General features: G+C 68.5%; 57 protein-coding genes (1 of these 57 only partly in view). 45 read left to right on the top strand and 12 right to left on the bottom strand.

The features are described from left to right. From rpsQ to rplQ, 21 genes are all read left to right on the top strand, one after another. Positions 1–52: the 3' end of a 30S ribosomal protein S17 gene (rpsQ, locus tag D7X30_RS34100; RefSeq protein ID WP_169821648.1), read on the top strand. The gene continues 275 nt to the left of window position 1, outside the view; only the last 52 of its 327 coding nucleotides appear in the window; its start codon lies off the left edge, out of view; it ends in the stop codon at positions 50–52. 65 nt (positions 53–117) lie between these two features. Further along, positions 118–486, top strand: a complete 369-nt coding sequence (rplN, locus tag D7X30_RS34095) for a 50S ribosomal protein L14 (protein WP_014395870.1) — start codon at positions 118–120, stop codon at positions 484–486. Positions 487–528: 42 nt separating this feature from the next. Continuing rightward, positions 529–858 carry a 50S ribosomal protein L24 gene (gene rplX / locus D7X30_RS34090; protein ID WP_120523543.1) on the top strand — a complete coding sequence of 110 codons (330 nt, stop codon included), beginning with the start codon at positions 529–531 and terminating at the stop codon, positions 856–858. Between the two features lie 176 nt (positions 859–1,034). After that, positions 1,035–1,688 carry a 50S ribosomal protein L5 gene (gene rplE, locus D7X30_RS34085; RefSeq protein WP_014395872.1) on the top strand — a complete coding sequence of 218 codons (654 nt, stop codon included), beginning with the start codon at positions 1,035–1,037 and terminating at the stop codon, positions 1,686–1,688. Between the two features lie 24 nt (positions 1,689–1,712). Beyond that, positions 1,713–1,898, top strand: coding sequence for a type Z 30S ribosomal protein S14 (locus tag D7X30_RS34080; protein ID WP_014395873.1), 186 nt, complete (start codon positions 1,713–1,715; stop codon positions 1,896–1,898). Positions 1,899–2,066: 168 nt separating this feature from the next. Further along, positions 2,067–2,465, top strand: a complete 399-nt coding sequence (gene rpsH, locus D7X30_RS34075) for a 30S ribosomal protein S8 (protein ID WP_120567153.1) — start codon at positions 2,067–2,069, stop codon at positions 2,463–2,465. Positions 2,466–2,529: 64 nt separating this feature from the next. Continuing rightward, positions 2,530–3,096, top strand: a complete 567-nt coding sequence (gene rplF, locus D7X30_RS34070; protein ID WP_120567152.1) for a 50S ribosomal protein L6 — start codon at positions 2,530–2,532, stop codon at positions 3,094–3,096. Positions 3,097–3,204: 108 nt separating this feature from the next. Then, positions 3,205–3,561 carry a 50S ribosomal protein L18 gene (rplR, locus tag D7X30_RS34065; RefSeq protein WP_120567151.1) on the top strand — a complete coding sequence of 119 codons (357 nt, stop codon included), beginning with the start codon at positions 3,205–3,207 and terminating at the stop codon, positions 3,559–3,561. 22 nt (positions 3,562–3,583) lie between these two features. Next, positions 3,584–4,105 carry a 30S ribosomal protein S5 gene (gene rpsE, locus D7X30_RS34060; protein WP_014395877.1) on the top strand — a complete coding sequence of 174 codons (522 nt, stop codon included), beginning with the start codon at positions 3,584–3,586 and terminating at the stop codon, positions 4,103–4,105. A gap of 2 nt (positions 4,106–4,107) precedes the next feature. Next, positions 4,108–4,377: a 50S ribosomal protein L30 gene (gene rpmD / locus D7X30_RS34055; protein WP_120532358.1), complete on the top strand. Its 270-nt coding sequence runs from the start codon at positions 4,108–4,110 to the stop codon at positions 4,375–4,377. Between the two features lie 16 nt (positions 4,378–4,393). Further along, positions 4,394–4,921 carry a 50S ribosomal protein L15 gene (gene rplO / locus D7X30_RS34050; protein ID WP_120567150.1) on the top strand — a complete coding sequence of 176 codons (528 nt, stop codon included), beginning with the start codon at positions 4,394–4,396 and terminating at the stop codon, positions 4,919–4,921. A gap of 134 nt (positions 4,922–5,055) precedes the next feature. Next, positions 5,056–6,402, top strand: a complete 1,347-nt coding sequence (gene secY / locus D7X30_RS34045; protein ID WP_120567149.1) for a preprotein translocase subunit SecY — start codon at positions 5,056–5,058, stop codon at positions 6,400–6,402. Positions 6,403–6,492: 90 nt separating this feature from the next. Next, positions 6,493–7,143 carry an adenylate kinase gene (locus D7X30_RS34040; RefSeq protein ID WP_120567148.1) on the top strand — a complete coding sequence of 217 codons (651 nt, stop codon included), beginning with the start codon at positions 6,493–6,495 and terminating at the stop codon, positions 7,141–7,143. 101 nt (positions 7,144–7,244) lie between these two features. Further along, positions 7,245–8,003, top strand: coding sequence for a type I methionyl aminopeptidase (gene map, locus D7X30_RS34035; protein ID WP_120567147.1), 759 nt, complete (start codon positions 7,245–7,247; stop codon positions 8,001–8,003). A 150-nt stretch (positions 8,004–8,153) separates the two neighbouring features. Beyond that, positions 8,154–8,372: a translation initiation factor IF-1 gene (gene infA / locus D7X30_RS34030; RefSeq protein WP_002614803.1), complete on the top strand. Its 219-nt coding sequence runs from the start codon at positions 8,154–8,156 to the stop codon at positions 8,370–8,372. 67 nt (positions 8,373–8,439) lie between these two features. After that, complete coding sequence (gene rpmJ, locus D7X30_RS34025) at positions 8,440–8,556, top strand: 50S ribosomal protein L36 (RefSeq protein ID WP_043321360.1); 117 nt, start codon at positions 8,440–8,442, stop codon at positions 8,554–8,556. 54 nt (positions 8,557–8,610) lie between these two features. Then, on the top strand, positions 8,611–8,994 hold the full coding sequence (rpsM, locus tag D7X30_RS34020) for a 30S ribosomal protein S13 (RefSeq protein WP_014395883.1): 384 nt from the start codon (positions 8,611–8,613) through the stop codon (positions 8,992–8,994). A 75-nt stretch (positions 8,995–9,069) separates the two neighbouring features. Beyond that, entirely contained in the window at positions 9,070–9,510 is a 441-nt protein-coding gene (gene rpsK, locus D7X30_RS34015) for a 30S ribosomal protein S11 (protein WP_014395884.1), read from the top strand. 69 nt (positions 9,511–9,579) lie between these two features. Beyond that, entirely contained in the window at positions 9,580–10,206 is a 627-nt protein-coding gene (gene rpsD, locus D7X30_RS34010; RefSeq protein WP_120567146.1) for a 30S ribosomal protein S4, read from the top strand. A 220-nt stretch (positions 10,207–10,426) separates the two neighbouring features. After that, on the top strand, positions 10,427–11,449 hold the full coding sequence (locus D7X30_RS34005) for a DNA-directed RNA polymerase subunit alpha (protein ID WP_120567145.1): 1,023 nt from the start codon (positions 10,427–10,429) through the stop codon (positions 11,447–11,449). 191 nt (positions 11,450–11,640) lie between these two features. Beyond that, the gene (rplQ, locus tag D7X30_RS34000) at positions 11,641–12,060 is read left to right on the top strand and encodes a 50S ribosomal protein L17 (protein ID WP_120567144.1); all 420 of its coding nucleotides are present in this window, start codon (positions 11,641–11,643) and stop codon (positions 12,058–12,060) included. 127 nt (positions 12,061–12,187) lie between these two features. Here rplQ and D7X30_RS33995 read toward each other — a convergent pair whose 3' ends face one another. After that, positions 12,188–12,739 carry a hypothetical protein gene (locus tag D7X30_RS33995; protein ID WP_233591956.1) on the bottom strand — a complete coding sequence of 184 codons (552 nt, stop codon included), beginning with the start codon at positions 12,737–12,739 and terminating at the stop codon, positions 12,188–12,190. On the opposite strand from D7X30_RS33995, the gene D7X30_RS43485 reads away from it, so the two are divergent. Next, the gene (locus tag D7X30_RS43485; RefSeq protein WP_255424222.1) at positions 12,738–12,860 is read left to right on the top strand and encodes a hypothetical protein; all 123 of its coding nucleotides are present in this window, start codon (positions 12,738–12,740) and stop codon (positions 12,858–12,860) included. The genes D7X30_RS33995 and D7X30_RS43485 overlap by 2 nt on opposite strands. Before the next feature lie 20 nt (positions 12,861–12,880). Here the strand turns inward: D7X30_RS43485 and D7X30_RS33990 are convergent, their stop codons facing one another. Both D7X30_RS33990 and D7X30_RS33985 read right to left on the bottom strand, forming a co-directional pair. Next, entirely contained in the window at positions 12,881–14,263 is a 1,383-nt protein-coding gene (locus D7X30_RS33990; RefSeq protein WP_120567142.1) for a lipopolysaccharide assembly protein LapB, read from the bottom strand. Between the two features lie 7 nt (positions 14,264–14,270). Continuing rightward, a complete protein-coding gene (locus D7X30_RS33985; RefSeq protein ID WP_199724628.1) occupies positions 14,271–15,071 on the bottom strand; it encodes a 1-acyl-sn-glycerol-3-phosphate acyltransferase in 801 nt (266 codons plus the stop codon). A gap of 211 nt (positions 15,072–15,282) precedes the next feature. On the opposite strand from D7X30_RS33985, the gene D7X30_RS33980 reads away from it, so the two are divergent. The 3 genes from D7X30_RS33980 to D7X30_RS33970 all read left to right on the top strand — a co-directional run bounded on the left by D7X30_RS33980 (position 15,283) and on the right by D7X30_RS33970 (position 18,877). Continuing rightward, positions 15,283–15,897 (top strand): deoxynucleoside kinase, encoded by a 615-nt coding sequence (locus D7X30_RS33980; protein WP_120567141.1) that lies wholly within the window; start codon positions 15,283–15,285, stop codon positions 15,895–15,897. Continuing rightward, entirely contained in the window at positions 15,894–17,069 is a 1,176-nt protein-coding gene (locus tag D7X30_RS33975) for a DUF2314 domain-containing protein (RefSeq protein ID WP_120567140.1), read from the top strand. The genes D7X30_RS33980 and D7X30_RS33975 overlap by 4 nt, the downstream gene beginning before the upstream one ends. A gap of 71 nt (positions 17,070–17,140) precedes the next feature. Then, positions 17,141–18,877, top strand: a complete 1,737-nt coding sequence (locus D7X30_RS33970; protein WP_120567139.1) for an FHA domain-containing protein — start codon at positions 17,141–17,143, stop codon at positions 18,875–18,877. A gap of 6 nt (positions 18,878–18,883) precedes the next feature. On the opposite strand, the gene D7X30_RS33965 is transcribed toward D7X30_RS33970, so the two are convergent. After that, the gene (locus tag D7X30_RS33965; protein ID WP_120567138.1) at positions 18,884–19,810 is read right to left on the bottom strand and encodes a DMT family transporter; all 927 of its coding nucleotides are present in this window, start codon (positions 19,808–19,810) and stop codon (positions 18,884–18,886) included. 191 nt (positions 19,811–20,001) lie between these two features. On the opposite strand from D7X30_RS33965, the gene D7X30_RS33960 reads away from it, so the two are divergent. Next, on the top strand, positions 20,002–20,919 hold the full coding sequence (locus D7X30_RS33960) for a pseudouridine-5'-phosphate glycosidase (protein WP_120567137.1): 918 nt from the start codon (positions 20,002–20,004) through the stop codon (positions 20,917–20,919). Positions 20,920–20,932: 13 nt separating this feature from the next. On the opposite strand, the gene D7X30_RS33955 is transcribed toward D7X30_RS33960, so the two are convergent. Continuing rightward, complete coding sequence (locus D7X30_RS33955) at positions 20,933–21,427, bottom strand: GAF domain-containing protein (RefSeq protein WP_120567136.1); 495 nt, start codon at positions 21,425–21,427, stop codon at positions 20,933–20,935. Positions 21,428–21,533: 106 nt separating this feature from the next. Between D7X30_RS33955 and D7X30_RS33950 the strand changes: the two genes are divergently transcribed. Further along, positions 21,534–22,232, top strand: a complete 699-nt coding sequence (locus D7X30_RS33950) for an NAD-dependent deacylase (RefSeq protein ID WP_233591954.1) — start codon at positions 21,534–21,536, stop codon at positions 22,230–22,232. 10 nt (positions 22,233–22,242) lie between these two features. Here the strand turns inward: D7X30_RS33950 and D7X30_RS33945 are convergent, their stop codons facing one another. From D7X30_RS33945 to D7X30_RS33935, 3 genes are all read right to left on the bottom strand, one after another. Beyond that, the gene (locus D7X30_RS33945) at positions 22,243–23,724 is read right to left on the bottom strand and encodes a two-component regulator propeller domain-containing protein (protein WP_120567134.1); all 1,482 of its coding nucleotides are present in this window, start codon (positions 23,722–23,724) and stop codon (positions 22,243–22,245) included. Between the two features lie 77 nt (positions 23,725–23,801). After that, complete coding sequence (locus D7X30_RS33940) at positions 23,802–25,109, bottom strand: hypothetical protein (protein ID WP_120567133.1); 1,308 nt, start codon at positions 25,107–25,109, stop codon at positions 23,802–23,804. Positions 25,110–25,130: 21 nt separating this feature from the next. Further along, positions 25,131–25,481, bottom strand: a complete 351-nt coding sequence (locus D7X30_RS33935; protein ID WP_120567132.1) for a hypothetical protein — start codon at positions 25,479–25,481, stop codon at positions 25,131–25,133. A gap of 387 nt (positions 25,482–25,868) precedes the next feature. Between D7X30_RS33935 and D7X30_RS33930 the strand changes: the two genes are divergently transcribed. From D7X30_RS33930 to D7X30_RS33910, 5 genes are all read left to right on the top strand, one after another. Then, on the top strand, positions 25,869–28,460 hold the full coding sequence (locus tag D7X30_RS33930; protein ID WP_233591952.1) for a DEAD/DEAH box helicase: 2,592 nt from the start codon (positions 25,869–25,871) through the stop codon (positions 28,458–28,460). A 3-nt stretch (positions 28,461–28,463) separates the two neighbouring features. Then, entirely contained in the window at positions 28,464–30,398 is a 1,935-nt protein-coding gene (locus tag D7X30_RS43215) for a hypothetical protein (protein ID WP_233591950.1), read from the top strand. After that, entirely contained in the window at positions 30,395–31,129 is a 735-nt protein-coding gene (locus D7X30_RS33920; protein WP_120567131.1) for a hypothetical protein, read from the top strand. The genes D7X30_RS43215 and D7X30_RS33920 overlap by 4 nt, the downstream gene beginning before the upstream one ends. Before the next feature lie 11 nt (positions 31,130–31,140). Beyond that, positions 31,141–32,535 (top strand): EH signature domain-containing protein, encoded by a 1,395-nt coding sequence (locus D7X30_RS33915; RefSeq protein ID WP_120567130.1) that lies wholly within the window; start codon positions 31,141–31,143, stop codon positions 32,533–32,535. A gap of 113 nt (positions 32,536–32,648) precedes the next feature. Further along, a complete protein-coding gene (locus D7X30_RS33910; RefSeq protein WP_120567129.1) occupies positions 32,649–35,714 on the top strand; it encodes a poly(A) polymerase in 3,066 nt (1,021 codons plus the stop codon). Between the two features lie 23 nt (positions 35,715–35,737). Here the strand turns inward: D7X30_RS33910 and D7X30_RS33905 are convergent, their stop codons facing one another. Further along, complete coding sequence (locus D7X30_RS33905; protein ID WP_120567128.1) at positions 35,738–36,919, bottom strand: DUF6068 family protein; 1,182 nt, start codon at positions 36,917–36,919, stop codon at positions 35,738–35,740. A 375-nt stretch (positions 36,920–37,294) separates the two neighbouring features. Between D7X30_RS33905 and D7X30_RS33900 the strand changes: the two genes are divergently transcribed. Genes D7X30_RS33900 through D7X30_RS33890 form a run of 3 tightly spaced genes read left to right on the top strand, consistent with a single transcriptional unit; the run spans position 37,295 to position 39,672 of the window. Further along, positions 37,295–38,068 carry a zinc-dependent metalloprotease gene (locus tag D7X30_RS33900; RefSeq protein ID WP_120567127.1) on the top strand — a complete coding sequence of 258 codons (774 nt, stop codon included), beginning with the start codon at positions 37,295–37,297 and terminating at the stop codon, positions 38,066–38,068. Positions 38,069–38,071: 3 nt separating this feature from the next. Next, complete coding sequence (locus tag D7X30_RS33895) at positions 38,072–38,872, top strand: serine protease (protein ID WP_120567126.1); 801 nt, start codon at positions 38,072–38,074, stop codon at positions 38,870–38,872. A gap of 23 nt (positions 38,873–38,895) precedes the next feature. Then, the gene (locus D7X30_RS33890; RefSeq protein WP_120567125.1) at positions 38,896–39,672 is read left to right on the top strand and encodes a zinc-dependent metalloprotease; all 777 of its coding nucleotides are present in this window, start codon (positions 38,896–38,898) and stop codon (positions 39,670–39,672) included. Positions 39,673–39,702: 30 nt separating this feature from the next. On the opposite strand, the gene D7X30_RS33885 is transcribed toward D7X30_RS33890, so the two are convergent. Continuing rightward, positions 39,703–40,335, bottom strand: a complete 633-nt coding sequence (locus D7X30_RS33885; protein WP_120567124.1) for a TetR/AcrR family transcriptional regulator — start codon at positions 40,333–40,335, stop codon at positions 39,703–39,705. A gap of 96 nt (positions 40,336–40,431) precedes the next feature. On the opposite strand from D7X30_RS33885, the gene D7X30_RS33880 reads away from it, so the two are divergent. Genes D7X30_RS33880 through D7X30_RS33840 form a run of 9 tightly spaced genes read left to right on the top strand, consistent with a single transcriptional unit; the run spans position 40,432 to position 52,800 of the window. Further along, a complete protein-coding gene (locus tag D7X30_RS33880) occupies positions 40,432–42,126 on the top strand; it encodes an acyclic terpene utilization AtuA family protein (RefSeq protein WP_120567123.1) in 1,695 nt (564 codons plus the stop codon). Positions 42,127–42,162: 36 nt separating this feature from the next. After that, entirely contained in the window at positions 42,163–43,329 is a 1,167-nt protein-coding gene (locus D7X30_RS33875; RefSeq protein WP_120567122.1) for an acyl-CoA dehydrogenase family protein, read from the top strand. Positions 43,330–43,340: 11 nt separating this feature from the next. Next, positions 43,341–44,219, top strand: a complete 879-nt coding sequence (locus D7X30_RS33870; RefSeq protein WP_120567121.1) for an SDR family oxidoreductase — start codon at positions 43,341–43,343, stop codon at positions 44,217–44,219. A 1-nt stretch (position 44,220) separates the two neighbouring features. After that, positions 44,221–45,837, top strand: coding sequence for an acyl-CoA carboxylase subunit beta (locus D7X30_RS33865; protein ID WP_120567120.1), 1,617 nt, complete (start codon positions 44,221–44,223; stop codon positions 45,835–45,837). Between the two features lie 11 nt (positions 45,838–45,848). Then, on the top strand, positions 45,849–47,861 hold the full coding sequence (locus tag D7X30_RS33860; RefSeq protein ID WP_120567119.1) for an acetyl-CoA carboxylase biotin carboxylase subunit: 2,013 nt from the start codon (positions 45,849–45,851) through the stop codon (positions 47,859–47,861). After that, complete coding sequence (locus D7X30_RS33855; RefSeq protein ID WP_120567118.1) at positions 47,858–48,631, top strand: enoyl-CoA hydratase family protein; 774 nt, start codon at positions 47,858–47,860, stop codon at positions 48,629–48,631. The genes D7X30_RS33860 and D7X30_RS33855 overlap by 4 nt, the downstream gene beginning before the upstream one ends. A 55-nt stretch (positions 48,632–48,686) precedes the next feature. Beyond that, positions 48,687–50,297 (top strand): AMP-binding protein, encoded by a 1,611-nt coding sequence (locus tag D7X30_RS33850; protein WP_120567158.1) that lies wholly within the window; start codon positions 48,687–48,689, stop codon positions 50,295–50,297. Beyond that, on the top strand, positions 50,266–50,961 hold the full coding sequence (locus D7X30_RS33845) for a pilin (RefSeq protein ID WP_120567117.1): 696 nt from the start codon (positions 50,266–50,268) through the stop codon (positions 50,959–50,961). Before D7X30_RS33850 ends, D7X30_RS33845 begins: the two co-directional genes overlap by 32 nt. A gap of 45 nt (positions 50,962–51,006) precedes the next feature. After that, on the top strand, positions 51,007–52,800 hold the full coding sequence (locus tag D7X30_RS33840) for a Vps62-related protein (RefSeq protein ID WP_199724627.1): 1,794 nt from the start codon (positions 51,007–51,009) through the stop codon (positions 52,798–52,800). Between the two features lie 2 nt (positions 52,801–52,802). Here D7X30_RS33840 and D7X30_RS33835 read toward each other — a convergent pair whose 3' ends face one another. After that, positions 52,803–54,230 (bottom strand): hypothetical protein, encoded by a 1,428-nt coding sequence (locus tag D7X30_RS33835; protein WP_120567116.1) that lies wholly within the window; start codon positions 54,228–54,230, stop codon positions 52,803–52,805. A gap of 170 nt (positions 54,231–54,400) precedes the next feature. On the opposite strand from D7X30_RS33835, the gene D7X30_RS33830 reads away from it, so the two are divergent. Next, on the top strand, positions 54,401–54,937 hold the full coding sequence (locus tag D7X30_RS33830) for a hypothetical protein (protein ID WP_120567115.1): 537 nt from the start codon (positions 54,401–54,403) through the stop codon (positions 54,935–54,937). A gap of 49 nt (positions 54,938–54,986) precedes the next feature. Here the strand turns inward: D7X30_RS33830 and D7X30_RS33825 are convergent, their stop codons facing one another. Continuing rightward, complete coding sequence (locus D7X30_RS33825) at positions 54,987–55,187, bottom strand: hypothetical protein (protein ID WP_014395921.1); 201 nt, start codon at positions 55,185–55,187, stop codon at positions 54,987–54,989. Between the last annotated feature and the right edge of the window lie 394 nt (positions 55,188–55,581).

Raw genomic sequence — 55,581 nt, 5'->3', positions numbered from 1 at the left:
GGACAAGCGTTGGCGCGTGGTCGAGGTGTTGGAGAAGAGCAAGAACGTCTAGGTAGGCCACACCGCGTCCGTGCGCCATGAAGCGCGTGGACGGGTTCGAGCAAGAGGAGACTTCACATGATTCAGATGCAGAGTGTGCTCGATGTGGCCGACAACTCGGGCGCCAAGAAGGTGTTTTGCATCAAGGTTCTCGGCGGCTCCAAGCGCAAGTACGCCTCCATCGGCGACGTCATCGTCGTGTCGATCCGCGAGGCCCTGCCCAACTCCAAGGTGAAGAAGGGTGACGTGGCCAAGGCCGTCATCGTCCGCACCCGTCGCGAGGTGGGTCGTGCGGATGGCAGCTACATCAAGTTCGACGGCAACTCGGCGGTCCTCATCAACAAGGACCTGGAGCCCATCGGGACGCGCATCTTTGGGCCGGTGGCCCGTGAGCTGCGTGCCCGCAAGTTCATGAAGATCATCTCGCTGGCGCCCGAGGTCCTCTAAGAGGACGCAGGCCTGACGGCGAACAGCCAGAGTGAGGAAGCCATGCAGAAGCTGAAAGTCGGTGACACCATCCAGGTCATCTCCGGGTCTGAGCGCTCGGAGAAGACGCCGGCGACCAAGCGCGGCAAGGTGCTGAAGGTTGACCGGGAGGCGGGCCGCGTGACGGTCGAGGGCCTGCGCCTGGTCAAGCGCCACATGCGCAAGACGCCGCAGAGCCCCGAGGGCGGCATCATCGAGAAGCCGGGCACCATCGCGCTCTCGAACGTCCAGGTGGTCTGCGCCAAGTGTGACAAGCCGACCCGCGTCGGCATCCGCAAGGAGGGGGAGTCCTCCAAGCGGTTCTGCAAGCAGTGTGACGCCCTGATTGACTAGGGGTCGGTGTTCGGGCATGTATGCGCGCCCCTTGCCCCACCTAGTGGTGGGGCAGGTGGGCGTGCACGTCCAGAGAGCTGAAATGGTTGAGCCCTCTGGGTGTTTCCACGTTCTAGACGCAGGACTGATCGGACGCGCTGGGTCCATGACGGCGCCCCGAAGCAGGGGAATGAAAGATGGCTGACGAGAAGAAGGCCGACTCGAAGGAAAAGAAGAGCAAGAAGCGCGGCAAAGAAGAAGCCAAGAAGGTCGGCTTCGCCGCGAACATCGAGGAGGGCCTGAAGGCCCGCTCGGCGCGCCTCAAGGACCGCTTCCGCGCGGAGGGTGTTCCTGCTCTGATGAAGGAACTGGGGCTCGGAAACCCCATGGAAGTGCCGCGGTTGGAGAAGATCGTCGTCAACATGGGTCTGGGCGAGGCGCTCGCCAACAACAAGATCCTGGAGTCGGCGGTGGACCAGCTGGCTGCCATCACCGGTCAGAAGCCGGTCGTGACGCGCGCGCGCAAGTCCATCGCGAACTTCAAGCTGCGCCAGGGCCAGGCCATCGGTGCCGCCGTCACGCTGCGCGGCGACCGCATGTTCGAATTCATGGACCGCCTCATCACCGTCGCGCTGCCTCGCGTGCGTGACTTCAAGGGCGTGTCCCCCAAGGCCTTTGACGGGAAGGGCAATTACACGCTCGGCGTGCGCGAGCAGATCATCTTCCCGGAAATCAACTACGATCAGATCGAAAAGGTGAAGGGGCTCAACATCAGCTTCGTCACCACCGCCCGGAACGACGAGCAGGGCCTCGCGCTGATGCGTCACTTCGGCATGCCGTTCCGTCAGTAACCGAGCCCAGGACTCCCATCGATCATGGCCAAGCTCTCCAAGATTGCCCAGGCAAAGCGCAAGCTGAAGTTCCCCGTGCGTCAGTACAACCGCTGCGGTCTCTGCGGTCGTCCTCGCGCCTTCCTGCGCAAGTTCAAGATGTGCCGTATCTGCCTGCGTCACCGCGCCCTGCGTGGTGAAATCACCGGCGTCACCAAGTCGTCCTGGTAGGCGCTGGACCCGGAGCACCGTCCCTGTCCTGAAGAGGGCAGGGCGGTACCCGGTTGAAGTGGAAGAGAAGTAGCGGTCGTCGCGAACCCCCGGGATGGGCCCGGCAGGCGCGGTGGCCGCGAGCGCGGTGTGTCCCAAGGGGACCGCTGCTTTGCTTGAAGGTGATTCATGCCGGTCAATGATCCCGTCGGCGACATGCTGACCCGCCTGCGCAACGCCTCGCGTGCGCGGCACGACAAGGTCCTCATCCCCCACTCGAAGCTCAAGGTGGAGATCGTCAAGGTCCTCAAGGACGAGGGCTACATCGGGGATTTCACCATCCACGAGGTCGCGCCGCAGAACGAGATCACCGTCCAGCTGAAGTACGGCCCGGACCGCAGCCCGGCCATCACCGGCATTCGCCGCGTGTCGAAGCCCGGTCTGCGTCGCTACGTCGCGGTGCGCGACATCCAGCCGGTGCTCGGCGGCATGGGCATCTCCATCCTCTCCACCTCGCGCGGCATCTTGGTGGACACCGAGGCCCGGAAGCAGAAGGTCGGCGGCGAGCTGCTCTGCACGGTCTACTAGCCAGGAGCCTGGGTGAAGCGCCCCGCGAGGAGCGCGCCCCGGGCGACGACAGCACGAGGCAATCATGAGTCGGATTGGAAAACTGGCGATCAAGCTTGGCGACAAGACGAAGGTCAATGTCGCCAACCAGCAGGTCAACTTCGAAGGCCCCAAGGGCAAGCTGTCCGTCAAGCTCCCCGCCAAGGTGAAGGTGGAGGTCAAGGACGGCCAGGTGACGGTGCAGCGCGAGGACGACTCGCGTGAGTCCCGCAGCCTGCACGGCCTGACGCGGACCATCCTCGCCAACGCGGCGAAGGGCGTGTCCACGGGCTTCGAGAAGCGTCTGGACATCCGCGGCGTCGGTTTCCGCGCGGAAGTGAAGGGCAAGGCCATTCACTTCTCGCTCGGTTACTCCCACCCGGTGGTGTTCAACCTGCCGGAGGGCGTGACGGCGGAAGTCGACAAGACCTCCCGTACCGAGGACAGCCTTCCCACGGTGGGGCTGACGCTCCGCTCGGCGGACAAGGAAGCCCTGGGCGCCACGGCGGTGAACATCCGCTCGCTGCGTCCGCCGGAGCCCTACAAGGGCAAGGGCATCAAGTACGCCGAGGAGCGCATCCGCCGCAAGGAGGGCAAGACCGGTACGACCTAGTCGTCGCCGCGTCTTCGCCAAGCATTCAACCCCGCCGGGCCTTGAGGCTTGGCGGAATCATCCGGCGGCGGAAGGCCGCATCGCCGCCGGACGGAAAAGGAAGCAGCCATGTCCAAGACTGTCGAGCAGCGCCTCAAGAGGAAGAACCGCATCCGCAAGAAGCTCTCCGGAACCACGGAGCGTCCGCGGCTGTCGGTCTACAAGAGCCTCAAGCACATCTACGCGCAGGTGGTGGACGACTCCACTGGCCGCACGCTGGCGTTCGCGTCGTCCCTGTCCAAGGAGCTGAAGGGCAAGGACGAGGGCGACAAGAAGGCCGACGCGAAGCGCGTGGGCTCCCTCATCGCGGAGAAGTGCAAGGCCGCCAACGTCGATGCGGTGGTGTTCGACCGCAACGGCTTCCCTTACCATGGGCGCATCGCCGCCGTGGCTGACGCCGCGCGCGAGGCCGGCCTGAAGTTCTAGGTACCAGAAAGGAATTCCTCAAGTGGCAACTCCGATCAATCCGAACGATCTGGACCTGACCGACCGCGTGGTGAACATCAACCGCGTCGCCAAGGTGGTAAAGGGCGGCCGCCGTTTCTCGTTCGCCGCGCTCGTCGTGGTGGGCGATGGCAACGGGCACGTGGGCGTGGGCCTGGGCAAGGCCAACGAGGTCCCCGAGGCCATCCGCAAGGGCGGCGAGAACGCGAAGAAGAACCTGTTCCGCGTTCCTCGCATGGGCCACACCATCCCGCACGAGATCCTGGGGCACTTCGGTGCCGGCTGGGTGCTCCTGAAGCCTGCCTCTGAAGGTACGGGCGTCATCGCCGGTGGCGCGGTGCGCGCGGTGCTGGAGGCGGCGGGCATCCGCAACATCCTGACCAAGAGCCAGGGTTCGCGGAATCCTCACAACGTGCTGAAGGCCACTGTTGCGGGCCTGAAGCTGCTGCGCAGCGCGGAGCAGGTCGCGCGGCTGCGTGGCAAGGACGTCGAGACCCAGAAGCTCGCGGGCGAGGCGAGGGGCTAGTCATGGCGCTCAAGGTTAAGCTGACGAAGAGCTTCTCGGGTTCTTCCGAGGACATGCTGGCCACCATCAAGGGCCTCGGTCTGAAGAAGTTCGGCGACGAGCGGCTGTTGAAGGACACCCCGGCGGTGCGCGGCATGGTGTTCAAGGTGAAGCACCTGGTCTCCCTGGAGACGGTCAGCCAGGAGGCCCCGGCGCCCAAGCGCCGCAAGCCCCGGAAGATTGTCGCCCGGGACCGCGCCCTGGAGCGCCTGGCCGCCAAGGCCAAGGCCTGAGAACTGAGGATCCAACATGAGCATCCTGACCAATCTGAAGCGCCCTGAGGGCTCCTGGCACCGCAAGAAGCGCGTGGGCCGTGGCCAGGGTAGCGGCCTGGGCAAGACGGCCGGCCGCGGCGGCAAGGGCCAGAAGGCCCGCTCCGGCAACATGCGGTTCGAGGGCTTTGAAGGCGGCCAGAGCCCGCTGCAGCGGCGTCTGCCGAAGTTCGGCTTCAACCCGCCCAACCGCACCACCTACGCGGTGGTGAACCTGGGCGACCTGGAGCACACGTTCGACGCCGGCGCCACGGTGGACGAGGCCTCGCTGAAGCAGGCGGGCCTGGTCAAGGGCCGTTATGATGGCGTGAAGGTCCTGGCCCACGGCGAGCTCGCCAAGAAGCTCACCGTCAAGGTGAACAAGGTGTCCGCGGCTGCTCGCGAGAACATCGAGAAGGCGGGCGGCTCCGTGGAGGAGCTCCCCCTGGTGGCGCACAAGCCGGAGTCGGCCGCCAAGGCCCACGCTGGCAAGGGCGTCAAGGCTCCTCGCCAGCCCCGGGCGTAGGCGTGACCGGCGGCGCGCATCACGGTGATGTGGTGCGCGCCCCCAGCCTTGTGTAGGCTTCCGCGCCCCTTTCCGGAACCGGAGAGGGGCGTTTGTTGTTGCTGGCAGAACCTCTTGAAGAGGATGGCATTACCGTGGCCCTGAACGCCTTCGCCAACGTCTTCCGCATCGCGGAGCTGCGCAGCCGGCTTGCGTACACGCTCGTGCTGCTGTCCGTCTACCGCATTGGCATCTTCATCAACACGCCGGGCGTGGACCGCTCCGCGATGAACGCGTTCATGGACGCCCAGAAACAATCGGGCGGTCTGGTGTCGCTGTTCAACCTCTTCTCCGGCGGCGCGCTGGAGCAGATGTCCATCTTCGGCCTGGGCATCATGCCGTACGTGAGCGCCTCCATCATCATCCAGCTCCTGGCGGTGGTGGTGCCCAGCCTGGAGCGCCTGCAGAAGGAAGGCGCCGCGGGCCGCCAGAAGATCAACCAGTACACGCGCTACGGCACCATCGCGCTGTCCATCGTGCAGGGCGTGGGCATCTCGCGGTGGCTGGCCTCGCTGGGCCGCTCCGACGCGGGGCAGGGCGGCTTCAACCAGGTGGTGGTGCCCAACGACAACCTCTGGTTCACCTTCATGACGGTGGTCAGCCTCACGGCGGGCACGGCCTTCATCATGTGGCTGGGCGAGCGCATCACCGAGCGCGGCATCGGCAACGGCATCTCGCTCATCATCTTCGCGGGCATCGTGGCGCGCGTGCTGCCCGGCGCGAAGACGCTGCTGGACCTGACGACGCAGGAGATTGTGAACATGGCCGCGGTGCTCGGCCTGCTGTTCTTCATGCTCCTCATCATCGGCGTGGTGGTCTACGTGGAGCGGGGCATGCGGCGCGTGCCCATCCAGTACGCCAAGCGCATGGCGGGCCGGCGCATGTTCGCGGGCCAGGCGACGTACTTCCCCATGAAGGTGAACGCCTCGGGCGTGATTCCCCCCATCTTCGCCGGCGCGGTGCTGTCCTTCCCGGCGACCCTGGGCGCGTGGTTCCCCTTCCTGCAGGGCTTCCAGCGCAGCATCGAGGGCAACCTCTGGGTCTACAATGGACTGTTCGTGCTGATGGTGGTGTTCTTCTCCTACTTCTACACGGCGCTGACCTTCCGGCCGGATGACGTGGCGGACAACATCAAGAAGCAGGGCGGCTACATCCCCGGCATCCGCCCGGGTCGCCAGACAGCGGAATTCATCGAGCGAGTCCTCAATCGGCTCACGTTCGGCGGCGCCATCTACCTGGCCATCATCTGCGTGATTCCGTCGGTCATCAGCAGCGTGCTCGGCGTGCAGTTCACGTTCGGCGGCACGGCGCTCCTCATCGTGGTGGGCGTGGCGCTGGACACGGTGCAGCAGATCGAAGGCCACCTCATCAGCCGCAACTACGAAGGCTTCGCGGGTCCGCGCGGTCCGCGCATCCGCGGTCGGGTCCGCGTGGCGGCCTGACAGAGGTCGGTTGTGTTCCGGGCGCCTCTCCCCAATGGTGGGGAGGGGCGCCTCGTCGTTCAAGGGTGGACGTTGGTACAAAGGAGCGACATGAACCTCATCCTCTTGGGGCCGCCGAACGCCGGGAAGGGAACCCAGGCGAAGAAGCTCTACGCGGACTTCCAGATCCCGCAGATCTCCACCGGCGACATCCTGCGCAAGGCCGTGAAGGATGGCACGCCCCTGGGCAAGGTGGCCGGGCCGCTGATGGCCGCGGGGCAGTACGTCCCGGACGATGTCGTCATCGGCATCGTGGAGGAGCGGCTGAAGGAGCCGGACGTGGCGCAGGGCTTCGTGCTCGACGGCTTTCCCCGCACCCCGGGACAGGCGGACGCGCTGGACCGGATGCTGGAGCGGCTGGGCAAGCAGCTGAATGCGGTCGTGTCGCTCGAGGTCCCGCACTCGACGCTCGTCGAGCGTGGTTCTGGCCGGCGCGTGTGCCCCAATGATGGGGCCGTCTATCACGTCACCCAGAGCCCGCCGAAGCGGGCGGGCCTGTGCGACAAGTGCAGCACGGAGCTCGTGCAGCGTCCGGATGACACGCCGGAGGTCATCGAGAAGCGCCTGCAGAAGTATGACGCGGAGACGTCCCCCCTGAAGGACTTCTACGCGAAGAAGGGGGTGCTCAAGAGCGTCGACGGCGTCGGGTCGCCGGAGGGCATCTACGAGGAGATCAAGAAGGCCGCTGGCCGTCCTGCCTGAGCCTGGGGCAGCCAGCGAGGCGAGGGCAGGGCCGGTCTGGACTGCCGCCCCATCGGTCACGGGTTCCCGACAGAGCAGCGGACCGGTAGGGAAAGGGGCGCATGAACCCGGTGGAGCTCAAGAGTCCGGATGAAATCGCCCTGATGCGGGAAGCGGGACGGATCGTCTGTGAGATCCTGGACGAACTCGAGAAGGCAGTGGCCCCCGGTGTCTCCACCTGGGAGCTGGACGCCCTGGCGGAGCAGCTCATCGCCAAGAAGGGCGCCCGGTCGGCGTTCAAGGGCTACCACGGCTTTCCGGGCGTTCTCTGCGCCTCCGTGAACCAGGAGGTCGTCCATGGCATCCCCAACCGGAAGCGCCGGTTGGTGGCCGGGGACCTGATGAAGCTGGACTTCGGGGTGGTCTACCGGGGCTTCTTCGGGGACTCGGCGCGCACGGTGCCGGTGGGGAAGGTGGCGCCAGAGGCCCAGGCCCTGGTGGACGCCACCCGGCAGTCCCTGGAGAAGGCCATCCAGGTGATGCAGCCGGGCAACCGGCTTGGCGACATTGGCCACGCGGTGCAGAGTCACGTGGAGGCGCGGGGGTTTTCCGTGGTCCGGGATTTCACGGGGCACGGGATTGGCCGGAAGCTGCACGAGCCGCCGCAGGTGCCCAACTATGGGCAGGCGGGGTCAGGGATGAAGCTGCGGCCAGGCATGGTCCTGGCGGTGGAACCGATGGTGAACCAGGGGACGCCCGACGTGGAGGTCCTGGAGGACGAGTGGACGGCCGTCACCGTGGACGGCAGGTTGTCCGCCCACTTCGAGCACACCATCCTGATCTCGGAGCGGGGGCCGGAAGTGCTGACCCGGCGTCGATGATGGCCCCTGGACCCCGGGTGAAATAGGGTGATGTCAGAAGCTGTTGATAGAGGTCCAGATTTCAGATCGCGCGGCGCTTGCTACTTACGGACCAAAGTGTTATCCCGCCGCGCTTCCAGAAGGTTCGTGGTCCGGGAAGAAGGTTGACGCTTGCCGAAGGATGATTCCATCGAAGTCGAGGGGACCGTTATGGAACCCCTACCGAACGCGATGTTCCGCGTGGTGCTGGACAACGGCCACAAGGTGCTCGCGCACATCTCGGGCAAGATGCGGATGCACTTCATCCGTATCCTCCCGGGCGACAAGGTGAAGGTCGAGTTGTCGCCGTATGACCTGACCCGTGGACGGATCACGTACCGGGCCAAGTAATTCGTGCCGGCCGCCTGTGCGGACCGGCTGTTGTGCTTTTCACCGCTGAAGGAAGGAAGTTCGCTCCATGAAGGTTCGGGCGTCCGTCAAGAAGATCTGCGACAAGTGCAAGGTCGTTCGCCGCAAGGGCATCGTGCGCATCATTTGCGCCTCCAACCCCCGGCACAAGCAGCGCCAGGGCTAAGAGTCCCCAGGGACTCTTGCCTCAGACCAACTCCACAACGAAGGAAGACCGAAGATGGCTCGTATCGCCGGCATCGATCTGCCGCCCAACAAGCGTGCGGTGATCTCGCTTCAGTACATCTACGGGATCGGTAACAAGACCGCGCACGACATCATCGAGGCGGCGGGCATCGATCTCACCACCCGGACCAAGGACCTCACCGAGGACCAGGCTCGAAAGATCCGCGAGATCATCGAGGCCAACTACAAGGTCGAGGGTGACCTCCGGCGCGAGGTGACCATGAACATCAAGCGGCTGATGGACCTGGGTTGCTACCGGGGTCTGCGTCACCGCAAGGGTCTTCCGGTCCGCGGCCAGCGCACCCACACCAACGCGCGCACCCGCAAGGGCCCCAAGCGCGGCATCGTTCGCGCGAAGCCGGCCGCTCCGGCCCGCTAAACCCTCTGGCGCCCGCTGCCTCGCTTCGTGTGAGGCGCGGGCGTTGATCACCTACTCCCAGGAGCAGCGATTCACATGGCTGACGAGATCAATACCGCCGCCGCGCCGGCCGGTGCCGAGGGTGGCGAGACCCCTGCGGCGAAGAAGAGCAAGCGCAAGGGTAAGAAGAACATCCTCAACGGCGTGGTCCACATCCAGTCCACGTTCAACAACACCATCATCACGATCACGGACGTGTCCGGGAACGTGATCTCCTGGTCGTCGGCCGGGGCGCGCGGCTTCAAGGGCAGCCGCAAGTCCACGCCGTTCGCGGCGCAGGTGGCCGCTGGCGACGCCGCGGCGAAGGCGATGGAGCACGGCCTGAAGACCGTGACGGTGTTCGTGAAGGGCCCGGGCGCGGGCCGTGAGTCGGCGCTGCGCGCGCTGGCCGCCGCCGGCCTGAAGATCAGCCTCATCCGCGACGTGACGCCCATCCCGCACAACGGCTGCCGTCAGCCCAAGCGCCGCCGCGTCTAATTACCGCTTCGGGCCGGGGACCCGCCTCGCGGCGGGCCCGGCTCCAGACCATCTGCAAGGAGAGTTTCCGTGGCTCGTTATACCGCGAGCGCCTGCCGTATCTGCCGGCGCGAGAACCTGAAGATGTACCTCAAGGGCGACCGTTGCTACACGGACAAGTGCGCCATCGAGCGCCGCCCCTATCCCCCCGGTCAGCACGGCCAGGGCCGCGTGAAGTTCTCCGGCTACGGCGTGCAGCTGCGCGAGAAGCAGAAGGTCAAGCGCATGTACGGCCTGCTCGAGAACCAGTTCCGCGGGTACTACCACCGCGCGTCCGCGGCCAAGGGCAAGACGGGTGAGAACCTGCTGCAGCAGCTGGAGCTCCGCCTGGACAACGTGGTGTTCCGCATGGGCTTCGCGGACACGCGTAACGAGGCGCGCCAGCTGGTGCGTCACGGTCACTTCCAGGTCAACGGCCGCCGGGTGAACATCCCGTCGTTCTCCGTGAAGCCGGGCAGCGCCGTGGAAGTGCTGGAGAAGAGCCGCAAGGTGCTCCGCATCTCCGAGGCGCTGGAGACGGTGGACCGCCGTGGCGTTCCGCAGTGGATTGACCTGGACAAGAAGTCGTTCAAGGGCACGGTCAAGACGGTCCCGAACCGCGAGGACCTGACCATGCCCATCCAGGAGCAGCTCATCGTCGAACTGTACTCGAAGTAAGCAGGGATGCCGGGCCCGCTTCCGGTGGGCCCCTCCCGCTGTGGACGCCCTGGCCATCAAGGCCGGGGCGTTGTCGCTTTGTCACCTGTCGTTTCGTCGCCTGGAGGGCGCGTTCTGTGCGCGCCGGGCGAGGTTGTTAAGCAGTCCCCCCCGCGTGCCCGTCCTCCCGTCACCCTGACGGGGAAGTGGGTGATGGCGCACGACCAGAGGAGCAGTCCCCATGGCCGACACGTTTGTTGCGAAGAACTGGCGCGACCTCATCAAGCCGCGCCGCATGGAAGTGGACCAGGACTCGCTGAGCCCCACGTACGGCAAGTTCGTGGCGGAGCCGCTGGAGCGCGGCTTCGGGACGACGCTGGGCAACTCGCTGCGGCGGGTGCTGCTGTCGTCGCTGCAGGGCGCGGCCATCACCTCCGTGAAGATTGAAGGCGTGGACCACGAGTTCACGACCATCCCCGAGGTGGCCGAGGACGTCACGGACGTCGTGTTGAACCTGAAGGAGGTCCTCCTCCGGATGCACACGAACGAGACGAAGACGCTGCGCATCGAGGTGGAAGGCCCCAAGGAAGTGAAGGCGGGCGACCTCATCGCGGACCAGGATGTCGAAATCCTGAACCCGGGTCACCACATCTGCACGGTGTCCGAGGGTGGCAAGGTGCGCATGGAGCTGATGTGCCGCCGCGGCCGGGGCTACGTGCCGGCGTCCACCAACAAGGTGCCGGGCGCGCCCATCGGGACCATCCCCATCGACTCGCTCTTCTCGCCCATCCGCAAGGTGAACTACCAGGTCACCAACGCGCGCGTTGGCCAGGTCACGGACTTCGACAAGCTGTCGCTCGAGGTCTGGACGGACGGCTCCGTGGTCCCGCAGGACGCGGTCGCGTACGCGGCGAAGATCATCAAGGAGCAGCTCACGGTCTTCGTGAACTTCGACGAGACCGAGGAGCCGGTCGTCGCCGAGGCGCCGAAGGAAGAGGCCAAGCTCAACGAGAACCTGTTCCGCTCGGTGGACGAGCTGGAGCTGTCGGTGCGTTCGGCCAACTGCCTGCAGCAGGCGAACATCAAGTCCATCGGTGACCTGGTCCAGCGCACCGAGGCGGAGATGCTCAAGACGAAGAACTTCGGCCGCAAGTCCTTGAAGGAGATCAAGGAGATCCTCGCGGAGATGGGTCTGTCGCTGGGCATGAAGCTGGAGAACTGGCCGCCGAAGAACGCGCCGGCTCCCGCGGCCCCCAAGGCCTGAGCGTCGTCGTTTCCTGCAGCACCTGCCTTGGCTTCCCACCGACACGGCTTCACGGTGGCGCGAAGGCAGGGGGCCCTGGTACACAGGGTCCGATTCAACGGCGGCCCCCGGTGTCGGGGCCGTCCTTCCCACCCGGTACCTGATACGGCCGGAGTGGTGGGGTTCTCAAGAAGAGGCCCCGGAGCACGCGCATGCGCCACAAGGTCGGACAAAGGAAGCTGCACCGCACCACGAGCCACCGTCTCGCGATGCTGAACAACATGGTCACGTCCCTGCTGGAGCACGGGGCCATCCGCACCACCGTTCCCAAGGCGAAGGAAGTCCGTCCGCTGGCCGAGCGCATCATCACGCTCGCCAAGCGCGGTGGCCTGTCCAACGTGCGCCTTGCCGCCCGCACCGTGAAGGACCGCACGGTCCTCCAGAAGGTGTTCAGCGAGTACAAGGAGCGTTACGCCTCCCGTCCGGGTGGCTACACCCGCATCGTGCGCCTGGGCTTCCGCCGGGGCGATGCCGCGGAGATGGCCCTCATCGAGCTGGTGGACCGTCCCGCGAAGGCCCCGGCCGCCGCTGAGACGACCGAGGCTCCCGCCGAGGCGAAGACCGAGGGTTGAGCCGTTCCCCGTGCCCGGGCCTCACGTGAGTGAGGCCTGGCCGGGCTGAAGAAACACCGAGGGCGCCTTCCTGCTTCAGGAGGGCGCCCTTCGTGTTTCCGGCGTCTGGAGGGCCGCTCGCGGCGGGCTACTTCTTCGGCGAGAGGATGCGCTTCCACTCCTCCTGGAGGGAAGGCGTGAGGTCGGCCTTGTCGTCCGCGCTCTTCATCGTCAGCGCCTGGAAGCGCAGGTCCGCGGGCGCGGAGCCGCCGGTCTTCCCCAGGAGCTGCTTGGGCGTGATGGTGACGAAGTTGCCGGGCTGCACCTCCGACACCACCGCCTTGTACTCGTTGTTCACGGTGATGATGACGTCGCGCCAGACGTCCTGGCTCTCATTCCAGATGGTGACGGAGGGCCGGTCCAGCTTGTCACTGAGCACCAGGCGCGCGTCCATGTCACCCGTGTCCACGGAGCTGCCCGGGCACGCGATGCCGAGGCTGGCGACGGACAGGACGAGCCAGCTCGCGACGATGCCGGCCTTGTACTTGAAGAAGCGGTCGCTCGCGCGGAAGTCCGCGAACTGCTCCTTCAGGATGGAGAAGGCGTTGAGGAGGACGTTGGACGTCTCCGCGGCGACGCGCTTGCCCAGCGGGCCTTCCGGCTTCGGCTTCTCCAGCGGGGCCGCGCGGGCGGCGCTCATGGCGCGCATGCCGGGGCTGGTGGCCGCCCGGGGCTGGGTGCCGGGATTGGACGGCGTCCGGGGCGGAGGGGTGCTGGGAGGGGCGGGTTTGCGCGCGTCGCTCATCGGAGGCGGAGTGTAGAGGGGGCGGTGCGCCGGTGGCTACTGGCCCTTGAGCACCTGCAGGGCCTTGCTGGCCACCGCGTTGTCGGGCTGGGTCTCCAGCACCTTCCCCAGCCAGCGCTCCGCTTCGCTCGCGGCCTTCTGGCGGTCCTCGGGGCGGCGGGCCTTCTGGGCCTCCTCGGTGTAGAGCAGGCCCAGGCGCAGGGCGAACTCGGTGTTCTCCGGATCCTTGTCCGCCACGACCTTCAGCTCCCGCTGCGCGGCCGCGTAGTCCCCCTGCAACTGGTACACGAGCGACAGCTTGCCACGCGCGGCCGCCGAGTCCGGTGCCAGCGTCACCGCCACCTGGAAGGCCTCCTTCGCGGTGTCCAGATCCCGGGCCTCCAGGCGCAGGTCGCCCAGGCGGAACCAGGCCAGGTCCAGCAGCGGGTTGAGCGCCGCGGCCTTTTCGAAGGCGGTGCGCGCCGCGTCCGTGCGCTGACGCGACAGGTACAGCTCCCCCAGGTAGAGCTGGTTCTTGCCGTCCTGGGGGGCGCGCTCGATGGCCTGCTTGAACTCGTCCACGGCGCGGCCGGCGTCATCCAGGCGCTGGTAGGCCAGGCCCAGGAGGGCGTGCACCACGGCCAGGTCCGGGTAGTCGTGGAGGATCTCCTCGAAGGCGATGAGGGCGTGCTGGGGCGCGTCCAGCTCGTGCAGGTAGCGCATGCCCTCCTCGAGCTTCGCCTCCGCCGCCTTGGGGAAGTTCTGGAACGGGTCCGCCAGCGGGTTCATCAGCGCCCGCGCGGTGGCGACCTCCGTGGGGGTGGGGTTGCCGCGCACGACGGTGCCCAGGGCCTCCACGGCCCCCGCGGTGTCGCCCGTGCGGGCCAGGGCCTTGGCCAGGGGCAGCTTCCAGCCCGCGCGCTCCGGGGCCAGCTCCACGGCCTTGCGCAGCGGGCCCAGGGCGGCGGCGTACTGCTCCGACTCCAGGCGCGCCACGCCCAGGCGGTAGTGGAACTCGGCGGTGGTGGGGGACAGCGCGATGGCGCGCTCGAAGGCGGCCACGGTGGGGGCGCCCGCGTCCCGGGCCCGCGAGAAGAGCGTCAGGCCCAGCATGTACTGGTCCACCGCGCGCTCGTTCTTCGCGATGGCCTGGCGCAGTTCCTCCGTCCAGGCGTCCGCGCGGCCGGCCTTCACCTGGGCCTCGGTGAGGGCGCGGGCCACGTCCACGTCGTCCGGCGTGCGCGCGTGCAGCTCCCGCAGGAGCTTCACCGCCTCATCCGGCTGGTTGCCGTCCAGGTACGCGCGCGCCTGCGCCTGGGGAGACAGCGCGGGGGCCTGGGCCTGGCCGTGGCCGCAGCCGGTGGCGAGCAACCCCAGCCCCAGGAGGGCGGCGGGCCAGCGGAGCGAGCGGAGGCGGTTCGAGGGCGGCGTCAGGGGCACGGTGAACTCAGGAGGCCTTGGAGGTGACAGAGGAGGCAAGCTGCGCGACGCCCTCGCGGTTCGGCGCGGCGACGGCGGTGTCCGGGTCACCGCCCTTGCCGCCCAGGGAGAGGCTGTCGGCGATGATCTGTTCGCGCACGGCGCGGGCCAGGCCCTCGCGGTCGTTGTCCGCGAAGCCGCTGGTGTCGATGGGGCGGCCAATCTTCACGCGCACCGGGCCCGGGGTGATGTTCCACGAGTTCTTGGGCATCACGTTGTCGGTGCCCTCGATGGTGACGGGGCAGATGGGCACGCGGGCCTTGAGCGCGAGCGCGAAGGGGCCCTTCTTGAACGGCAGCACGCGGCCGTCCGGGGAGCGGGTGCCCTCCGGGTACAGGAAGATGCTGGTGCCCGCGCGGATCTTCCGGGCGGCTTTTTCAAGCGACGCGATGGCGGACGAACGGTCTCCGCGGTTGATGAAGACGTGGCCCGCGAGCCAGAGGTACCAGCCGATGAACGGCACGAAGCGCAGCTGGGACTTGGCGACGAAACGGAAGTCCACCGGCACGGCGAGGAAGTGGGCCGGGATGTCGAGTGTGGACATGTGGTTGCCGACGTAGATGGTGGGCCGCTTCGGGTCCACGTTCTCCCCGCCAGTGACCTCCAGCTTCGCGCCACCGGCCCACAGGAGCACGGGCGACCAGATCCATCGGGCGACCCAGACCGAGCGCGACGGGTTGAGCGTCACCAGCATCGCGAGGCATGCGAGGGTGAAGCAGATCGGGGACCACACCGCGACCACCAGGATGCACCACAGCTTGCGCAACATGCGTCGCCTTTCCTCCTACCGGGGGGCCTGAGCGCCGGAAGGGCCCCGGGAGTGCCGCTCACCGGTCGGGCAGCCAGGCGGCGCGGCGCGAGCGTCGGCACGGGCTCCTGGACGTGCGGAACGGGGCGGGGGCATGCACTTTATCTACCATGGCTCCCCCCGCCATTGTTTCTGGTGAATGCCGCTCGCTGGGGTTACAAGCAAGGGTGGCGTGGCCAGGAAAAAGTTCATCGCCATCGCGGGCAACATCGGGGCCGGAAAGACGGAGCTCACGTCCTTCCTGTGCCGGAAGTACGGCCTCACGCCGTCCTTCGAGCCCAATGACCAGAACCCTTATCTCGCGGATTTCTACAAGGACATGAAGACGTGGGCGTTCCGCTCGCAGCTCTTCTTCCTGACGCACAAGTTCCGCCTGCACCGGGAACTGGAGCGCACGCCGGGCACCGTGCTCCAGGACCGGACCCTCTATGAGGACGCGGAGATCTTCGCCAAGAACCTCCACCGGCAGCGGCTCATCGACAAGCGGGACTGGTCCACCTACTGGGAGCTGTACCAGACCATCTCCCAGTCGCTCCGGCCGCCCGACCTGATGATCTACCTGCGCTGCCCGGTGATCACCCTGAAGGAGCGCATCCGCCTGCGTGGGCGGACCATGGAGAAGGACATCCCGACCGCCTACCTGAAGCGCCTCAACGCCCTCTACGAGGAGTGGTTCGAGGGCTACTCGCTGTCACCGGTGCTGGTGCTGGGGACGGACAAGCTGGACTACCTCACCAACCTGGTGGACCGCGTGGACCTCTTCCGACAGATAGAGAAGCACCTGTGAAGGAGGTCTACGTCCTGGCCACCGAGCAGTCCGTGCCGCCCTCCCTGGACGCGCTGCGCGCGGCGTTCGCGACGGACGAGGTGGAGTTCGTGCCGCACGAGGGCGACTGGGGCTTCACCGTGCGGGCGGACGGCTCGGAGGTGAAGGTGGTGCTCAAGCCCCTGAGCGACGGCCGTCCTCGCGTCCCCCAGGAGCTGTTCAGCGGCAGCCCGGAGGCCTTCGCGCGCGTGGAGAAGTCCCAGGCCTGCTACGCGTTCCTCCTGGAGCCGGGCGGCGCGCAGCCCACGCTGCCCGTCTTCGAGGCGCTGTGGACCGTACGCACGCTGATGGAGCAGGCGCCGGGCGTGCTCGTGGACATGACGGCGTTCAAGCTGCACGAGCCCGAGGACGTGGCCGAGATCACCGAGCTGGACTTCGACATCCGCGACCACGTGCACCTGCACGCCATCGAGCTGGCGGAAGGGGACACGCCGCTGTGGGTGCACTCGCACGGGATGGAGAAGTTCGGCGCGCGCGACGTGGAGATCTTCCACCTGGGCGAGGGCGACCTGCTGGCCGCGGAGAGTTTCCTCCACGAGCTGTGCACGGACCTGGCGTTCGCGCAGGGACCGGCGCTGCGCTCGGAGGTGGCCACCAGCGAGGGCCAGAGCTTCACCCTGGTCCCGTCGGAGGAGGCCCGCGCGAACCTGCTGGGCGTTCCGCTGGATGCCTTCGAGGGCCACGAGGGGCTGTTCCTCACGGTGGTGTCGCCCTTGGGCCGGCACAACACGGCGGAGCTCCTCTCGACGTACCGGGAGCGCTTCGCCAAGGAGCCGGCCGAGCAGACCCAGGCCATGCACGAGGAGGCGCAGGCGCTGTTGCCCGCGTTCCTGGCCCGCTTCCAGCGCAAGGGTTTGATGGAGCCCCTCACGTTCCTGGTGCGGGCCCCCTTCGAGACGCACCCGGAGGGCGACGTGGTGGTGGAGAACCTGTGGCTGGAGGCGGTGACCCGGGACGAGGGCTCCGTCGTGGGCCGGCTGGTGGATGGCGCGGTGCACACCACGGAGTGGCGCAAGGGGGCCCACGTGGAGGTGGAGGAGAAGCAGATCAACGCCCTGGCCATCGCCCGGGAGGGCCGCCCGCTCAACGAGTCCGAGCTGCGCGCTCTTTTGACCGCCGAACGCCCCATGTAGCGTAGCGCTGTGCGTCCAACCCGACGCGTCTTGCGGGCGCCCCGAGGGGCGCTGCTAGGCTTCTCTTCCGCATGCCGGCATTGCTGCTGCTCACGGGCCCCTCGGCGGGGCGCCGGTACGAGGTCGTCTCCCAGCTGACCCTCGGCCGCAGCCCCTCCTGCGACATCCCGCTGGAAGACGATCAGGTGTCGCGCCGCCACGCGCAGCTGTTCCTGGACCCCGTTGCGGGACAGGTGCGGCTGCGCGACCTGGGCTCCACCAATGGCACGCTGCTCAACGGGCAGCGGCTGGCGCTCCAGGAAGAGGCGGTGCTGCGGCCGGGCGACCGGATGCGCGTGGGCGCCACCATCGCGGTGTACGAGCCGCCGCCGGTGTCCATCGTCGACGAGCCCTCCGGCGTGATTGCCCCGGAGCCGGAGCACGTGCCCATCGAGGAGGTGCTGCCGCACGTGGGCGCGGCCGCGGTGATGTACTCGGCGGGGACGGCGCTGCTGGGGGCCACCAGCGAGGCCATGGTGCTGCGGCGGCTGTCGGAGGAGACGGCGCACGCGCTCAACGCGGACCGCGCCGCGGCGCTCCTGAGCGGGCCGGAGGGGCTTCGCACGGCGGCGGTGTCCGGCGCGGCGTCCGTGGAGGTGCCTCGCGCGCTGGTGCAGGCGGCGCTGGAGCGCAAGGAGCTGGGGCGGACGGACACGGCGCTGTGCTCGCCACTGGTGGCTTCGGGCGGGATGCCCTTTGGCGTGCTGTACGTGGAGCGCGAGGAGTCGCCGTTCACCGAGGGCGAAGGCCAACTGCTCGCGTCGCTGGGGCGGCTGGGCGGTGAGGCGTATACGGCGGTGCGCTCTCGCGGAGAGGCGGAGGCCGCGGAGACGCCGTGGGTGACGCCGCTGGGGACGTCGCGGGCGTTCCGGGGCGTGGTGGAGGAGGCTCGGCGGGCGGCGGGCAGCGCCGCCCCGGTGGTGCTGCACGGCGAGCCGGGTACGGGCAAGGCGCTGCTGGCGCACTTCCTCCACGGGAAGTCCCCTCGCGCGCTGGGGCCGTGGGTGACGGTGGAGTGCCGGCAGTCCCTGGAGGCGGTGGAGGTGGCGCTCTTCGGCCGTGCGGGCGCGCCCGGCCAGCCTCCAGTGACGTCCGCGGTGCTGCGCGCGGACGCGGGCACGCTGTTGCTTCGCCACGTGGAAGCGCTTCCCCGGCCCGCGGCGGAGCGGCTGGCGCGGATGCTGGCCCGGCGCGCGGCTCCAGCACGGCAGGGCGGGGAAGAGCCCGTGGACGTGCGCATCGTCGCCACCAGTGCTTCACCGGTATCTCGGCTCGCGTCCCGGGGGGAGTTCGACGCGGCGCTGGCCCGGGGGCTCACGGGCTTCGAGTTGGAGGTACCGCCCCTGCGGGAGCGGCGGGGGGACGTACCGGTGCTGCTGGAGCACTTCGCGCTGCGCGGTGCCCGGCATGGCGGGCGGGAAGCGCCGGTGCTGGGACCGGAGGCCCGGCGCCTCTTGGCGGAGTATCCGTGGCCGCAGAACGTGCGTGAGCTGGAGCTGGTCGCGGAGCGGCTGGGACGCGTGTACGCGGCGGGCCACGTGGGCATCCCGCAGCTGCCTCCGGAGGTGCGCGAGGGCGCGGTGGGGCAGGCGCCTCGCACGTTGCAGGAGCAGGTGGCCCGGCTGGAGCGTGACGCCATCGCGGAGGCGCTTCGCGAGTCCGGCTGGAAGAAGGTCCGCGCGGCGGAGTTGCTCGGCATCAGCCGGCCCACGCTCGACCGGAAGATGGAGGAGTACGGGCTGACGCTGGAGCGGGGGACTCGCGGCTGAGCGCGGTCAGGCCTTCGTGATGGCGGTGTCCTTGCGGCGGCTGATCAACACGCCCGTGAGGATGAGCGCCGCGCCGAGAATCTGGAACAGGGTGGGGCGCTCACCACGGACGGCCCAGGCGGTGATGGCGGCGACCACGGGGATGCCGGTGCCGTAGAGCGTCGTGCGGTTGGTGCCCACCTGCTGCACGCTGCGGAACCACACGAAGTACGCGAGCACCAGCGGCACCAGCGCCGAATACACGAGCGCCACCCAGCCCGCGGCACCCACGCGCGACGCGTCCATCGTGATGACCTGGGACGCGCCGGCCAGCACGACCCCCGGAGCTCCCGTGAGCATGGTGATGGCGGTGACGCGCAGCGCGGAGATGCCTTCTCCCACGGCTCGCGTGCCCACCGTGTAGATGGACCAGCACAGCGAGCTGCCGACGATCAGCGCGTCACCTGTCCATGTCTCCGCGCCCAGGTTCGGTCCTCGTGCGCCCACGACGAGCAGCGTGCCCACCACCGCGAGCGAGAGCCCCGCGACGACCGGGCGCCGCAGCCGTTCGATGCCCAGCGCCGCGCCCAGCGCCGCCGTCACCACCGGGCTCACCGCCGTGAGCATGCCGCTGTTGGCCGCCGTGGTCCGCGAGAGGCCTTCGATGAAGCACAGCTGGTACAGCGTGTTGCCCACGAACCCCAGCGCGGTGAGCCGCAGGAACGCCTTCCACGGCATCGGCTTGTGGCCTTCCACCGCGAGCAACACGAGCCCCATCGCGAGCGCCGCGAGCCCGAAGCGCAGCGACATGAAGGCCCGTGCCGGCATGCCCTCCAGCGCGTCCTTCACCAGGGTGTAGTTCGTCCCCCAGACGACCACGACGGCGATCATCGCCAGGTCGGAGGCGGAGAGGAGACGGGCAGGCGCTGCGACCGCTGGCGACGAGGTGCTCACGGCGGCGGGGCATAGGGCGGCGCGAGGCCGGATGCAACCGACGGAGCTGCAACGAACACGCGGCCCCGCACCGCTTCCCTGGCGGGTGACACGCACGCGCGGTGCTCTTCCTCGGGGAGGCGACACCGGGCCGACGTTTCCCCTCGCCCGTGCTTGTCCGGCCGCCCGGGCCGTGGCGTAAATGCCCGCCCATGGACTTCCGCTATTCGGACGAGGTGCGGCGCGCGAAGGACTCCGGGCTGCCACTGGTGGCGCTGGAGACGAGCGTCGTCGCGCAGGGCCTGCCGTACCCCGACAACCTGGCCGCCGCTCGCGCGTGCGAGGAGGCCATTCGCCGCGCCGGCGCAGTGCCCGCGCCCATCGCGCTCGTGGACGGCGAGGTGTGGATTGGCCTGGAGGACGCCACGCTGCGCCGCCTGGCCGAGGGCAAGGAGAAGCTCCTCAAGGTGGGCTCGCGCGACCTGGCCGTGGCGGTGGCCACCCGCGCCAGCGGCGGCACCACCGTGAGCGCCACGTGCGAGCTGGCCGCGGCGGCCGGCATCCGCGTCTTCTCCACCGGCGGCATCGGCGGCGTGCACCGGGGCGCTTCCGAGCACTGGGACATCTCGCAGGACATCGCGGCCTTGTCGCGCTACCCCGTCGCCGTGGTGTGCGCGGGCGCCAAGTCCGTGTTGGACCTGCCCAAGACGATGGAGCTGTTGGAGACCGCGGGCGTGCCCGTCATCGGCGTGGGCACGAACGAGCTGCCGTCCTTCTACAGCCGCGAGTCCGGCCTCTCCCTGGAGCACCGCGCGGACGACGCGGAGGCCGCCGCGCGCATCGCCCACGCGCGCTTCGAGACGCTGGGGCAGGGGGGCGTGCTCTACACCGTGCCGCCTCCGGCGGAGGCCGCGCTGCCTCGCAACGACGTGGAGCTGCACATCGCGTCGGCGCTGGCGGACGCGGACCGGCAGGGCGTGCGCGGCAAGGCCGTGACGCCGTTCCTCCTGGGCGAGATGGCGAAGCGCACCGGGGGCAAGACCCTCAAGACGAACCTGGCGCTCCTGGAGAACAACGCGCGCTTCGCGGGGGCGCTGGCCGTGGCCTACGCCCGTCTCGCGAAGCGCTGAACGCCGCGCGGAATCAGGCCGCGCGGTGCTGGAACCAGGACATCAGGTCCTCCAGCGCCGCGCGGTCCACGTCGTCGAAGGTGTTCTTGTGCTCGGAGTCGATGTCGAGCACGGCGAGCAGCTCGCGGTCGCGCCCGTACACCGGCACCACGATTTCAGACGCGGAGCGCCCGTCGCAGGTGATGTGGCCCGGGAAGGCGTGCACGTCCGGCACCACCACCGTCTCGCCCTTGGCCGCGGACGTGCCGCACACGCCCTTGCCGAAGGTGATCTCCAGGCACCCGAGCGTCCCCTGGTAGGGGCCCACGCGCAGCAGCTTCCCGGGTGTCACCACCCGGTAGAAGCCCGTCCACAGGTGGCCGAAGGCGTTGTGCAGCAGGCAGCTCATCGTCGCCATCGCGCAGATGTCGTCATCCACGCCTTCGAGGATGGCGAGCGCATGCGTCTTCAGCTCGGCGTATGCCTCGGTCTTGGGCTGACCGCGCAGATCCAGGGTGACTTCGGCCATGATGGGGTCCTCTGTCAGGAATTCCGTCTCGCCCCTTCTAACAACCCTCGTGCCCGCTGGCACTGGAGGTCGTGTGGAACCGCTTGTCCTGGATTCGAAGACCCGCTTGCTCGTACTCACCGGCGCCGGAGTCTCCGCGGAGAGCGGGGTGCCCACCTTCCGGGGCATGAACGGGCTGTGGGAGAACCACCCCGTGGAGGCGGTGGCGTCCCCGCAGGGCTTCGAGGCGAACCCCGCGCTCGTCTGGCGTTTCTACTCGCAGCGCCGGACGGGGGCGGCGGACGTGAAGCCCAACCCGGGCCACGACGCGTTGGTGCGCTGGGAGCAGCACCTGGGTGACCGCTTCCTCCTGGCCACGCAGAACGTGGACGGCCTGCACACGAAGGCGGGCAGCCAGCGCGTGGTGGACATGCACGGCAACCTCTTCCGCACGAAGTGCGCGGACTGCCAGCGTGCACCCTTCGCCGACACCTCCGTGCACCCGTCGGGCACGGTGCCGAAGTGCGACGGCTGCGGGGGCCGGCTGCGGCCGGACATCGTCTGGTTCGGGGAGATGCTGGACCCCAACGACCTGGCGCGCATTGGCGAGTTCATCACGCGCGACGATGGCACGCGGCTGGTGTTCCTGGCCGCGGGCACGTCCGGAGCGGTGTGGCCCGCGGCGGGCATCGTGGACGAGGTGCGCTCCGTGCGCGGGGACACGTGGCTCGTGAACTACGAGTCCGCCGCGAACACGGAGCGCTTCCATCACTTCGTCCAGGGACTGAGCGGACAGGTGCTGCCCACCCTGGCGAAGCTCGTCTGAGGACCGGGGCTTACGGTCCCCGGAGGACGGTGAGCCCCTGGTTGGTGAGGACGAGCAGCATGCTCGGCGTCACGGTGGGCTCGTAGACGAGCTGCAGGACGCGCTGGCCGGACACGTCCTTCACCTGGGCCAGCGTGGTGCCATCGGGCTCCAGCCGCCAGAGGCCGGCGCCGTCGGTGCCGATGTAGAGCGCGCCGTCGTCCGTCGCCTTGAGCGAGCGGATGCGGTTGGACGGCAGCCCCGCGAGCTTCGACCAGCTGCCTGTCGAGCGGTTCTTCGGCGTCAGCGCCCAGACGCCGTACTGCTCGCTGCCCAGGTAGTAGCGGCCCGAGCGGACCTGTTCGAAGGCGCGCCAGTAGTCGTCGGTGGTCTGGCCGTTGAGCGCGTCGTTGTAGCTCTTGAACGACCAGGGCGTGGGGCCTTCCCAGGTGTGCTCGCGGTCCCACTCCTCCAGCTTGGGGCTGGGCACGAGCACGCCGACCATCTGCTCGTTGGCGACGAGGACGTCACCGTTCTGCCCGATGCCCAGGCCGTGCATGTAGGGGCACTGCAGCGAGCCCCATTCCGAGCCGTCCTCGTAGAGGTACCAGCCCGGGTGGCGGTGGCTGTTGTAGGTGAGCCCCTGGATGCGTGTCACGCCGTGGTTGGTGGTGATGTAGAGGTCGCCGCGGTCGCGGCCGCGCGTCACGCGAGCGCAGTTGAGGACGGTGCGGTCCTCCTCGTAGTGGAAGTCATTGGTGTTGTGGATGCCCGCCTCGCGGCCCGCGTTCGACGCGCCGGTGGTGCGCCAGAGGTGCTCCTCGAGTTTGATGCTGCCGTCCGGCTGGAGGCGGACCGCGTCGAGGTCTCCCTTCCGGTACTCGGCGAAGCGTTCCGCGGAGTAGCCCGCTTCGCCCCTCCAGGGGATGTACGTGCGTTGCTCGATGCCCTCGGCACGCTTCATCTCGTTGGCGGAATAGCCCACGTATGCGCGTCCGGCCTCACCGCCGCAGATGACCGTGGAGCCGGTCGCGAGCGATTCCAGGCCGAACGGCTCCGCCGCCTGCCCGACGTTGGAGGTCCACGTGGGCTGGGTGTCGCCCGGGCGCAGCACGCCGATGCGGCGGCCGTCGAGCAGCCAGAGGTTGAGCCCTTCATCCACGCCGACGCTCTGGGGCGTGCCGGCGCCGTACGAGCGTGTGTAGTCGAGCACCGCGTCCGTGGGCCACGGTCCTGCGTCGGGCGTCTCGCCGGTGCCGGCATCGGGATCCGGCGGCGTCCCCGCGTCGGGAGTTTCGCCGGCATCGGGTGTCCCGCCATCTTCACCCGGAGGGGGCGTGCCGGCGTCCGGAAGGGAACCCGGAGGGGGGAGCGAGGGAACTTCGTTTCCATCGGACGGATCCGTGACGGTTCCCTCCTGCGGATCGACTGTCGGGGACTGGTCGCTGCAACCCGCCGACAACAAAGAGAAGACCACCAACCCCGTCCCCACCACGCCTGCGCGAATACCCATTCCGTGTCTTCCTCCATGAGGGCTTCATGGCAAGACACGGGCCAGCGTGTTCCGGGCGCTTGCTGTCCGATGCAGGCCTACTCGCCGCGCCCCGCGCGCTTCCCGACGAAGAGTCTGCGCGCGTCGATTCGCGCGAGGCACCGTGCGCCGCTCGTGGAGAACGCCACGGGTTCGAGGCCCGCCGCATCACAGAGGGGGCGCTGCGGTTCATGCGATGAATGGAGGCCGTCAACTCCGAGCGGCGGCTGCGTCGCGCTTTGCGCCCACTCACTGAAGTCGCCTGGCAATTCCGTCCGAGACTCGCCTTCCATCATCACGATGATGGGCACACCGTCACGCTCGGCACTGACTCCGAGCACGTCACCGGCGAAGGCCAATTGCGTGAAGCCGAACGTCAGGTGCTCGTCGCTGCGGAGCGCCTCGCGAACTTCGCCAGTGTCGACGTCGATGACGACAACGACCGAGCGATCCTTCTGTCCGTAGCCCTGGGATCGTCCGTTGACGTGTCCTGGCGTGACGAGCGCGAGTGCGAGCTGTCGTGGCGTACTGGCGATGGCGGTGCAGAGCCCCGGCAGCTCGAAGGCCTCGCGACCTTCAATCGCGACCGCCGAACGTCCCAGCCGCCACCACGCCGTGATGAGCCGCTCTCCCGCGAACGCGCCCACTGCATGCGTTGTCGGTTCATTGAACACGCGCTCGAAGTCTCGGTACGCCGCATGGTCGTTCGTACGCGCACCCACGAGGGCATGGGTGAGTCGAGCGACAAGGTGGCTCCGCTGATGGGGACTGCACTCCTCGAGCTCCGCGCTTCCAATGTCCCGCGAGGCGTGCAGGAGGAATTCGCTACCTCCGTTGTCGCCGAGGGAAACCAGCTCCGTCTCGACGCCAGCGCGCTGGGTGTACTCGCTCGGAGGCGCACGCACGCAGAACAGGGAGCGTGGCACGCCGGGTTCAAGCGTGACAGGAACCTCAAGCCAGCGAGCGACCTTTCCGACGAAAGCGGCGCCCAACGCCGAGGTCTCCGCCTCGATGCTGCCGCTGGTGAGCCATACGCCCTCATCGAGCACGTAGCGCGTGCCGAGTGGATGCTCCTCCACCGCAAGCTTCACCCGGAGCGGAGGCATCTTTTCGAGCGCAGGACGCATGAATGAAAACACGCGTGCTGACGGGAGTTCGTCGCCCTCGATGAGCTTCAGCGAGACGTCGACCCAGTGCTGTCCGGCGAGTTTTTCAATCAACTCGTCGAAGCCATCGGAGAGGAAGTGCCCGAGTGCTTCCTTGACGGAGGGTGGAATGCCCGGGCCCTCGAGCCTGGGCTCGAGACGGTGCTCCTCGATTTCGACGCCATGGAAGATCGCACCGTCCATCGAGTAGCCGGACAGCACGACTTCACCCGTCGGCGCGGCCTACGCGATCACCATCGCCGTCCCGTCATACAGAGAGACGTGCAGCGCTTCGCACCCGAGCATGCGCGCGATGAGTCCCAGTCTGTGCTCGCCGGAGATACCGGGCTCCGCGAGCAGTTCCAACGGAGCCGTCTTGACGACGGACCAGCCTCCGAGGCCGGCTCCAAGGGCCAGGGCCCACCGGTCGGAGGTCGCGCCGGTTCCGTACTGCATCCGGTCCCATGTCTCTCGCTTGCGCCGCACGTAGGGCCCTGCCACGAGCCCTTCCGCGAGGCAGATATCCCTGATGGCACGTCCCAGCGAGTCGAGATCGTCCGTCCGGAAGAGCGTCACCTGTCCCCAATCACCCATGGGCGCCGTATATCGAAAACAGGGATGCGAGTGCCGTCTTCAGGGCTTCCTCATGCCGTGAAGGCACGCAATAACCCGTATGGGTAATGGTTCGGCGGAGCCCGGGCAGGCTACTTCCCGCGGAGGGCCTTCCCCGTGAACTCAAGCTCTCGCGCTCAGAACCCACGCTGGTCCATTGAAGACGACCGGTTGTGCATCTCGTTGACAGCTCTGGACCCGGAGCTGTCCTCGCGCGTCCAGCTTCGCTGGGACGAGTGGACCTCGAAAGGGTGGGGTGAAGCTCAACGCCTGTGCTTCTCCCGGGAGCAATGGCTTGCGCTGGGTCGTCCCAGTGACGCGGGCGCGGACGAGGAGGAACGCGGGTGGCTGCGCGAGGAATGGGCCTCCTTGCAGCATCTGCTGATGGACCTGCTTGGACTTGAGACGCAGTCCATTCGCTGGGATGTCGTGGGCATCCCCGGTGGCGCGAGGGCCCAGTACAGGGTCCGGGTCGACGATGAGCCTGTCCTTGTGACGGGGAACGTCTTCCCCTGGGTGATGGCCCCTCAAGAGGGAGCGCCCCTCCCTCTGACTCCCACCGCCGCCTGGGCTTGCTCCGAAGCGCGCATCGCGACCCATGCATCCGCGCAGGAGCAACTGGCGGTGGTCATCCGGCTGCGAGGCCTGCTGGAGGACGTCACCGGGCTGCTCGGAGGCCGTATCCAGTTCAGTCCCTCTGGCTTTCTCAAGACCTTCGAGCCGCGCCCGGTGGCCCGGCTGGGATTGCGCTGGGAATCCGATCCCGAAGCCACGGAGCTCGTCTCCTTGCAGCCCTTCGCGGTCTTCGAGGATGGAACCCAGGCGCCGTTTCCTCTCTCCTCGGTGCGACCTGGAGGAATCGCGGGGAACGACAGCCGGCGGCCCTTGCTGCTTCCGGAGGGCACCGATGAGGTCCTGGCGCGGACCCGGCCTCTGCAGAAGCGATTGCCTGTCGACGTGACGCGGGAGCTGCACGACCCCTCGCTCCTGATTCCGGAGGGGCGGAACCTCGATTCCAGCCTGGACCTCTCGCAGTACTCACCCCGGGTCGCGGGGTTCGAAGTCCTGCGCGGGCGACAGCCCGGTGAGGGGCGTGAAGCGACCGGGCTCGACTGGTTCGAGCCGACGACGGCCGCTGAAGGCTTCGCGCTGACCCTTCATGTCGATGAGGGGCCTCTGCGGATCCAGTTGAACTCGCGCGAGGAGGCACTGGACGTCCTCCAGAAGAACGATGCCGCGTTGGCGGAAGGGAGTCCCAGCCCGCTGACGGTTGGGGGGCAGCAACTGGCTCCGAGCGAAGCACTGGGCCGCCAGCTTCGGATCGCGCTCAACCTGTCGGAGCCATCCTCGGAGGAGGGGGATGGCACGGAGGCGGCTGGTGGCGCGCCAAGGCCCGGAGGCAGGATTGGCGCCATCGTTCGGGACGTGGCGACTCCAGCCGGCGACGGGAAACGGTCACCTGAGCCGCCTCCCGTTCCCTGGGCGCAGTTGCGCGGTGCCCTCCAGAATGGAGTGGCCCTCAAGCCGCATCAGGAAGAGGGCCTGGCATGGCTGTGGCGGCACGCCCAGGCGGGGTCCCCTGGCGTCCTGCTCGCGGACGACATGGGATTGGGCAAGACCCTGCAGGTCGCGTGCTTCATGACCTTGAGGTTGCTCACGGCGGAGGGAATGGCGCGGCCCCAGCTCGTGGTCTGTCCGACCATCCTGCTCGATAACTGGAAGCAGGAACTCGCCCGCTTCTTCCAGGAGGACCTCTGGCGGACGCCCTTCATCCTGCATGGGGCGGAGCTCCGGGCCGTCAAGCGCGGGGACGGGCTCAACACCGAGTTCCTCGCGCAGCAGCGGTTGATCATCACCAACTACGAAACGCTGGGGGCCTACCAGCGCTCCTTGTTGAAGGTGGACTTCGACGTTGTCGTCTTCGACGAAGCGCACAACCTCAAGAACCCGGACACGTTGCGTTCTCGCGCCGCCAGGGCGCTCAAGCGTTCCTTCGCCGTCGCGCTCACGGGCACGCCGGTCGAGAACGAATTGTTCGATGTCTGGGCCATCTACGATGCGATCCAGAGCCGTGCGCCAAGGGTCTTCGGTCCGCGGACCTCCTTCCGGGAGGAACACGGCGGCGAGCAGGGGGCCGCCACGCTCCGGACCCGGTTGCGGTACCCATCCAACGACAGCACCCTCATGCGCCGCGAGAAGGCGGAGGCCCTCAAGGACCTTCCGGAGAAGCGCTACCAGCGTCATGCCGTCGAGATGACGGCGCTTCAGGAAGAGCAGGAGCGGCTCATCGCCCGGCAGGCTTCGCAGCGCGGAGCATTCTGGGCCCTCGCGGCGCTCCAGAAGCTCTACCAGCACCCCGCGCTGTTGACGGACGCGCGAGGGATGAACGCGGCGACCGCGCTCCGGGAGAGTCCGAAGACGCGCCTCTGCCTGGACCTGCTGGAACAGGTGGAGGGGAGGGCGAGCAGCGGGAGCGCGGAGAAGGCCCTCGTGTTTGTCCTCTCCCGCGCCATGCAGGAACTCTTGTCGGGGCTCATCAAGGAGAGGTTCCGGTTGGCGTCCGTCCCCATCATCAATGGAGAGCCAGAGAACCGCCGTGTGGCGCTGCAAGCCATCCAGACGTTCTCTCAAGCCAGGGGGTTCCAGGTCCTTCTCCTGAGTCCGCTCGCCGCGGGCGCTGGGCTCAACATCGTCGCCGCGAACCACGTCATTCATTACGGGCGTTGGTGGAACCCGGCGAAGGAAGACCAGGCCACGGACCGGGCCCACCGTATCGGTCAGGTCCGGCCCGTCCACGTCTACTACCCGCTGCTGCACCGGCAGGGCCGCGCGGAGGCGGGGTTCGACATGCGGCTCCACGAACTCGTCGAGCGCAAGCGCTCGCTGGCCCGCGACTTCCTGGCGCCCGTTCCAGAAGAAGCCCACCAGTTCTCAGGCGTGTTTCAAGAGGGGGAGGGCTGAACCATGTTCGACCTGTCGGTCTTGCAGGATGAGTCCCTGCGGATTCCGCTGCTGATCATCGTGACATTGACGCTCGTGTCGCTCGGCTCCGTGGCATGGCGCTGCAAGCGGCTGGCGCAAGCCATCCAGGACGTGGAGGTCCACCTGGAGGACCTGCTGTCCGGGCGGCGTGATGAGCCAGGCGCGCGAGACGAGGGCCGCGCGCTGTGGCGGGCCGTCCGCGAGCAGCTCGTTTTTCCTCCGGGGAAGCAGGAGGTCTCAGGTCCCATCCTCATGCGCTCGTCGCCCTCGCGAGAGCTGCGTGAGACCTGTCGCGCCTTGTTCCGGCACTCCATGGGGCACGGGATTGGAAGGAACCTGACGGGTATCGCCCTGGTCATGACCTTCGGGTTGCTGGGTGTCGTGCTGGTGGGGCCGGTCCAGGCGGCCCTGACCAGCACGGGCGCGGGAGGCGCTTCGCAGGCGGACCTGCTCTCGCAAGCCATTGGTAAGATGGGCGCCAAGTTCTTCATCTCCGCGGCGGGCCTGCTGGGAACGCTCTTCTTCCAGGCGTTCGCTTTCTCCTCCGAGCGACGGCTCCTGATGCGGCTGGATGCGATGCGCGCGAGCTTCGAGCGCATCACGCTCACCCTGGACGCGCACGAGATCTCCCTGGCTGCGGCCCGCCGGGATGCACTGGGCGCGCTGAAGACCGAAATCGTCCAGACCCGCAGGGACCTCTCCGACCGCCTGTCCCACCTGGAGAGCGTGGAGGTGTCCCTCCAGGACATCGGGACAGAGGTCCAGAAGAACTTCGGGACGATGATGAAGGAGCAGGTCGGGGACGTCATCACGCGGCAGCTGGGCTCCGTCGAGAAGGCGGTGCGCGACATCGCGACGGACCTCCAGCGCTCCATCTCAATGGGCTTCACGGCGGCCCTGCAGCTGGAGATGGCAGGTGTTCGCGCGCATCTGGACGCCATCCAGCAGGCGCTCGCGGGACAGCAGGAACATGACCTGGGGCGGATCCTCGAACAGCTTCGCGACTCCGTGTCGGGTGGCTTCCATACCCAGTCCCAGGACATGGCCCGCCAGATGGCGGGGCTCGTGGAGGTCCTGCCCCGGCTGGAACAACAGTTCGAGGTGATGACGCAGACCCTGGGCAGCCATGCGCGGCAGTGGGGCAGCGAGAACCAGCGCGCCGTCGAGGCGCTGGGCGAAAAGGTGTCCGAGTTGGTGGGGAGCTTCGACGGCGTCCGGGACAGGCTAGAGGGCAGCGGTTCCAACATCGTGAGCAGTTTCAAGGACGTGCTCACCGGGCTGCGGGAAAGCTCCGGAGAGATGGTGCGCCTCGCGGCGCAGGCCTCCCTGAACATGCAGTCGAACTCCGTGCAGCAGTCCGGCGTTCTTCGCAATCAGATGGAGGAGCTCCGCGTCCGGTCCGAGTCGGACATGGGGCAGTTCCAGGCCCAGTCGCAGGAGTTCGTCAGGGGCATGAGGGAGACCCAGGATGGGCTTCGCACCCTGACGAAGCAGATGAGCGACACCGCGGACAAGCTGGCTGCCGCCTCCCGAGGCGTGGGGGAGTCCCATCACAAGGCGGGCGCGGTCTCCACGAAGATGGATGAAGTGGCTCAGCGGTTGATTGATACGGCCAATGCCTTCCAGCGACTGTCCCAGGAGCGCTCGAGCGTCGTGAAGCAGGAGCAGACGCTCCTCAATGCCCAACGCGAGGCCGTGGACCGGGTGGGCCCGGTGCTCAATGCCTTGACCAAGACCTATGAGGACTCCGTCAGCCGGCAGGCCCAGATCCTGAGCAGCCAGTGGACGGAGGTCATGCGCCGACTCGACTCCGTGGTGGATCGCTCTTCAGGAGAGCTCGTCCAGGGCGTGGACGACCTCACGGAGACGGTGCAGCAGCTCAAGGAGTCCTTGAGGCCGCAGGTGGCGCGGCGATGAGTTCCTCGGGCGAAAGCAGTGACAGGTCGCTCGCGGACCTGATGGCGGGTGTCGCGGTGGTCTTCCTGCTCCTGGCCGTCATCTTCATCCTCGAAGCGCGCAAGCAGCGTGAGGAGGCCATCCGGGACAAGGAGGTCGCCATCGGCAAGGTGGACTCCCAGAAGGACGGGGTGCAGGCCTCGCTGGTGTCACTGCGGGAGGACCTTGTCGTCCTGAATGCGGACCTGGACGGGGGGTTCATCGCGCTGAGTGGGTTGGACGGTGGAGTGAACGCACTGGAGATCGAGTTCAAGAACCTCCAGTTCGGTCTGGGAGAGTGCCGCACGCCTCCTGCGTATGTGGAGCAGTTCCAGCAAGGCGCGGTTCCCCTCATCCATCGGGTCTGCGTGGCCGTGGATGCCATGCGTGACGCCGGGGCCGAGCCGTCCATCATCCTCGAAGGCCACACGGACGACCGTCCGTTCCTGGGGACCAGCGGCGAGTGCGGCGTGCGCAATGGGGTTGCCCGCTTCAGCTTCGAGAACAACGTCCGGGCCAGCGCATCCCGTGCGCAGGAGGTGTTCTTCACGGTGCGGGACCAGCTCAAGGACGCTGGCTACGAACGCGACTGCCTGGATGCGAACTTCGTGGTTTCGGGACGGGGCCAGACCGCACCCCGGCCTGGGACCGCCGGGAGTGAGCCGTCCAACCGCCGGCTCGTGCTTCGTGTTCGCGGCGACTTGCGATTGTAGCGGGGGGCTCCATGGGACTGGACGACTGGCTCGATGAGATAGGCGAACGGCAGAAGGTCGTCCTGGCCGGGCTCGGGACGTTCCAGCAGCAGGTGGAAGAGGGGATGCAGCAGCTCTTCCTCCGAGTGGAGACAGCCCAGCAGCGTGCGGATGACCGTGAGCCCGACCGCCTCGTCAGGATGCGGCAGACGTTGGACGTCGCAGCGGTGCTCAAGAAGCTGCATGCGCGAGACTTCGCCAGCCTGACGCGACGGGAGCGACGCGCGGTGCCGGGCCTATGGCGTGAGGTGGGCCCGGAGCACATGGCCTGGTTCCTCGACCAGAGCCCGGAGAGTCTGCCCCGGCTGGTGCGGCAGCGGCTCCGTGACTGGAGCTCATCCGAGGACGCCGCTTCGCAACGCGGCTGGGCGAAACTGGCGGGTCGGCGTCCCCTGGAGAAGAGCGCCTTGCGGTGGGTGCTTCCCATGTCCGTCGAAGAGGCACTGGGGCCTGATGGGCCAGGCACGCTGGCGAAGCATTGGCTGGCCCATCCCGTGGTGGATGTGGTCGGGATGCTCAAGAACTCCGGTCTCAAGCCCGGGAACTCCTACGCTGGGCATGTCATCGCGAAGTACCTGCTACGGAGGCTTCAGGCCCGGCAGGACGTGGCGGAGGGATTGAAGTTCCTCGTGGATGAGCCCCTGGGGCGGTCGTGGATGCCGCACAACAACACGGATGAGGTCGCGGTTTCGGCTCCGCTGGAGGCCCGTGTCGCGGTGGTCGCCGCCACCTTGGCGTGCTGGGGGAATGGCCAGATTGCGTCTGACGTTCGGGGTCGGCTCGAGGAACGGCTGATCGCCAGGGACAGTGTCTTCGGCGATCCCCGGCTGACGACCTTGACCCAGGCGTGGCAGGCCGTACGTGCATTGGGGGAAGCGGCGTTCGATGAGTTCCTGGCCGCGCTCATCCAGCAGGACCTGGAGTTCTTCTTCGAGCGCGCGATGCACGAACAGGACCGGCGGAAGTTCTGGTTGAACTACCTGGGCTCCATCCGTCGGACCACCTGCTGGCTGGACTCAGCGACGTATGACGCCCTGCACTCGAAGTTCGCGACGCTGCCCGTCGAACAGCAAGCCGCGTTCCGACGGGCGAATCGGCTTCCGCAGGGCGATGTCAGTGCGTTCGAGTTGTCCTTCGAGAGGCTCGTGGCGGTGGAGTTCTCAAGGACTGGAAACGCCACCTACATCTACGAGCATGGAGAACCGACGCAGGTGCTGAGACGCAGGGCCGTTGAACATGCAAGCCATTTCAAGCACAGGGGCGCGACACGGTTGATCCACACACCTGGGTGGCAACTTCGCTTCGAGCAGGCACTCCTGGACCTGGGAATCGCGAAGGACCGCCGTGTGAAACGCAACGTGCGCTGAGCCGCTGGACCTTGCGATGGGCGTGTCAGGCGGACTCAAGTCGTCGCGTCAACGCGGCGCGTGCGCGGCCCATCTTGGCGTGCCTTCCAGTACCCTTCGCCAAGAGCTCCGCCATGTCCCAGGAACGCTTCACGACCAGCCGCGAGGTGTATCACCGGATCCGGTGGGACTCGCGGCATGACACCCGCGAGTTCGTCGTCGGTTACGACGCGCACCGTGGCGCGATGGAGGAGATGCCCTTCGAGGCGTTCGTCCCCGATGGCGAGATTCCATGGCACCGCGTCTGGTACTTCAAACGCGGGACCCAGGTGGTGTGGGACCGCAAGGCGCGCATCGACCTCCTGAGCAACTCCCGGCCCGTGGAGGAGTCCGCGCCTCCTCTTCCCGTCACGGTGCCGGGGTTCACGTCCTTGCCCGCGTGGCGGTACGACGCACGCTCGGGCGCATGGGCCCAGGCCTCCCGTGATCCGGGCCACGCGCTTCCCGCCGCGGCGCCGTTCACCGTTGCCACCTTCAACGTCCTCTTCGACCTGTACGACGCGGAGTTGCTGGCGAGCGAGCGCAGGACTCCGGCGGCGCTCGCGCTGCTCCGTGAGACTGGCGCGGACGTCATCGCTCTTCAGGAAGTCACCCCGTCGTTCCTCAAAGCCCTGCTCGCGGAACCCTGGGTGCGTGAGCGCTACTGGATGTCTGACGATCCCGGTGCGCACACCGTGACGCCCTACGGACAGGTGCTCCTGTCGCGCGTGCCGCTCGCTTCCGTGTGGCAACGCGTCTTCTCTCGCGACAAGCGCATCATCACCGCCGAGCTTCATCTCTCGGGCGGCACCCTGTGGGTGGCCACGCCGCACCTGACGAGCGACCGGGACGCGTCAGGAGCCTCCGCGCGCGCCGTGCAGGTCGAGGCCCTCCTCGAATGGGCCCGCGTGCTCGGTTCCACGAGCGATACCGAGGCGCCGGACCTGGTGCTGGCCGGTGACTTCAACTTCGGCGACGGTGCACCGGAAGCGGAGTCTTTCGCGCGTGCCGGCTTCGTGGATGCGTGGCCCACGCTGAGACCTTCGGAAACGGGGGAGACGTTCAACCCCCGGTTGAACGGCCTGGCGGCGCTCACCACCGTCTCGGGAGCGCTCCGGCGATTGGACCGGGTGCTGGTGGCGTCTCCTTCGGGCCGGCTCGCTCCTGAGTCCGTGGAGCTCTTCGGCGAAGCGCCCTTGTCGGGGCCGCCCGGGCCCAGCGGACAGGTCCTCTTCGCTTCGGATCACTTCGGACTGCGCTGTGTCCTGCGGCGTGATGCGGTCGCATCCCTCGTGGGACTCACCGCGCGCTCCTCCACGGCGCTGGTCCACCACACGGCCCTGGTGCTCATCCCTCCTGACGATGTCTGGGGCCCCATCCAGGCACTGCGCAAGAAGCACGACGCGAAGTTCCAGCGGTGGATGCCTCACATCACGCTGCTGTATCCCTTCGTTCCGGAAGAGGACTTCGAGACGGCGGAAGCCATCCTCGTGGATGCCCTCCAGGGCTTCGAGCCCTTCGACGTGACGCTCTCCACGTTCGGCCACTTCGAGCACCGCGCCAACGCCACAGCGTGGCTCCGCCCCGATGACCAGCCCTCCGGCGCGCTGGCGGCCCTGCACGCGAAGCTCGTGGCGGCCCTGCCTGAATGCGCCTCGTCCGCCCACGGTGGCTTCACGCCCCACCTCTCCGTGGGACAGCTCCCGCTCTCCGCGGACATCGTCCGCACGCTCGGCGAGTGGCAGCGCGCATGGCGACCGCTGAAGTTCCGCGTGGGCGAGCTCTGCCTCATCCGGAGGAAGGGTGACACGCCCTTCGAAGTCATCCGGCGCATTCCCCTGGCACAGGCGCCCCGCGCAATCCCGGAGCATGAAGACGCTCCGCTGCGCGATGCACTGGCCTCCATCGGCGCCGTCGAGTCACACGAAGGGCACGCCGCCAGGACCGCCGCGGTGGATCAACTGCGCCAGCATTGCGAACGGATCGGCGCCACGCTGCATCCGTATGGCTCCTATCTCCTGGGCACGGATGGCGCGGGCAGTGACGTGGACGCGGTCGCCATCGGACCGGCTGAGCTGTCCCGCGACGCCTTCGCGCAAGCGCTCCTCCAGGAACTGGCACCGGGCACGGCCCGCTACGTGGCGGACGCAGCCATCCCGCTGGTGAAGCTCTCCCTCGGGGGCGTGAGCTTCGACCTGGCCTATGCGAGCCGTCCGGAGGGCGTGCCCCCGGATGACCCTCTGACGCTGCTCGAGCGGCACAGCGAGCAGCTCGACCCCGCGGGCCTCCGGGCCGTGTTGGGCCTGGCGGACACGTTGGGCGTGATGGACGCCATCGCACGTGACGCCGAACGGACCGCGCGGTTCCGGACCCTGCTGCGCGCGGTGAAGGCCTGGGCCCGGGCCCGGGGCATCTACTCGCACGCGCTGGGCTACCTCGGGGGACTGTCGTGGACGCTGCTGGCGGCCTGGGCCTGCACCCGCGCGACTCCGGATGCCATGCGGTCCGACGCGGCGCTGCTCTCGCACTTCTTCGGCACCTTCTCCTCCTGGCCGTGGCCCCAGCCGGTGACGCTCACGGCCGCAACGGCGCGCTACCGGCCCGAAGGCAAGCGCGACCTCCTTCCCGTCATCGCCCCCGCGCTCCCGGCTCGAAACACCGCGCGCAACGTGTCGCGGTCCACCTACCGCGTCATCCGGGAGGAACTGCTCCGTGCCCGCGAGCTGGTGGTCAAGGCCCGCTCCTCCCGCATGCCTTCCGCCTGGGCTGCGCTCTTCCAGCCCCTGGGCGCCAACGAGACCCCATCGGCCGCGTTGCGCCTGTCCGTCGAGGCACCCACCGGCGAGGACCGGGAGGTCGTCGCGGGTTGGGTCCTCGGACATGTCACGGCCCTGGTGTACCGGCTGGAGGGAGACCGGCGTCTCTCGGTGCGTCCGATGCAATCCGCACAGGCCGCGGGAACGCTGCTCATCGGTCTGGACGTGCGCGAGGCACGGGACGCGGCTGCGTTGTCGTGGCAGCCGTCCAGTCCGCTGTTCGCGGCCGTGGAGGCGTTCCGCGCGTCCTTCCAGGAATGGACGCACCGCCCATCCGGCGCGGTGCTCCAGGTCGAATGGGTGCGAGGCCATGACAGCGCACGGAGCGACACACCCGCTCCGTAACGCGTGTCACCCGGACGCCCGCGTCACTTCTGTCCCGCGAGCCACGAGCCCCAGCGCACGATGCGCGTGCCGCCCTCCGGCTCGCGCTTGCCGCCCGTCACCACGCGGTCGGTGCTGTTGGCGAGCGGCTGGAAGCGCGCCTCATACGGCAGGCCCGCGAGCCCCGGCGCCCACGGGTCGGCCGCGTAGGTATCGGTGAAGACGCGCTGGGTGCCTTCGACGTCCTCGTTGCTCTGGGTGATGAGGGCGGGCACGTCGTGTCCCTCCGCGCTGAACGTGCCCCGGGTGCCGTTGGCCGCCGCGGCGGGCGGCCAGTCCTCCGTGAACACCACCTCCGACGGCAGCCCCATCAGCAGCTCCTCCAGGGGCTCCGGCTCGGCCTGGGAGAAGTCGGAGCAGGGGGCGGCATTGGCGTCGACGGGGCCCTCGGTGCGCAGGAGGTAGCCGCGCTCCGCGCTGAAGCACACGCGCTGCACGCCGGGCGCGGGGCCCACGTCCACGTATCGCTCGTAGTACGCGCCCGGGCCCAGGGGCCGCTCCAGCGCGGGCACCGGGGCGCTGGCCTCGGCCGAGCCCTCACGGACCTCTTGCAGCTTCAGCTGGTATCCGCCCGGCACGCGGAAGCCGGCGGACTCCGTGCTCGCTTCAATCAGGCCACGGGCGAGGTACAGCGGGCCTGGAGCGTTGGCGTACACGCGCGTGCGCAGGGGACCGTCGAAGGAGCGCTGGTCGCTGACGTAGCGCACGGCCTCCCAGCTACGGCCCGCGCTGGAGGCGACCTCGGCGGTGGCCGTGCCTCCGCGCGGCACGTCCAGCGGGCGCGACACGTCCGCGCGCACGGGGATGATCAGGTCCTGCGCCAGCCTCACCTGGGACAGCGGCCTGCCGCCTTCATCGCGGTAGGCCGCGCGCACCCAGACCCAGGGTTGCTGCACGGCCACCACTTCCAGCGTCAGCTGGCCCTGGATCGTGCGCGCGGTGCCGCCGCCGCGAGGCTCGGGGCCCCGCGTCGCATTGAAGGAGTAGGTGACGCGGTCACCCACGCGAGCGCGCGCCCAGGCCTCGGAGGCCTGTACGGATGCCGCGTCCTGGGCCCGCGTGTCGGATGCGGAAGGGCCGCTCGACTTCGTGCTCTCGCAGCCGGGGAGGAACGACAGGGCCGCACCCAACAGCGCGGCGAGGGGGAGGGAAGGGCGCATGGTCATGGGACGGGAAATACCGGGAGTGGATTCAATTCGCAGCTATCGCACGTTCTGTGCGTTTTTCCTGAATAGTGGGAGTAAATGCGACCCAGGGGAGGGTGACTGATGAAAAGACACCCGTGTCCGAAAATCAGTGGGTTGCGGGATGACAGGTAAAAACCACGTCACAACAAGCACTTGCGACCCAAAACGTTACAGTTCGTTACGCTCACATTCTTGGAAGCTGGAGTGCTGGCGCTCCAAGCAATTCAACAAAAGCCAGTTATTCCCTCTGGAGCGCGGCTGGCCCGGCAGTTGCTCAGTGGCTGGGCAAGCTGTCCGCGGCTGACGGGAAGGTCAGGCGGCAGCGGATCTCCCCCGAACGCAGAGGAACGACGAATGTTCAAGAAGGCGGCAGTCCTCGTGGCGAGCTGTGGTGCGTTGCTGTCTGGCTGCGGTACCGACCTGGAGAGCGAGAACCAGGAGATCGTCTCCAACCTGGTCGAGGCCGGGTTCCCCGCGGACGACATCATGATCGCTGACGGCCAGGTGTACGTGGGCCGCGACGCGCACGTGACCCTGGAGGCCTCGCGCGAGATGCTCCAGCCTGCGGACAAGGCGACCCAGGAGCAGTACCGCACGACGAACCTCGTCAGCTCCACCAAGACGAAGATCTGCATCAACCCGACGTCCGGGTTCAACAGCTACAGCCGCCTGAGCCAGGGCCTGGACCTGGCCATCCAGAACTACAACCAGCGCGGCCTGAGCTTCACGATGGCGCGTGGCCCCACCACGGGCTGCAGCGCGAACATCACCGCGACGACCATGTCCGGCGCCGGCGGCTCCGCGGGCTTCCCGTCGGGCGGCAACCCCTACGGCACCATCAACATCGGCACCGGCCTGCAGAGCTACAGCGTGGACGTGAACGAGCACGTCATCACGCACGAGCTGGGTCACGCGGTCGGCTTCCGTCACTCTGACTACTACAACCGCGCCATCAGCTGCGGCGGCGCCGCCTCCAACGAGGGCACCGCGGGCGTGGGCGCCATCCTCATCAGCGGCACGCCGAGCACCGCGACGGTGGGCGGCTCCATCATGAACTCCTGCTTCCGCTCGACGGAGACCGGTGAGTTCACCAGCTCCGACATCACGGCGCTGAACGCCCTCTACTAAGCGATGGCGTTGCGGCCCCTTGAGTCCTTCATGAGTCCGAGGGGTCGCATCCTCGCGGGCACCTTCATCCTCCTGGGCCTTGCGGCCTGTGGAAAAGAGAAGGTGCCCGCGGTTTCCCATCCGGTGGTGTGTGAGGACCCCGCGGCGTCGCGGGTGCGTCCGCCTCCGGAGGTTCGCGGCCAGACGCAGTGTGGCCCGACCGCTGACTTGACCCCCATCAACAGCTACCAGGGCGAGTTCGCGGACGTCGCGCAGACGGTCGAGGACGCGGTCGTCCTGATTGACGGGCGCTGCACCGGAACACTGATTGAAGCGAGCGCGGGTCCCGTGGTGGTGACGGCGGGGCACTGTGTCGCGCTCGGTGACCGGTCGCTCATCGTCTTCAACTTCGAGGAACAGTCTGACGGAGACCCGCTCATCACCGAGGGCACCGTCATCGAGCAATCGCTCGAACCCGACTACGCGCTCATCCAGCTCGACGTGACTCCCGAGGTCACGCCGGTCCTGCTGTCGGCCGTTCCCAGCGAGAGGCTGGCCATCATCCAGCACCCTCGGGGCAAGCCCAAGTCCATCGCCGAAGGCGAGTACCTGGATGCCTGCAATTCGCTGGTCTACTACGTGGACCTGGACACCCTGGTCGGAAGCTCAGGCGCGGGCGTGCTCAACCGTCAGGGCCAACTGGTGGGCGTCCACACCGACGGCGATTGCGACAAGACCGGCCGTGGCGCCAACCGGGGCTGGACGACGGAAGCGATTGTCGCGGCGTCTCCGTACCTGGTGGACGCCGACATCGTCGCGCGCTGAAGCCAGACCGAGGGGAGACGACCATGTTCAAGAGAGCGGCAGTGCTCGTGGTGGGCTGTGGTGCGTTGCTGTCCGGCTGCGGGACCGACCTGGGGCAGGAGCACCAGGAGATCGTCTCCAACCTGGTCGAGGCGGGATTCCAGCCCGGCGACATCCAGGTCGTGGACGAATCCGTCTACGTGGGCGGCGACGGGCAGGTGAGCGTCGAAGCGTCCCGCGAGATGCTCCAGTCCGGTGGTGACAGCGCGGAGCAGTACCGGACGACGAACGTCATCAACAAGGCGCTCGTGAGGCGGATCTGCATCAACCCCACGTCCTCGTTCAACAGCTACAGCCGCCTCAGCCAGGGCCTGGACCTGGCCATCCAGAACTACAACGCGCTGGGCCTGTGCTTCACGATGGTGCGGGGCCCGTCCACCGGCTGCAACGCGAACATCACCGCGGCGACCGTGGCGGGCATGGCCTACAACTCGGGCTATCCTTCCGGGGGCCTTCCCTACGGGACCATCAACATCGGCACGGGGTGGAACACCGCGCCGCTCGACACGGTCGAGCACATCATCACCCACGAGCTGGGGCACGCGCTCGGCATGCGCCACTCGGACTACTACTCCCAGGTGATCAGCTGTGGCACCGGCGGCAGCGAGGGCACTGCGGGCGTAGGGGCCATCCTCATCCCCGGCACGCCCTCCACGTCCTACGTGAACGGGTCCATCTTCAACGCCTGCCTCCCCGCGAACCCGACCGGTGAGTTCACCAGCACGGACATCACCGCGCTGAGCTACCTCTACCGCTGCTGAGCCCGGCAGAAGGCAGACGCGCGACCGGGCTCAGTCCGCCTGCGTCGCGCGCTTGGGCGCGAGCTGCGCTTCGAGCGTCCGCGCCCAGTGGGCCAACACCTTGCGGCGCCGGGCCGTGTCGTCGTGGAGCAGGTTCGCCAACGCCAGGCCGCGCAGCAGGTCCAGCGTCGCACGCACGGCGTCGCGGACGTCGCGGTCGCGCTCATCGAGCCCCAGCAGCTCGACAGTGAGCCGGTGCACCTCGCGGCCGACGTGCGTCTCCAACGGCAGCAGGATGGCCTTCAGCTCTTCATCCGCCACGGCCGCCACCCAGAGATGCGTCGCGGCGGTGAAGAGCGGACCGGCGTAAACGTCGTGGAGCAGGTTCAGCAGCGGCTCGACGCGCCGCCGGCTCTCCGGCAGGCCCTTCGCGCGCCGCACCAGCTCCTCGACCTGCTGGCGGAAGACGTGCTCGACGGCCGCCGCGACCAGGGCCGCGCGCGTCGGGAAGTGGTGCTGACAGGCGCCGCGTGACACTCCCGCGCGCTCCGCGATGGCTCCCATGGTCGCCCCCGCCCAGCCCTTCTCCACCAGCACTTCGATGGCGGCCGTCATCAGCTTCTGCCGCGTCACCCGGCTGCGCTCCTGCTCCTGCCGCGTCGTTCCGCTCGCCGTGCCGCTCATGGGGCCACAGTGTTGCGGCGGGAAGAAAAAAGCAATCGTGATTGCTTTATTCGGACGTGGGGGACAGACTCGCCGCTCCCTGGCTCAGGAGGTGCGATGGACGCGCGTTCGCTGCGTATCGGCAATGCATCCGGCTTCTACGGCGACCGCTTCTCCGCGTTCCGGGAGATGCTGGAGGGCGGTCCGCTGGACGTCCTCACCGGCGACTACCTGGCGGAGCTGACCATGCTCATCCTGGGGCGCGACCGGCTGAAGAACCCGTCGGGCGGGTACGCGCGGACGTTCCTGCGCCAGATGGAGGAGACGCTCGGCCTCGCGGTGGAGCGCAAGGTCCGCATCGTCGCGAACGCGGGGGGCCTCAACCCGGAGGGGCTCGCGAACGACCTGCGCGCGCTCGCCACGAAGCTTGGGTTCACCGTCAACATCGCGCACGTCGAAGGCGATGACCTCGTCGGACGCGCGGACGAACTGGGCTTCGACCAGCCCCTCACGGCGAACGCGTACCTCGGTGGCTGGGGCATCGCCGCGTGCCTGGACGGGGGCGCGGACATCGTTGTCACGGGGCGCGTGACGGACGCATCGCTCGTCGTCGGTCCCGCGGCCGCCCACTTCGGCTGGAAGCGTGACGACTGGGACTGCCTCGCGGGCGCCATGGTCGCGGGCCACGTCCTGGAATGCGGAGCCCAGGCGACCGGCGGCAACTTCGCGCGCTTCGGTGAAGTCGACGTGCGCCGGCCCGGATTCCCGCTCGCGGAGATCTTCGCGGACGGCTCCAGCATCATCACCAAGCATCCGCACACTGGCGGCGCCGTCACCGTGGACACCGTGAAGGCCCAGCTCGTCTATGAGATTGGCGGGGCCCGCTACGCCGGCCCTGACGCGACGGCGCGCTTCGACACCATCGTGGTGGACGCCGACGGCACCGACCGCGTGCGCCTGTCAGGCGTGCGCGGCGAGCCGCCTCCTCCGGACGTGAAGGTGTGCCTGAACCGCCTGGGCGGCTTCCGCGGCGACGCCCAGTTCGTGCTCGTTGGTCTGGACATCGAGGAGAAGGCCGCGCTCGTGCGGGCGCAGCTCGACGCGACGCTCAAGCCCCGGCCCGCCGAGGTCCTCTACACGCTCGCGCGCACCGACCACGCCGACGCTCCGAGCGAGGAGCAGGCGTCCGCGACGCTGCGGGTCACCGTGAAGGATGCCGACCCGAAGGTCGCTGGCCGTTCCTTCAGCGGCGCCGTGGTGGAGCTCGCCCTGTCCAGCTACCCCGGCTTCTTCCTGCCCGCGTTGCCCGGCGATGCTTCGCCCTTCGGCGTCTACACCGCGGCCTATGTGGATGCGCGGAAGGTGCCGCACGTCGCGGTGCTCCCGGATGGCCGGCGCATCGACGTGCGCCCTACGGAGGAGACGCGGGGGCTCGAAGCCGTCCCCGCGCCGTCGCTGCCCGCGGCGCTGCCGCCCGGACCCTGCCGGCGTGTGCCGCTCGGCCAGGTGGCCCTGGCGCGCAGCGGAGACAAGGGCGGGGACGCGAACATCGGCGTCTGGGTCCGCTCCGACGAGGCCTGGCGCTGGCTGGTGCACACGCTCACGGAGGAGCAGCTGCGCGCGCTGCTTCCGGAGGCGCGGGAGCTCAAGGTCCAGCGGCACGTGCTGCCCAACCTGCGCGCCCTGAACTTCGTCATCGAGGGCCTGCTGGGCGAGGGCGTCTCATCCTCCACCCGCTTCGACCAACAGGCCAAGGCGCTCGGCGAGTGGCTGCGCTCGCGCCATGTCGACGTCCCTGAATCGCTTCTGTAGCGCCTTCGCACGCGCCCGATTCCACCGAGGAAGCCCATGCAGCAGACCCAGGAACACCGCGCCATCCGCCAGACCGTCCGCAAGTTCGTGGAACAGGAGCTGAACCCGCACGTCGACGCCTGGGAGGCCGCGGAGATCTTCCCGGCACGGGAGGTCTTCAAGAAGCTGGGCGAGCTCGGGCTGCTCGGCATCACCAAGCCCACGGAGTTCGGCGGGCTGGGGCTGGACGCGTCGTTCTCCGTCGCCTTCGCGGAGGAGCTGGGGCACTGCACCTGTGGCGCGCTGCCCATGGCCATCGGCGTCGTGACGGACATGGCCACGCCCGCGCTCGCGCGCTTCGGCAGCGATGCGCTGCGGCGGGAGTTCCTGGCGCCCACGCTCACGGGCGAGCGCGTCTGCTCCATCGCGGTGAGCGAGCCCGGTGCCGGCTCCGACGTGGCGAGCGTGACGACCACGGCGCGCCGCGACGGTGACGACTACGTCATCGACGGCAGCAAGATGTGGATCACCAACGGCATGCAGGCGGACTGGGTTTGCCTGCTCGCCAACACGGGTGACGGGCCCGCGCACGCGAACAAGTCGCTCATCATCGTGCCCATGGATCGCCCCGGCATCACGCGGTCGAAGATCCGCAAGCTCGGCATGTGGGCGTCCGACACGGCGCAGCTCTTCTTCGACGGCGTGCGTGTCCCGGCGCGCTTCCGCATCGGCGACGAGGGCCGCGGCTTCGCGATGCAGATGCAGCAGTTCCAGGAGGAGCGGCTGTTCGTGTCGGCGAGCACCCTGGTCACCTTCGACCGGCTCATCGCGCAGACGGCGGAGTACACGCGCCAGCGCAAGGCCTTTGGCCAGTCCATCCTCGACAACCAGAGCGTGCACTTCCGGCTCGCTGAGTTGCAGACGGAGGTGGAGGCGCTCCGGGCGCTCATCTACCGGACCGTGGGCATGTACATCGAGAACAAGGACGACCCGGAGGTCGTGAAGCTCGCCTCGATGTGCAAGCTCAAGTCGGGCCGGCTTGCCCGCGAGCTCGTCGACGGCTGCCTCCAGTACTGGGGCGGCATGGGCTTCACCTGGGACAACCCCGTCGCCCGCGCCTACCGGGACCTGCGTCTGGGGTCCATCGGCGGCGGCGCCGACGAGGTGATGCTCGGAATCATCAGCAAGGCCATGGGAACGCTGCCCCGCAAGGCGCGCGGCTGAGGAGCTACACGATGGGATACCGTTCAGTCTTCGCCCCGAATTCCTTCGCGGGCCGCACCATCATCGTCACCGGCGCCGGCAGCGGCATTGGCCGGTGCACCGCGCACGAGCTCGCGTCGCTCGGCGCGCACATCGTCCTCGTGGGCCGCAAGCCGGAGAAGCTCTCGAAGGTCGCCGAGGAGCTCTCCGCTGAGGGCCACGCGTCCACGCAGCACTCCGTGGACATCCGGGACGAGGCCGCGGTGCGCGACATGGTCGCCGCCGTCGTCCAGAAGCACGGCCGCATCCACGGGCTCGTGAACAACGCGGGCGGGCAGTTCCCGTCGCCGCTGTCGCAGATCTCCAAGAAGGGCTTCGAGGCGGTCGTCTCGACGAACCTCACCGGCGGCTTCCTGGTCGCGCGCGAGGTGTTCACCCAGTCCATGAGTGAGCACGGCGGCGCCATCGTGAACATGCTCGCGGATGCCTGGAACGGCATGCCGGGCATGGGGCACTCGGGCGCGGCGCGCGCCGGCATGTTCAACCTGACGCAGACGGCCGCCGTCGAGTGGGCCGCCTCCGGGGTTCGCGTCAACGCGGTCGCGCCCGGTTGGGTCGCCTCCAGCGGGCTGGACACCTACGAGGACCCCTTCGTCCGCGAGATGATCCCCTTCCTGCGAAAGCAGGTGCCCCTGCACCGGCTGGCCACCGAGGCGGAGGTGAGCGGCGCCATCGTGTTCCTGCTCTCCGACGTGGCGGCGTTCATCACCGGCGAGGTCATCCGCATCGACGGCGGCGCGTCCTGCAACACCAAGGCGTTCCCGCTTTCGGAGCACGACAACTCGAAGCCCTACGACGGGTTCCACCTAGCCAAGGGGCCCGCCATCCTCGACGGCCCGAAGGAGAAGTGACGTGCCCACGCTCGTCTCCCAGGTCGAACCGGCCTCCGCCACCTTCACCACGCAGCGCCAGGAGATGCTCGCCCGCGTCGCGGAGCTGCGCGCCATCGAGCAGAAGTCGCGCGACACCGAGCAGCTGGCCCGGGACAAGTTCAAGCAGCGCGGTCAGCTGCTCCCGCGTGAGCGTCTGGCATTGTTGCTCGACCGGGGCTCGCCCTTCCTGGAGCTCTCCACGCTCTGTGGCTACAAGCACCACGACGACAGCGACGGCTCGCTGGCCGGTGGGAACACCATCATCGGCATTGGCTTCGTGTCCGGTGTGCGCTGCCTGGTGTTCGTGAGCAACTCCGCCGTGAAGGGCGGCACGGCGACGCCCTGGGGTGTCCAGAAGGCGCTGCGTGCGCAGGAGATTGCCCTGCAGAACCGGCTGCCCGTGGTGTCGCTCGTGGAGAGCGGCGGGGCGAACCTGCTCTACCAGCAGGAGATCTTCATCCCAGGCGGGGAGACCTTCTACAACCAGGCGAAGCTGTCCGCGGCCGGCATCCCCCAGGTCACCGTCGTCCACGGTTCGAGCACCGCGGGCGGCGCTTACATCCCGGGCCTGTCCGACCACGTCGTCATGGTGCGCGGCAAGGCGAAGGTGTTCCTCGCCGGCCCGCCGTTGCTGCTCGCGGCCACGGGTGAAGTCGCCACGGACGAGGACCTCGGCGGCGCGGAGATGCACACCACCGTGGCCGGCACGTCGGACCACCTCGCCGAGGACGACGCCGACGGCATCCGCATCGCGCGGGAGATCGTCGCGTCGCTGGGGTGGAATGACGCCCTGCCGGCGTCCGCGCGTCCCGCCTTCGAGCCGCCCCGCTACGCGGTGGAGGAGCTGTGCGGCGTCGTGCCCATGGACCACCGCAAGCCCTATGACTGCCGCGAGGTGATTGCGCGGCTCGTGGATGGCTCGGACTTCTCGCCCTTCAAGGACGACTACGACGCGCTCACCGTCTGCGGCTGGGCGCGCATCGAGGGCAGGGCGGTGGGCCTCATCGGCAACAACGGGCCCATCACCGCGAAGGGCGCGACGAAGGCGGGACAGTTCATCCAGCTCTGCTGTCAGGCGCGCACGCCCATCATCTACCTGCAGAACACCACGGGCTACATGGTGGGCACGCAGTCGGAGCAGGGCGGCATCGTGAAGCACGGCGCGAAGATGTTGCAGGCGGTGGCCAACGCGACCGTGCCGCAGATGACCCTCCTGCTGGGCGGTGCCTTCGGGGCGGGCAACTACGGCATGTGCGGCCGTGCGTTCCACCCGCGATTCATCTTCGCCTGGCCCAACGCACGCACGGCGGTGATGGGCGGTGAGCAGGCGGCGAAGGTGCTCACCATCGTCGCCACGGAGAAGGCCCGGCGCGCGGGGCTGCCTCCCGATCAGGAGTTCCTGGACGGGATGGCGAAGCCGCTCATCGAGCAGTTCGACCGCGAGTCGGATGCCTTCCAATGCAGCGCGCGGCTGTTCGACGACGGCGTCATCGACCCCCGGGACACGCGGCGGGTGCTCGGGTTCATCCTGGCCACGTGCGACGAGGCTTCGCGCCGCACGCTGTCGCCCAACTCCTTCGGTGTCGCCCGGCTGTAGCGAGGGGAATCATGAAACGCATCCACAAGGTGCTGGTGGCGAACCGGGGTGAGATCGCCGTGCGCGTGCTGCGCACGTGCCGCCGACTCGGGCTGCGCACGGTCGCGGTCTTCTCCGATGCGGACCGGGATGCCCCACACGTGCGGCTCGCGGACGAGGCCATGCACCTGGGGCCGCCGCCCGCGCGGGAGTCCTATCTCTCCATCGAGCGGGTCCTCGCCGCGGCGAAGGCGTCCGGCGCGGATGCCATCCATCCCGGGTACGGCTTCCTGTCGGAGAACGAGGACTTCGCACGCGCGTGCGCGGAGGCCGGCTTCGTGTTCGTCGGCCCGCCGGCGGAAGCCATCGAGCTGATGGGGAACAAGCGGCAGGCGAAGCTGCGCATGCAGGCCGCGGACGTGCCCTGCATCCCCGGCTATGAGGCGGCACGCCCTGGCGAGTCGCTCGAGGACGAAGCCCTGGTCCGCGAGGGCCAGCGCGTCGGGTTCCCCATCATGGTGAAGGCGGCGGCGGGCGGTGGCGGGCGCGGCATGCGGCTCGTCCGCGAGCCGGGCGCGCTGCTCGACGCCATCCGCTCGGCGCGCTCGGAGGCGACGAACGCGTTTGGCAGCGGCGAGCTCATCCTGGAGCGGGCCATTGAAGGCGCGCGTCACGTGGAGGTGCAGGTCTTCGCGGACGAACATGGGAACGCGGTGCACCTGGGCGAGCGCGACTGCTCCGTGCAGCGCCGGCACCAGAAGGTGATTGAAGAGAGCCCATCTCCGGCCGTCACGCCCGAGCTGCGCGAGCGCATGGGGGCCGTGGCGGTGCAGGCCATCCGCGCCATCGGGTATCGCGGCGCGGGGACCATCGAGTTCCTCCTGGCGCCGAACGGCGACTTCTTCTTCATGGAGATGAACACGCGCCTGCAGGTGGAGCACCCGGTGACGGAGCTGATTACCGGGCTCGACCTGGTCGAATGGCAGCTGCGCGTCGCGGACGGCGAGCCGCTCCCGCTGATGCAGCCGGAGATCACCTGGCGCGGGCACGCCATCGAGGCGCGCCTGTGCGCGGAGGACCCGGCCAGCGGCTTCCTCCCGCAGACGGGCCGGCTCCTCGCATGGGATCCGCCAGCGGGGGAGGGCGTCCGTGTGGATCATGGCGTGCGTGAAGGCCAGGACATCACGCCGTTCTATGACTCCATGCAGGCGAAGCTCATCGCGTACGGACCGGACCGTGAGACGGCTCGCGAGCGGCTGGCCGCGGCGCTGCGCGAGCTGACGGTGTTCGGCGTCACGACGAACAGTGCGTTCATCCAGCACGTCCTCGGGCACGAGGCGTTCCGCTCCGGCCGGTACGACACGGGCTTCGTCGGCGCGCACACGCCGCCGGAGACGCTGCAGGCGCTCGGGAAGGCCTCCCCGGAGGATCAGGCCATCCTGGCCGCCTTGCTCTTCCACGACGACGCGCAGGCGCTGGCCCGGAAGGGTGGCTTCGACGCGACGCTCACGGGCTGGAGCAGCTCCTACGCCCTGCCGGTGCCGGTCAGCCTGCATGACGGTGCTTCGGAGTTCCGCGCCTCGGTGCGTCCCGTCGCAGCGGAGGCCTACGAGGTCCGTATCGGCGACAGCTCGTTCGCGCTCTCCCTGCGCGGACTCGGCCCCGAGCGCGCAGAGGTGGAGGTGGCGGGGCGCCGTCGCGCGGTCCGCTACCGCCGTGCGGGTGGCACGCTGTGGTGCACGCTCGACGGCATCACGCGCCAGCTGCGCGACGTGTCCTTCCGGCTGCCCTCCGAACGCGAGCGCGCCAGCGACGGCCGCCTTCGCGCGCCCATGGACGGCCGCATCATTCGGGTGAGCACCGAGGTCGGCGCGACCGTGAAGAAGGGCGACGTGCTGGTGGTGCTCGAAGCGATGAAGATGGAGTCGTCCCTCATCGCGCCCACGGATGGCGTGGTCACGGCGGTGAACGTCACGGTCGGGGCGCAGGTGCCGGCAAGACATGTCGTCGCGGTCGTCTCCCCCGCAGCGAAGGAGGCAGCATGAGTGAAGCACCGCTCGTCCGGTACGAAGTCTCTCGTGGCGTCGCGACCCTGACGCTCGATTCGCCGCGCAACCGCAACGCGCTGTCGCGGGCGCTCGTCACGCAGTTGCTGGAGCGGCTGAACGCCGTGGGCGCCGACCCGGGCGTGCGCGCGGTCGTCCTCGCGGCCACCGGTCCCGCGTTCTGCGCGGGGGCGGACCTCTCGGAGATGGCGGACGGAGGCGCCGCGAAGGCTCCGGGCGTGCTGCTCGACGTGCTGCGCACGATCGTGACGCTGCCGCAGCCCGTCGTGGCGAAGGTCGCCGGGCAGGTGAGGGCAGGCGGCATCGGCATCGTGGGCGCGTGTGACGTGGCGGTCGTCGCGGAGTCCGTGAAGTTCGCCTTCACGGAGGCGCGCATCGGCGTGACGCCCGCGGTCATCTCGCTCACCACCCTGCCGCACCTGACCAGCCGGGCGGCGAGCCGCTACTTCCTCACCGGTGAGGCCTTCGACGCAGCCGAAGCCGCGCGCATCGGGCTCATCACCACCGCGGTGCCAGACGCGTCCCTGGAGGGCGCCGTCGAGCAGATCCTGGAGACGTTCCGCGTGTCGTCTCCGCAGGGCCTGCGCGAGACCAAGCAGCTGGTGTCCGCCGGCCTGCGCGCGCGCATCGATTCCGGGGGCGCCGAGATGGTCGCGCTCTCCGGCCGGCTGTTCGCCTCCGAAGAGGCCCAGGAGGGGATGCTCGCCTTCCTGGAGCGCCGGCCTCCCGCATGGGCCGCGCCGAAATAGGCCGCGGGGGCACCCGGTTCGACCCGACGCCCGAACGGGCGGAATGGAGCACACGATGTCAGCGATCCAGGCACCTCGGTCCCCGCGCATCAGCCGCGTCTCTCTGGGAGACATCGTCCACCGGTCGGCGGTGCGCTGGCCGGAGCGGACGGCGCTCGTCGACGGGGACCTCGAGTTCTCCTACGCGGAGCTCGACCGGCGCTCGAACGCGTTCGCGCACTACCTGCTCGCCCAGGGGCTGCCCCAGGGCGCGCGCATCGCGATGCTCTGCGGCAACTCGGCGCAGATGCTCACCGCCTTCGTGGGCATCTACAAGTCGGGGTTCGTCTGGGTGCCCATCAACACCGGCCTCTCCGTGGAGGCCGTCCGGTACATCCTCGAACACGCAGAGGCGACACATGCCGTCGTCGACGCCGAGCTGCTCGCGAAGCCCGGGCTGCGGGCGATGCTCGACGCGCTGGGCACCCGCATCATCGTCTGCGTGCCGGAGGGGCAGGCGGCGCCGGGCGGGGACTCGGTCGCGTTCCTGGACACGCTGACGGGGCAGCACGGCACACTGCCGGAGGTGGACATCCAGAGCGGCCAGCTCGCGCAGATCATGTACACCAGCGGCACCACCGGCCAGCAGAAGGGCGTCATGCATTCGCATGCGTCGGTGCACGCGGCGCTGAGCGGGAACCTGTTCGAGCTGGGCATGCGCTCGTCGGACTCCACCCTCTGCGTGCTCCCGATGTTCCACTGCGCGCAGCACGCCATCGTGATGACGTTCCTGCTGGCCGGGGCGACCGTGGTCGTGCGGCGGGCCTTCGACCCGGGGGCGATGCTCGCGACCATCGAGCAGCGCGGCATCACGTTCCTGCTGGGCCTGCCGGTGATGTACGGCGCGATGCTGGCGCACCCGGCGCGTCCGGCCACGAAGCTGTCCAGCCTGCGCCTGTGCCTCTACGTGATGGCGCCCATGGCGCGCACCATGCTCGTGGAGCTCATCGAGCACTTCTGTCCGGGCGGCTTCGCGCTCGCGTCAGGCCAGACGGAGATGTACCCGGCGACGACCATGTTCAAGCCGGAGCAGCAGCTCAAGCGGTTCGGCTCGTACTGGGGTGACTCGGCCGTGACGAATGAGACGGCCATCATGGATGACGAGGGCCGGCTGCTCGGGCGCGGCGAGGTGGGGGAGATCGTCCACCGCGGGCCGAACGTGATGCTCGGCTACTACAAGGACCCGGAGGCGACCGCGCGGGCGAGCGCCTTCGGCTGGCACCACACGGGCGACCTGGGCATGTTCGACGCCGACGGTCAGCTGCTCTTCGTGGACCGCAAGAAGGACATGATCAAGACGGGCGGAGAGAACGTCCCGTCCATCAAGGTCGAGGAGGTCCTCCTGCGCCACCCCGCGGTGCTTCAGGTCGCGGTGGTGGGCCTGCCGCACTCACGCTGGACGGAGGCGGTGACGGGCTTCGTCGTGCTCAAGCCCAACGCCTCCGCGACGGAGGCGGAGATCAACGCCCACTGCCGCCAGCACCTGGGTGGGTTTGAAGTGCCCAAGGCCATCGTCCTGCTCCCGGCCATGCCGCAGACCAGCACGGGCAAGGCCCAGAAATTCGTGCTCCGGCAGCAGTACGCACGGCACTACGATGCGGGCCGTGACGACCCCAATCGCTCCTGAGTCCTCCCCGCCGAAGAAGACCGTCCTGCCTGGCGTCGCGCTGGGCTTCACCATCGCAGGCCTGTGCATCGTCTGTCTGTGGCCGGTAGGGCTCGTGCTGGCCATCCTGGCGATGGTGAAGACAGGCAAGCCGGAGCATGCCGGGCGCAGGGGGCTCGCCATCGCGGCCCTCTGCGTGGCGGGGTTGGGGCTCTTCACCATCGGCATCCAGGCAGCCATCGCCATTCCCAACTTCGTGAGCTTCCAGGCGCGCTCGAAGCAGGCGGAGTGCAAGGTCAACCTGAAGGCGTTCTTCGGCACGGTGAGGGCGTACGTGGTGGACAACCATCCCGTGGACAGCTTCGCGATGATGGGATTCGAGCCGGGACCGCGCAATCGCTATGCCTATGTGCTGCGGATGCCGGAGGACGTCATCCCCGTGGCGGGAGCGTTCCCCGCGCTCGACCCGGAGGCCATCCAGGCGGCACTGGATCAGGCGGGCGTGGAGCCCGGCGTGGAGGGGACCTGTCCCGATTGCAGCGTGACGGCCGTGTGCGTGGGCAACGTGGACAACGATGACACGCTGGACGTGTGGAGCATCTCCACCGTCGACCGCACGGCGGCCAACGGCGACACGATTCCCCTCGGAACCCCGTACAACCACGTCAACGACGTCCGGGAATAGCAGTCCCGGAGTAGGGTCCTGGGTTTCCTCCTTCCCCAGGTATCCATGGCCCTCCGGCGATTCCTATCCCTCGTCGCGCTCGCCACGTCTTCGCTCGTGGCGAACGCAGCCCACGCGAACACCGTCTACGGCTTCTGGCAGGGCTCGGGAGGACAGAGCTCCACCAGTCCGGGCAACCGGGTGTTCCTGCTGGATTCACAGACGTCCAGCAATCCGGTGACGTTCACGCTGACGTCGTCCGCGGATGCCTGGCTGTACCTGCTGGATGCGAACGGCACCATCCTCGCGCAGGACAACAACGGCGGTGGCGGCACGAACTCGCGCCTGGTCGTCACGCTGGCTCCGGGCAGCTACCAGTTGGTCGCGGCGACCGCGCTGTCGGGCCAGAGCGCCGAGTTCACCCTGGCGTCGGACTCCGGGGTTCTGCGCCATCCCAAGGCGCTGGAGGTCCGGCCCACGAGCCGCTTCACCTGGGTCTACGACGATCACGGCACCGGCGCGACGAACGACATCGCCGTCTGGCGCCCGGACCTCTCCCAGACGCCGGGCTACTTCTCGCTGGGCGACGTCGCCATGCCGAACCGAGGACAGGCGCCCGCGACGACGTTCGTGGTTCGCGGGGAGGGGGACCTGCTCGCGCGTCCGTCCAACTACAACTGGACTTGGGACGACTCCGGCTCCGGTGGAACGCACGACGTCTCCTTCTGGGAGCCGGTCGCGCCCGCGGGCTACACCTGCCTGGGCCACGTCGCGGTGCTGGGCTACTCCAAGCCCTCCACGGACCTCATCCGCTGCGTGCGGAGCGAATACGTGCTGCCCGCCAATCCCGCCTGGGTGTGGGACGACAGGGGCTCTGGCGCGGACGACGACATCGGCGTGTGGCAGGCGGTGGGGCGCGACCACCGCGGCCTGCCCGCATCCACCTTCGTCTCCCGCCCCAGCCATGGCGACACGGGCGGCAATCGCTACTGGGTCCTCAACAAGAGCGCCACGTCCAACGCGGAGCTGCGGGGCCTGCCCGTGGACGCGCAGACGGTGGCGACGTTCGCGCCGCGCGTGTGGCTGCATCCGGACGAGGCCTATTTCCCGTCCTCCACGCAGTTCCACCTGGCCAACGTCCACGAGGAGAACGGCCACCTGGTGACGAACCAGGCGCTGGGCTGTGACTCCTGCACGGATCCGCAGTTCCTGGACGGCCAGCGCCCCAACCAGACGCCGGTGCCCGTCTACGCGCAGGTCATCCCGCGCACCCAGGGCGGTCTGCCGACGAACGTGACGGACGTGCTGTATTGGAATTTCTACCCGTACAACAATGGCAAGCGCGTGTGCATTGGCTGGTATTCGCCCTGGGGCTGCGTGGGCGGCTACTCCACCTTCGGCAACCACGTGGGGGACTGGGAGCACCTCACCGTGCGCTTCATTGATGGGCGCCCCGCGCAGGTCTATCTGAGCCAGCACGCGAACGGGCAGGCCTTCACGTTCGGCGACAAGGCCGTGTTCCTCACCGGCTGGCATCCGGAGGTGTTCTCCGCCAATGGCTCGCATGGTCTCTATCCGGACGCCGCGCGGCACATCTACGAGACCATCTTCAACGGCGACTTCCTGGCGGACGACACCGGCGCCGGGCTCGCGTGGGACACCTGGAACAACGTGGTGGTCATTCCCTGGCAGCCGGCGGGGACGTACTCGGGGTCGCTCGCCTGGATGAACCTCACGGCGTACTGGGGCAACCCCGAGTCCGGCTGCGACAACCCGACCGGCTACTGCGTGAACAGCGGCGGTCCCTCGCCGCTGCGGAACCGGTCGGTGTACCAGCCGGAATACATGACCCTGGAGTAGTCCTAGCGTCGGCCCAGGAGGCCGAAGGGCTTCCACTCCAGGATCTTCAGGTCGAACCCCGCCTGGCGCTTCCCGGCGATCCAATCTTCGAGGGCGCTCAGCGCGGAGGCCTCGTCATCGAAGGTCTGGCGCTCGTCGTCGCGGGTGACCAGCGTGGTGCCGTCCACGATGGCTGACGTGTACTCGTTCTTCGGGCCGCCGTACTTCGCGAACTCCCGTTCGAGCGGGCCCCGGCCGGGAACCACGGTCGTGACGCGCAGGAAGTCTCCTTCGTAGCGGGCCTCCAGCCGCCGCACCTCCTGTGCGGCGGCGTCGGAGGTCTCGAAGGCGAAGCGGAACGTGCGCATCGACCCGTTGTTGAGTCCCGCGTGGAACTGCACGACGGCGCCGAAGCGTTCGATCTCGATGAAGAGGTCGCCCCGCCTGCGCCAGAAGGTGACGCGCTCCGAGGCCCGCTGCTTCACGTCGAGCGCGGGCGGCGTTCCCTGTCCGAGGAACTCCTTCCCGTCGAAGATGTGCAGGGGCAGGCTGCTGGGACGCATCAGCCACACCTCGCCTGTCTTGCGCTGGGCGTAGACGACGTCCCTTGCGCGCGCGTTCTTCGACGCCTGGGCCGCGATGCCTTCGATGTCCAGGCCTTCGAGCTCCTCGGCGGTGGGTTCATCCGGCTCGCGGACCTGCTGGGGCTGGAGCGTGTCCGTGAAGACGGGCTCGCCCTCCTGGATGCGCTTGAACAGGGCGTCGTGGTGGATCTCCCCCAGATCGAGGTTCCACAGCTCCGGGCGCAGGAAGGTGGACGCGAGCGAGGCGGCGTCCTCTCCGGGGCGGCCGTTCTCCAGGTGCTGCTCGGCGTGGGTCTCGCCGTAGCAGGTGACGTCGTGATCGTTCTCGTCGAGGAATCGCGTGGTGAGGTCACCCGCCACGACGAGGCTGTCGTCGTTGTAGATGCCCTGGATGGCATCCCGGACCACGAGGTCGCCGAGCACCAGGAAGTTCCCTGACGTCTGGAGCCCCCATGCCGTGCAACGGCCCACGACCACGACCGTCGAATCCGGTCCGCAGTCCTCCAGCACGCCCGCCACCTCCATGTCCCCGAGGACGACGAGGGGCGCGGTGACACGCAGCAAGCCGGCAGCCCGCGCGTTGCCCGTGATGACCCGGGCCTCGGAGATGGTCCCTTCGAGCACCGCGTCCTCGGGCGCCAGCAGCTCGCGCATCACCAGGGCCGCGAAGCCGATGGGCGACAGGGGGCCGGGACATAGCGCCTCCGCGACCTGGGACGGGGACCGCTGCGCGTCCTTCCGGAAGACAGCCGCGAGCTCCGAGACCGAGGGCTCACCGTGATGGGAGAGCGCGTTGAGGACAGCGCCTTCGAGCCGGGCGCGCACGGCCTCCGCGCGCGGGAGGAACTCGTTCTGGGAGAGGAGCATGGGCGCGCATGCTACCGGCCGGACGCCGCGCGAGAAATTGTTCCGGTGAAACCTCGTGACAGGGCGTGGCGGTGCGCGGCCTTCACTGTTTTCATGCAGGGCCCCGGCCGTTTGTACCCGGGTGAGGCGTCCGTTCCGGGCCTGCATGCTGTCTCTTCGAGGTGGGGTTGATGCGCGAGGAAGATGTGGTCATGGCGGTGGTGGCGGGGAGCTGGGCACTGTTCTTCCTTGGCGGAGGCGCCTTCGTCGTGCGCCTGATCTACCGGGCATGGAAGAAGGAGCAGACCCGCAACCACGGTCTGCCGGGCGAGGCCACGGTGCTGGAGTACAAGGCCACGCGGATGTACATCAACCGCAGCCAGGTCTTCGACTTCCTGCTCGAGGTGCGGATGCCCGGCGAGGCGCCGTATCAGGTGTCGTTGAGCAGCCGGTGGCACGACTGGAACGTGCGGGTGATGGACGTGGGGCTGCGGCTCAACGTCAAGGTCGACCCGAAGGACCCACAGGGCGTCGTCGTCCTGGGGCCGGTCGTCGCGCAGGACCTGGGCAGGTTCCTCCGCCAGGGCATGGACGCAATGGCGACGGGCCAGGCGGCGCACGCAGACCCCGTGAAGGCCCTGGCGGACCTCCAGCGGATGGCCGACGCGGGCCTCGTCTCGGAGGAGGAATACGCGCGGAAGAGGACGGAGATCCTCGACCGGCTCTGAAACGGCCGGGCCCTTCACGGAGGCCCGGCCGCGGTTCATCCACTTCGGCCTACTGGCAGATGGTGATGTCCGAACAGACGCACTGCCCGGCGCCCACGCCGGCACACCGACGGAAGCACGAGCAGTCTTCGTTCGTGCAGATGTTGGAGCAGAGGCCAATGGCCTCGGAGCTGGTGGGCATCAGCGCCCCGACGGCGCCACCGGCCACGACGCCCAGCATGAACACGAACTTCGCGATTCCCTTGCGCATGTACGACCTCCCAGGTTGAACGGCCCGTCCATTCTAGAGACGAGTCCTCGATTGGACGAGGCTCGACACCGAGGTCCGGGAGCCGGTGCCTGCGCACCTTCGATGAAGCCTTCCCGTCTCATCCGAAGTGTGCCTTCCCGACCACGAACCCATCCCCAAGGTCAGTGGCTCCCCAGGTGCCGTTTCTCAACCTTCCACCCGGGCCGGTGAGGGAGGTGCATGCAATGAAGGCATTCAAGGCGGTGCTGCTGGGAACGCTCGTGTCGGCGCTGCTCGTTGGCGCAGGGTGCAAGACCACGAAAGGCGAGAGTATGGAGGGGCTCGGCACTGGCAGCTCCGGAACGATGACTCCAGGAGTCGGCGGCAGGACGAACGTCGGCGAAAGCTCCAATGA

Source organism: Corallococcus sp. AB011P, assembly GCF_003611605.1.
In the GTDB taxonomy this organism is placed as follows: Bacteria; Myxococcota; Myxococcia; order Myxococcales; family Myxococcaceae; genus Corallococcus; species Corallococcus coralloides.
Note: the sequence above shows the minus strand (reverse complement) of the source record. Positions and strands in the feature narration are given on the sequence as shown.

Coding starts and splice junctions, on each gene's coding strand:
- rplN (WP_014395870.1), top strand. CDS start 118: ATGATTCAGATGCAGAGTGTGCTCGATGTGGCCGACAACTCGGGCGCC.
- rplX (WP_120523543.1), top strand. CDS start 529: ATGCAGAAGCTGAAAGTCGGTGACACCATCCAGGTCATCTCCGGGTCT.
- rplE (WP_014395872.1), top strand. CDS start 1,035: ATGGCTGACGAGAAGAAGGCCGACTCGAAGGAAAAGAAGAGCAAGAAG.
- D7X30_RS34080 (WP_014395873.1), top strand. CDS start 1,713: ATGGCCAAGCTCTCCAAGATTGCCCAGGCAAAGCGCAAGCTGAAGTTC.
- rpsH (WP_120567153.1), top strand. CDS start 2,067: ATGCCGGTCAATGATCCCGTCGGCGACATGCTGACCCGCCTGCGCAAC.
- rplF (WP_120567152.1), top strand. CDS start 2,530: ATGAGTCGGATTGGAAAACTGGCGATCAAGCTTGGCGACAAGACGAAG.
- rplR (WP_120567151.1), top strand. CDS start 3,205: ATGTCCAAGACTGTCGAGCAGCGCCTCAAGAGGAAGAACCGCATCCGC.
- rpmD (WP_120532358.1), top strand. CDS start 4,108: ATGGCGCTCAAGGTTAAGCTGACGAAGAGCTTCTCGGGTTCTTCCGAG.
- rplO (WP_120567150.1), top strand. CDS start 4,394: ATGAGCATCCTGACCAATCTGAAGCGCCCTGAGGGCTCCTGGCACCGC.
- D7X30_RS34040 (WP_120567148.1), top strand. CDS start 6,493: ATGAACCTCATCCTCTTGGGGCCGCCGAACGCCGGGAAGGGAACCCAG.
- map (WP_120567147.1), top strand. CDS start 7,245: ATGAACCCGGTGGAGCTCAAGAGTCCGGATGAAATCGCCCTGATGCGG.
- rpmJ (WP_043321360.1), top strand. CDS start 8,440: ATGAAGGTTCGGGCGTCCGTCAAGAAGATCTGCGACAAGTGCAAGGTC.
- rpsM (WP_014395883.1), top strand. CDS start 8,611: ATGGCTCGTATCGCCGGCATCGATCTGCCGCCCAACAAGCGTGCGGTG.
- rpsK (WP_014395884.1), top strand. CDS start 9,070: ATGGCTGACGAGATCAATACCGCCGCCGCGCCGGCCGGTGCCGAGGGT.
- D7X30_RS34005 (WP_120567145.1), top strand. CDS start 10,427: ATGGCCGACACGTTTGTTGCGAAGAACTGGCGCGACCTCATCAAGCCG.
- rplQ (WP_120567144.1), top strand. CDS start 11,641: ATGCGCCACAAGGTCGGACAAAGGAAGCTGCACCGCACCACGAGCCAC.
- D7X30_RS43485 (WP_255424222.1), top strand. CDS start 12,738: ATGGCGCGCATGCCGGGGCTGGTGGCCGCCCGGGGCTGGGTGCCGGGA.
- D7X30_RS33995 (WP_233591956.1), bottom strand. CDS start 12,739: ATGAGCGCCGCCCGCGCGGCCCCGCTGGAGAAGCCGAAGCCGGAAGGC.
- D7X30_RS33985 (WP_199724628.1), bottom strand. CDS start 15,071: ATGTTGCGCAAGCTGTGGTGCATCCTGGTGGTCGCGGTGTGGTCCCCG.
- D7X30_RS33970 (WP_120567139.1), top strand. CDS start 17,141: ATGCCGGCATTGCTGCTGCTCACGGGCCCCTCGGCGGGGCGCCGGTAC.
- D7X30_RS33960 (WP_120567137.1), top strand. CDS start 20,002: ATGGACTTCCGCTATTCGGACGAGGTGCGGCGCGCGAAGGACTCCGGG.
- D7X30_RS33955 (WP_120567136.1), bottom strand. CDS start 21,427: ATGGCCGAAGTCACCCTGGATCTGCGCGGTCAGCCCAAGACCGAGGCA.
- D7X30_RS33945 (WP_120567134.1), bottom strand. CDS start 23,724: ATGGGTATTCGCGCAGGCGTGGTGGGGACGGGGTTGGTGGTCTTCTCT.
- D7X30_RS33935 (WP_120567132.1), bottom strand. CDS start 25,481: ATGGGTGATTGGGGACAGGTGACGCTCTTCCGGACGGACGATCTCGAC.
- D7X30_RS43215 (WP_233591950.1), top strand. CDS start 28,464: ATGTTCGACCTGTCGGTCTTGCAGGATGAGTCCCTGCGGATTCCGCTG.
- D7X30_RS33920 (WP_120567131.1), top strand. CDS start 30,395: ATGAGTTCCTCGGGCGAAAGCAGTGACAGGTCGCTCGCGGACCTGATG.
- D7X30_RS33915 (WP_120567130.1), top strand. CDS start 31,141: ATGGGACTGGACGACTGGCTCGATGAGATAGGCGAACGGCAGAAGGTC.
- D7X30_RS33910 (WP_120567129.1), top strand. CDS start 32,649: ATGTCCCAGGAACGCTTCACGACCAGCCGCGAGGTGTATCACCGGATC.
- D7X30_RS33905 (WP_120567128.1), bottom strand. CDS start 36,919: ATGACCATGCGCCCTTCCCTCCCCCTCGCCGCGCTGTTGGGTGCGGCC.
- D7X30_RS33900 (WP_120567127.1), top strand. CDS start 37,295: ATGTTCAAGAAGGCGGCAGTCCTCGTGGCGAGCTGTGGTGCGTTGCTG.
- D7X30_RS33895 (WP_120567126.1), top strand. CDS start 38,072: ATGGCGTTGCGGCCCCTTGAGTCCTTCATGAGTCCGAGGGGTCGCATC.
- D7X30_RS33890 (WP_120567125.1), top strand. CDS start 38,896: ATGTTCAAGAGAGCGGCAGTGCTCGTGGTGGGCTGTGGTGCGTTGCTG.
- D7X30_RS33885 (WP_120567124.1), bottom strand. CDS start 40,335: ATGAGCGGCACGGCGAGCGGAACGACGCGGCAGGAGCAGGAGCGCAGC.
- D7X30_RS33880 (WP_120567123.1), top strand. CDS start 40,432: ATGGACGCGCGTTCGCTGCGTATCGGCAATGCATCCGGCTTCTACGGC.
- D7X30_RS33875 (WP_120567122.1), top strand. CDS start 42,163: ATGCAGCAGACCCAGGAACACCGCGCCATCCGCCAGACCGTCCGCAAG.
- D7X30_RS33870 (WP_120567121.1), top strand. CDS start 43,341: ATGGGATACCGTTCAGTCTTCGCCCCGAATTCCTTCGCGGGCCGCACC.
- D7X30_RS33860 (WP_120567119.1), top strand. CDS start 45,849: ATGAAACGCATCCACAAGGTGCTGGTGGCGAACCGGGGTGAGATCGCC.
- D7X30_RS33855 (WP_120567118.1), top strand. CDS start 47,858: ATGAGTGAAGCACCGCTCGTCCGGTACGAAGTCTCTCGTGGCGTCGCG.
- D7X30_RS33850 (WP_120567158.1), top strand. CDS start 48,687: ATGTCAGCGATCCAGGCACCTCGGTCCCCGCGCATCAGCCGCGTCTCT.
- D7X30_RS33845 (WP_120567117.1), top strand. CDS start 50,266: ATGCGGGCCGTGACGACCCCAATCGCTCCTGAGTCCTCCCCGCCGAAG.
- D7X30_RS33840 (WP_199724627.1), top strand. CDS start 51,007: ATGGCCCTCCGGCGATTCCTATCCCTCGTCGCGCTCGCCACGTCTTCG.
- D7X30_RS33835 (WP_120567116.1), bottom strand. CDS start 54,230: ATGCTCCTCTCCCAGAACGAGTTCCTCCCGCGCGCGGAGGCCGTGCGC.
- D7X30_RS33830 (WP_120567115.1), top strand. CDS start 54,401: ATGCGCGAGGAAGATGTGGTCATGGCGGTGGTGGCGGGGAGCTGGGCA.
- D7X30_RS33825 (WP_014395921.1), bottom strand. CDS start 55,187: ATGCGCAAGGGAATCGCGAAGTTCGTGTTCATGCTGGGCGTCGTGGCC.